The following is a 57,369-nucleotide window of genomic DNA, read 5'->3' as shown; positions in this document are numbered from 1 at the left end:
CAGGTGGATCTGGAACGGGCGCTGGCCTGAGCCAGCCGTCCGGGCGCTTGGTCCGGCGAGGTGCAGAAGATGACCGGGCGCCCTTTGGGCGCCCGGTTTGTTTCGTCGCTGGCCAAGGTGCTATTCGCCGTTGGTCGCGGGAAGGATCGGAGTGATGCTGCCGTCCTCCCCAACGACGTGGGTAGCCGTTTCTATGCTGCCCCAACTGACGGTCGGTGCATAAAGCCTGGTGAGCCAACCTGCGCGTGAATAACCCACCATCCAGCTTGGGACGATTTGCTCTGGCAGCTGAGTGTCGGCGATTGTTGCCCCTGCTGGCAGAAGGGCTACGTCATGCTGGTAGTTGGCGATGAAGGAGCGCGCGGAATCTCGGTCGGCATCCAGTGGGATCTCACTGCGATGCCAGCCGAGGTTGATTGCGATAAGGGTGGCCACCGCAATTACAATGCGCCGCTGGAATGCAGTTTGGCAGACGGCTGATATCGAAAGCGCAGAAACAATCAGCAGGAGAGTTGAGCCCTCCACACAGTAGCGCAGAGTTCCACCCGGGAAGCGAACCGCGCGCTCCCAGCCAATTGCGCCGGCGCTGGCTGCGAGATAAGTGAGCAGCGCGACCCAGGGAAACAGCAGGGCCGGGCGCTTGCGCACGGATGCCACAGCGAGGGCGAGGACCAGCGCCACACTGACGCTGCGTGGCCAGCCAAGCCCGTACGAACCGAGACCGAAGCTGCTTCCGATCGCGTAGTCGGCGGTCAGTTCCCAGATGTAGGCGGCCAGCACCAGCGGTGAAGGGTGAGGCTGTATGGACGGCTCATGGAAGACCTTGAGCAGCGCCAGGTAGGCCAGCGCGACGAAAATGGAAGGGATCAACGTCCGTAGTGCGCTCAGGCTCGCGCGAAACCAATGCCGACCCTGTTGGCTTTCGCGCAAGGCCAGAAAACCCCACAGCAGTGCCAATGAAAAAAGTGCCTTTGCGGTGAAAAGAAGGGATACCGCAAGCCACAAGCTGATAAGGACCGGGCGTGCCCGGCTGCTCCCGCTCGCGCAGAACAACGCAGCGGCAATGGCGGCAAATGAGAACGTGGTGTGCACAGCCGCACTCCACCACATCGTGGCTTGCCCAGACTGCGGAAGCAGCACCAGCAGAGGGAGAGCAACTGCCAGTACCCATGGTCGGCTCCCCAGTCGCAGTGCCGCCATGCCGAGCAGGGCGGTTGTGCTGGCTGTGACAACTGCCAACAGCATCTGGATTCGGGTGTAGTCCATCCCGAACAGCTCGAATGCCATCGCCTGCATCAGTCGGTAGCCTGGAGCCATCTGACCGAAGACATCCCGCATCAGATATGCCTGGTTGAAACCTGTCTCTACGTAAACAGCAAAGTTCAGGAAGTCGTCGCCGTAAAAAAAGAAACTCTGAGCACGCCACATGACCACAACGGCGTGAATCAGGGCGAACCCAAGGACAACGATCGCCCCTGCGCGCGTCCTGAGCGAGAAGGGTGTCACGGGGTCGTCATGTCTCGACACCGCAATGGCCGCAGTCATTAATGTTTTCCCCTTTCCATAATGCAACGCTGCGGAGAAGGCCTGGCAAGCTGCCGTCTCCGCGCCTCGATATTCAGGAAGGGTACATCATGTCGTTCCCTTAGTGCGGGTTTGCACCTCTTTGTTCTCGCCGTGCAGTCCGCGCCTGCAGGGCTGCTTGAGGGGGAGGGAGATTCCTCGCCGGCGACGGCCGTCGGGACCAGGACGGTCAGAATCGAAGGTGGTTGAGCGGAAGTCTCATGCTTGCCAAGTCCTTCGGCACGGCCAACCGGCTCAGCAGATGGCTTCCGCTTGCCGCCTACGCTGGGGCAGACGCTCTTCGCCTCTTCTTGCGAAGGGCGTACTGGAGGGCATGGGGCTGCCAGTTCACCTCAGTGCCATCTAGCGGGCGACGCTGCGGTACATCCGCGCCGCCAGGCGCGCAGCAGGTGCCGCGCCCGGAATCCGCAACAGGCGGTCGATGATGCGACCGAGCCTGCGGCCGATTCGCTGGCCCGAGGTTCCCATCTCCGCTGCCATCGTGGCCGGGTGCTTGAGCGCGTCGAGGTTGCGCAGCACCTTGGCGACCTGCGTTGCGTTGGCCAGGTTCATGGCCGAAGTCAACGCTTCATGGACTTCCACCGCGGAGCGGTGCCATCCGTCAGCTTCGCCCTGGCGCCGTTCGTCGGTCCAGACCGGCATCGCCTCCTGCAGCCGTTGCACCAGTTCGCGCGTGGTTTCGTAGGCGTGGATGTTGGCCGAGGCAGTGATGTGCGCTGCCAGCTCCCGGTTCAGGCCGCTGTCGCGTACCAGAACCGGCCGGCGATGGGCCAGTGCGTGCAACACGGGGAAGCCGAAGCCTTCGTAGTGGCTGGGGAACACCACGACGCGTGCATCGCGGTAGAACGAGCGGAAGGTGTCTTCATCAATGTTGCCTGCCTTGAACGACTGCACGTTGGCTGGCAGTTCGACATCCTCGGGGTAGCCGATGGCGATGATCTTCTGGCCAGGAAGCGCGCTGGCCAGCGCGTCGGTCGTTGCCCGCACGAACTTGTGGGTAAAGTGGTTGCCGATCACCAGGATGTGCGAACCCTCCGAGCCGGTAGGCTCGTAGCTGGCGTAGTCAGCAGGATCCAGTGAATGCAGCGAAACCTGCTGCAGGGTCGAGCTGCTGATCGGGTAGCGCAAGCGAATGCGATCAAGGGTGAACTGCGAGTTGGTGAACAACACGCTCATGTTCTCGAAGGCGAAACGCCACAGGCTGTCGTCGAAACCCAGCGCCAGGTAGCCGCAGTCAGTGGAAATGGTATCAAGCATGAAGATGCCGACGACCGGTGCGGTCTCGAACAGGTTCAGCAGGGTTTCCAGCTGGTAGGGTTGGCCAATGCGGACCACGGCGGCGACCCGGTTACGGTGGTCGCCGGGTTCCAGCCGGACGACTCCCGGCAGGCGATCCAGGCCGTGGAAAGCCCAAGCCTGTGCGCTGATGAAGACACCGATGCGGGTGTCCTTGGGCCATGCACGCTGCGAGGCAGACAACAGCTTGACGCCCGACTCGAACGTGCCGTTGTGGAACGGCCCGAAGGACGAGAAGTCGAAAGCAATCGTTCGTTTCCCCTGCACCGGGTCCAGTGCCTCCAGCAGCCGTTCGGCGCGGTACTCCGGCGATGTGAAGTAGCGATAGATGAGCGGGGCGTACTCCGGGTAGCGCTGGCGCAGCACGGCACCATTGATCTCCTCGCGCTCGGACCGTTGCTGGCCCGTGGTCGAGAAGGACTGTTCACCCTGGTGCCAGACGAAGGCATGGTTGGCCAGCGCGGCCCGATAGCCTGCGCGGTTGGCGCGCATGATCAGGTCGTTTTCTTCGTTGTAGCCCTTGCCATAGACGGTGTCGAAGATGCCGAACTCCGCCAACAGCGTGCCGCGGATCCACAGTGCGAAGCCGACGGCAGTGGGGATGAACGAGAAACGGGGCAGTCGGCGAGCGAGGGGCAGGAACTTGGCAAGCGCCTGCTCGACAGTCACATCGGCGTGCTCCATGGTGTATGGCAGCGTGGCCAGTGTCGCGTTGTTGCTGCGCGGGCAGACGAAGCCGATCATCGGATCGATCGCGGCTACTGCCAGGATCTCTTCGATGGCACCTGCGGTGACTTCGGTATCGGAGTTGAGCAGGAAGACGTCGGCGCCTTCCTCGATGGCGAGCTGGAAGGCGCGGTTGCAGGTGCCAATGAACCCGAGGTTCTCCTCGTTTGCCAGCGCACGCACCTCGACGCCGTCAAGACCTTCGGCGGCCGCTTTCTGCAATGCTGCGCCCAGTGGAGCGTAGTCCGGGCTGTCGTTGTACAGCCAGACGGACGCGCCTGCACGGGCCAGTTCCTCAGCGACGCTGCGCAGCCCGCGCATGAACGGATCCACCAGCTGCTCGTTGCGGTAGAACGGGGCGACGACATGCAGCGGGCGCTGCGCGCGTGCCTCAGCAGGCAGCGGCAGCGGATGGCTACGGTGTACGGCCGGAACGGCCGGTGCATCGGGCAGCATTTCGGGCAGGTACTGCGGCTTTTCCAGCAGCAGTGCCACCACGTCTTCCAGCGAGGTGATGCGCCGCATTCCTTCAACCATGTCCCCTTCCGCGCGTTCACGCGGCAGCAGGAACAGCCCGCATTCGGCGTTGGCGCCGTGGAAGTTGTCCGGGCAGTTGTTGAAGTTGTCGGGATTGAAGGCCGGGTAGACCACTCCAAAGGCGGCGTAGTCCAGCTGTGCCACGGCGGCCAAGGTGGTCGCTGCGCCCTCCACCGAGTTGCATTCGGCAAAGACAATCGGGCGGCAGCGCTGCAGCGTCTCCATGGCACCGGTAAGCACCTGCGCTTCCATGCCTTCCACGTCGACCTTCAGCAGATCCAGGCGTGGCAGCTGCAAGGAGTCGAGGGTGACGATGCGCACCGTGTAGCCGCGGCCGGCATCGATCAGGCTCAGGCCGCCCTGGTTCTGGGCCTCCTCGGCCGAATCGTCGAGCGAGATCGAGCCCGGATGGTCGGACAGGCCAGCATTATGGGCCGTGACCTGCCGGGTGAGTCCGTTACGTTCGATGTTGCGCTGGAGGATGGCAAAGGCATTGCGACGCGGTTCGAACGCGTGGACATGCCCCAGGCTGCCAACGTCCCTTCCCAAGGCCACGGCGTGGGTACCGATGAAGGAGCCGACGTCGGCGACAACGCTTCCCGGTGCAATGAAGCGGCGCAGCAGCTCGAGCTCGTTCTCGGCCCACTCCCCATACCAGCGCAGCGAGTCGGCGATGACGGTGTCGCCGGGGAGCGTTTCGAAAACGCCGTGACGTCCAGTAATGATGGTCATGAGCGATGAGATGTGCGGAACGACACTGCCAGCGGCTGAGCGCCGGAAATGCCGTGGACCAGTTGTGGGTTGAGGGCCGTCAGAACGATGGCATCGTGCAGCCAGTGGTGCTGCACATGGTCATCGCCGGGGCCCTCGGCGAGTGCGATATCCAGGCTGTATTCGCCGCGGATCAGGCGAGGGAGGCGCATCTGGAACGTTACGGTGAAGATGCTTCCCTGCTCGACGGCGATGGCCTCGTCGCGCAGGTAGCTGTCGGAGCTTTCGGCCACCAGATACTGCCCCTTGCGGTCCTTCAGCATGAAGCCGATGGCGGGATAGTCCAGCGCCTTGCCTGCCCGCGCGGTCACCACCAGGCGCACGTCGTCCTGCGAAGAGAACTCGGACACGATGTTGCCGTCGACGTCGGTGAACACCGCGCTCTCGATGTGCGCGCCCCCTGCGCCGAAGCTGTCCACATCCGGGCGGAAGGCGCCTGCATGGAAATGGGTCGCTTCCACGGTATCCGCATCGTAGCTGCCCTGGGCAAGGGCTGCGTTCGGCTTGGCCACCGCCGATTCCTGGCGGTCCGCATAGAGGTCGCGCAGATAGATGGCAGAGATCTCGCGCGCCGAGCCGATATCGCACTGGTACTGCCCGTCCTGCCGCCGCAGCAGCACGGCGGATGCGCAGAGTGCATTGACCGCGCCCATGTCATGGCTGACGAACAGGAGGGTGCCACCGCCGCGCTGGAAGCCTGCAAGGAACCGCATGCACTTCTGCTGGAAGTAGGCATCGCCGACGCTCAGCGCCTCGTCGATGATCAGGATGTCTGCATCCACATGGGCGATGACGGCAAATGCCAAGCGCACGTACATGCCGCTGGAATAGGTCTTCACCGGCTGGTTGATGAAATCGCCGATGTCGGCGAAGGCGGCGATTTCGGCGAAGCGACGGGTCACCTCCTCCTTTTCGACGCCGTATAGCGACGCGGCAAGATAGACGTTCTCGCGGCCGGAGAATTCGGGGTTGAAGCCGGCCCCCAGCTCCAGCAGTGCCGCCACCCGCCCATTGACGGTGATCGCGCCTTCGGTGGGAGTCAGCGTGCCGCAGATCATCTGCAGCAGGGTCGACTTGCCGGCACCGTTGCGGCCGATAATGCCCACCGTCTCGCCACGATGGATGGTGAAGCCCACATCGCGCAGTGCCCAGAATTCCCGGTAGTACTGCCGGCGGCCCCGCCACAGCATCTGCATCAGCCGGTGCGTCGGCTTCTCATAGACGTTGAAGCACTTGCCCAGGCCCTGCACCTGGATGGCGATGTCAGAGCACATCGGCAAACCCCTTGCGTGTGCGCTGGAAGAAGGCAAAGCCCAGGAAGAAAACCGCCAGCGAGACCAGCAGGCAGGTCGGATAGACCACAGGGTCCAGCCCCTTGCCCCACATCAGGACATCACGCATCTGCGCGACGATGGGCGCCAGTGGATTGATGTTCAGCACCGGCCGCAACGACGCCGGGATCGCATCGATCGGATAGAAGATGGGTGTCAGGAACATCACGGCGGTGGTGATGATCGCGGTGATCTGCGCGGTGTCGCGCAGGAACACACCCAGCGCCGAGAGCAGCCAGGCAATGCCGGTCATGAACAGGATCATCGGGACCATGACCAGCGGCGCCAGCAGCGCGGTCATCGGCGGCAGACCGGTGGACACCAGGTAGAACAGCAGCCAGACCATCAGGTTCACCGCCAGGCTGAACATCGCGGTGAGCACGCTGACCCACGGCAGGACCTCCAGCGGGAATACCACCTTTTTCACGTAGTTGGCGTTGCCGACGATCAGGCCCGGTGCGCGGTTGAATACCTCGCTGAACAGGTTGAACACCAGCAGGCCGCTGAACAGCACCAGGGCGAATTCGGTGCGCGAACCGCTGCCGCCGGGCCAGCGGGCCTTGAAGACCTCGCTGAACACCAGCGTATAGATGGCGAGCATGAAGACAGGCTGCACGAGCGCCCACGCCAGTCCCAGCAAGGACCCGCGGTAACGGGCGGCGATTTCGCGCGCCGCCAGTGCGAGGACCAGTCGTCGGTTGTCGATCAGGGACCGGATCAGTTGGCCGGGGGAACTGGGGAAGGCTTCCATTCAACGAGGGCGAGGAGATTGACCAGATAGTCTACTGCGGGCGGGTGAGGCCCGCATGGAGGCCGTTCAGGCTTTACCCCGCCTTGCTGCGAGCGAAGGTGAAGTGCTTGTGCCCAAGATAGGCGGTGAAGATCGGCACGGCCACACCGACCAAGTGGGCACTGAGTGGAATGTCCAATGGCCAGTTGAGCAGCGGCAGCAGCCAGCGCTTGAGCAGGACGCTGATGGCCAAGGTCTGCAGCAGGCTGACGGCATTGATGGCGATGAACCACGCTGCCTGCTGTCCGATGGGACGGTCCGAGCCCTTGAAAACCAGAACCCGGTTCAGAATGAAGGCCGTCAGCATGCCCAGCCCGTAGGCCAGACAGACGGCAACCTCGAAGGGCACAGCAAGGCTGAACAGGATCCGGCTACCCACGTTGACCGCAGCTGCTGTGCCGCCACAGATGATGAACAGGAGAAACTGGCGGCTCATGCAGGGGTCCTTGAGGCGGAGATCCGCGGTTGTGCCGCGGCATAGGTCAACAGCATCAACACCAGCACCAGTGCCGCGTACAGTAGTCGGCCAGCATGTTCTTCGGCCCACAGCCGCAGTGCGCTGAGGCCACCGATCCTCGAAGGCGGCGTCATGGCGATCCAGGTATGTGCGTCGTTGTCGACGAGGTGCAGCCGGTAATCGTCAGCCGGGAGCTGCACGACGCGCGTGCGCCAGCGTTCGCCCTGGACACCCTCGCGCACCAGGTCGACGCTATGGTGGCTGCCTTCCAGGCGTGCCGCGACTGCAGGCATGCCCGCGCCCGCATGCCGATAGGCGATCCAGCCGCCGTCCGTGCTGACCGCCGCACTGCGACAGTCGGCCTGGTTCGCGTCGCCGCTGCCAGGTGCGTAGGTGCCGATTGCATAGGGCAGTACCGGCAGCGTGGTGTAAGCCCCGGAGGAGCTGATTCCGCTGCAGGCCTGCACCGAGAACGGCAGTGGTCGACGAATCTCCAGCGGCATCATGTCCGCCGCGTCATTGGCCGCCAGGACCTTTGCGATGCGTTCGGCATCGGGATACGGGAACCGTCCCGGCGCCGCGCGCAGGGCCTCCAGGTCACCATCGCGCAGGTAGTCGGACAGCAGGCGTTCCTGCCGCGCACCCGCAGCCGAGCGCTCTTCCATGCTGGCCTGCGCCATGATCAGGGTGGGCTGCATGGACAGCGCGGTCCAGCCGATGAACACGGCCGGCACGGCGCCGCGTACCCAGGCAGGCCAACGGCCCGCGCTGCGGAAGCTGGCGTGCAGGACAAGCCACAGGTTGTTGATCACGCCGATCGTCAGCAGATCGGTGTAGCGCGATGACACGGCGTGTTCTACTTCGACTCCGCGGGAGTAGGCCATGGCCACGGCCTGCACGAGTACCCAGCCGGCGATGGCGAAGGCAAAGCGCTCCCCGCGCGGACCACTGGCCCGGGTAAGGAGCCGCCGCAGCATCACCACCGAAAGCACGGCCGTCGGTAGCCACAGCACCACTACGCTGATCCACAGGGGGCGAAGTGGCCAGGCCAGAGTGTTCTTCAGAGCCTGCAGGAACTGCGCAAGCGAGTGCGCATGGAACGTGTCGCCATGTGGCGCCTGCGGCATCATCAGCAAGCCTACCACCGCCACCACTACCAGTAATCCGAGGGCAATTCCGCCTTGGCGACGGTCCACGTCGCCGGACACCAGGCGGTGGACCAGTAGGCCCGCGGCGGCAGCGGCGGCGAACACGCCAGAGGCCATGGTGAACAGTGCCAGCCCGGCGCAGACCACCATGACGAGGATGCGAGTGCGGCCGAGGACGTCGGCCGACGCCAGCCAGACCGTCACCACTGACAGTAGCGCCAGGATGAAGAACTGGTTCTGGAAACCGGCGATCAGGTTCTCCCAGCCCAGGGGCGAAGCGGCCAGTGCGAAGGCTCCCAGCGCCAGCAGCGGACGCGCCGCCGCTGGCAGGGTGCGCATGCCCGCCCAGGCCATTGCACCGATGGCGGCTGCATGGGGGAGTACGTTGAACAGCATCTCCACCTTGGCGTCGAACTGGTTGCCGTTGAGGGCGAACAAACCCAGCGAGATCAGCCGGGTGAACAGGATGCGATGCTCATTGTGCGCGGCGAAGAAGTGGCCGATGTCCAGTTCGCCGCGCAGGTACGGCAGCAGCAGGTTGTCGAACTCCGCATCCCATTGGTCCCAGAACGGGCTGCTGCTGCCATGCGTCAGAACCAGGTAGGTGCGCACCGCGATCAACGACACCAGCAGGGCCGTCAGCAGGAACACCGGATCCAGGGGCTGGATCCATCCGGTCAGCCGCGCACGCGAGGCGCCTACCCATCCCTTCATCAGCGCAATGCCTCGTCCACCAGCGCCTGTGCGGTGTTGATGCTCTCGTTGATCGAGCGATCTTCAGGGTAGTAATACGCAGTGTCGGCCATGAAGAAGCCCTGCACCGGCGTGCGCATCGACGGCAGCATGTCCTGGAAGCCCGGCGGGCAGATCGTCTGCGCGAACTCATAGCGATGGCAGTGCGAGGCCAGCACCCAGTCACGCTTGAAGGCCGGGTTGATCCGTGCCAGGTAGCCCAGCACTTCCTCGATCAGCTCGGCGTTGGACTGCTGCCACTTCGGGTGGGTCTTGGGCATGTAGTACGGTGCGTACAGGATCTTCTGGCCCGGATCGTGGCCCGGGTTGAGGTTGCTGTACTCGATCACGCCCGGGATCTCGATGCCCGGGTCGCTGATGTTCATCCAGAAGTTCTCGCTCACCGCGTGCTTGAGCTTGAGGATCACGCAGGCGACGGGAATGTTCTGCACGGCAGCGACCTTGGCGCGGAAGTCCTCCGGCAGTCCCGGCACCAGCGCCGGCACGTACTGGATGGGTGCGGTGGAGATCACGCCGTCGTAGGCGGTGAATTCGCCGCCCACCGATACGCCGGTGACCTTGCCGTTCTCGGAAACCACTTCATCGATGCCACGGGACAGTTCGATGCGGCCACCACGGGCCTGGATGTCCTGCACCATGCGTTCCAGCAGCGTCATCGAGCCCCCTTCCAGGTAGCCCATGCTCTCGTTCATCAGGTTGCGGCGGGACAGCGCCACGCGCTTGATGCGCGTGCCGATCCAGCTGGCCGACAGGTTGTCCTTGAACTCGAAGAACTTCAGGCGGAAGGCATCCTTCCACATCACGTCATAGGCCTTCTGGCCGACCCAGCGGCGGATCCATGCGCCAGCCTCTTCCTTGTCCAGCGCCGTCCAGTCCTTGATGCCCTTGGTGTACATCACGTGCAGCGCATAGCGGAACTTGCTGATCGGCCCAAGGTGGGGGAAGGCGAGCAGTGCAAACGGGTTGCCCCACTTGTAGAGCTTTCCCTTGTAGAAATAGCCCATCTTGGTGTCGGTCCAGCGCAACGCCTTGGACAGGCCGTAGCGCTCCAGCAGCGCGAAGAGCGGATAGTCGGTCTTGCAGATGAAGTGGTAATAGCGCTCGATCGACAGGCCGTCGAAATCGAAGTTGGCCGACATGCCGCCAATGCGATCGTCACGCTCGTAGATCGTGACCGAGTGGCCCTGGTCGAGGAGTTTCACGGCGGCCATCAGGCCCATGGGGCCTGCGCCGATGATGGCATAATTTTTCATGTAACTCCTTGAATTTATTTCACTATCAGCAGGTGCTGTGGGCGGCTGGCAGGGTGGGGGCATGACGGATTGCGCGCAGGGGGACGCGCTGTCGGCAGGCACTATGCCGCAAGTCTGCGATGGAATCACTCCTGCCGGTCATGGTAGACGGTGTCGTCTTCGTTTCTGGTTGAAATAAATGAGGCTGCCAGCAGGGCGCCAGCCAGCAGCAGGGTTCCGCCGACGTAGGCGAGTTGAAGACCCGGCAGGAAGGTGCGGTCGAGAGCGTAGATCGACAGTGCAGCAATGACATTGGCCGCACAGGCCGCATGGAAGAGTGGACGCATCGCCTTCCAGGTCGCCAGGAGTATCGAGAGTTGCAACAGAACTACTGCGGCGTATGACCCTTGATGGATGTTTGCCGATCCACCCTGGAACAAAACGATCGCGCAGATAAGAAACGTGATCGTAGCCGTAGCCAGTGCCTGGAAAAGCGGCTTGTGAATCGACTCCAGCTGCTGTTGCCGCTGTTTGCGCCAGATCATCAACGCAATGCATGGAAGCAGCAGCAATGGGGAGGTGAACCACATCGCGTGGAACGTGTGGAAGAAGCTTTCCTCCACGAAATGGGATCTTGCTGAAGGGTCCCCGCCGAATATGACCTGCAGAGCCTGGTAAGGTGCGGTAAACGCACCTGCGGTGATTTCCTTGACATTTTCCAGGCGGGCCAGGAGCCACGTTGAAGGCGTGAGCTGGCCATATGCGCTGGTCAGGGCCTGCATCGTGCCCTCGTCGCTCACCGGAATCTTTCCAGCAAAGTGCCACTTGATCAGCCGGTTGCCAGGAGGGTCGATCAGTCTCTGGTAGGCGATCCAAGGCAGGTAAATGAGAGCCGAAAGGGCACCGGCGCGGAGCAGCATGGACACGCTTCGTCGTCGATACCACGCCAGGTGCAGGAGTGAGGTGCCTGCAAGAAAGAACAGCGCGCCGCCATGGGACAACAGTGCGAGCGCGGCTGCGACACCGGCTTGGCCCCAGCGGGTAGGCGTGGCTCTTCCGGGGAACAAAGCCATGTAGTAAATAAGGCAGAACGCTGCCGACAGCAGTTTGGGCCAGACCATCAGCGTATTGAGCAGGACCAGCGCGGACAGGCAAAGAGTGAAGAGCGCAATTGCGCGGCTGCGACGATCACTGATCAGCGTCAGCAGGCAGCCCAGCGGCACCAGCACGAGCGTCTGTGCCCATGTGGCTATGCCCTGATAGAGCAGCCCGCGGCTCCCTGGAAGGAGTTCCCGAATCATCAGGTAGAGCCCGGCTTGCAGGGGAGGCCTATCGCTGCTGAGCCAATCGCCAGCCATTGGGCTGACCAGATGGCCATCTGCAAGCATGTCGCCAAACATCAGAGGCAACCATCCATCCATCGCCAGTGGGAACCAGCGCTTGGCAGGTTCATCCCATTCATGACCTTGCCAATGGAACGGGAACAGGCCGATCCAAAGTACAAAGCATGCCAGCAGCACCCCCGGGAGAAGGATGCGTTGGACGCCCGTCACGTCTGCCGCGGACAGCTTGTGGTTGATCCTCGACATCAGTGCAAAGGACAACGGCAGCAGAAGGGCGGCCAGTGAAACTATCGCTCCAGCTTGCACCGATACCACGTACGCACAGAAAACCATGAACCAAACGCAGCCTGCGACCAGCAATCCCAACATGACCCGTTGGCTTGGTGTGCCGCGAATGGGCATGGCCAGCGATAGCGCCACCAGCCACACATTGCCGACGATTACGCCGAACAGCATGGGCCATGCGCCAGCAACTGAGGCGATTGCTGGGTTGGACGTGGAGGCGCCCATCCCGGCCCAGCCGAAGGTCGATGAGGTCTGGTCCTGCAGGCGGATCCGGAATCCCGTGAGCGAAACCGCAGGAGGAATGTCAAACGCTCTGCGCTCCCAGTGTTCAGCCGGATTGGAGAACGTGGTCAATGGAACTTCACGCCCCTCCGGGGAGATCGCACTGAGCGACATGCCCGGATTGGCAGGATAGCCGGTGAGCATGAGTTCTACGCGCTGGGTACCTGCCGGATAGAAGCCTGAAGTGATCGAGCCGATCCACCCATCGCCTCCTTCACAATATGAAATCCGACCCTCAAGCGACGGGGTTGCCGGCAGGAAGCTGGAGCTTGACGGAGGACAGCCGCCTTCTGTTTGCAGCACAGGATCGACGTATGAGCTGCAGCCGCCCAGGATCAGGAAGCACGCGAAAAGCAGCGCGACCAGCACGCGTGCGAGCAAGGCTGAAGCGCCGTGGGACTTATGACGCACGCCCCTTGGCAGTCGCATTGAACCGGGCATGGAGAGTCGTCTTCCTCGTTGGATAGCTGTGCTGGCTTTTACCGTCTTCCTACGAAGCAGGTAGTGCCGTATCTCCCCGTGGGAGACGGTGGGCGCCTATACCGGCAATGACGCGCCTGCCTCACTCGATTGGGATTGAGGCTGCGAATTGTCATTCAGCAGAATTGATCATCCTTGGGCAGAGTGAGGTGCGTGGCTCAGCGCTGCAGCACGATGTGGCTGTAGCGCGGGTCGGTATAGCTCTCGCGAATCGCTTCTTCAAACGGCGTCTGCTTCACCCCGAACACGGCCTCGGTGTCGATGCCCTTGAAGTCATCGCCGGCACTGAGTGCCTTCAGCTGGTCGGCGGTGAAGGGCGGTTTGCTGCTGAACAGGCTGTAGACCTTCAGCAGGAAGCCAAAGAAGCCGATCGGGATGTGCACGATCACCGTATGCAGCTTCTTGACCCGTTTGATGGTGCGGATGATGTCCACGTAATCCACGCGGGTATCGCCGACGATGTCGAAGACCTCGCCGTCCGGTTCGGTTTCGATGCACTTGGCGATGCAGCGGCAGAAGTCGCGTTCGTACAGGGGCTGGCGCATGAACTTGCCATCGCCCGGGATCGGGAATACTGGCGTGCGTGCCATGAAACGCGACAACCAACCCAGGTGTTTGGGGTCGAACCAGCCGAACATCAGCGTCGGGCGCAGCACGCAGTGGCGCTGGCCGCTGGCGACCACCATCTCTTCCTGCTCGCGCTTGGTGTTGGTGTAGTCATCCTTGGCCACCGAGTTCACCACCGAGGAGCTGATGTGCACCATGTAGGGCACTGCGGCGTCCTGGGTGGCCTTCAGCACGTGGCCGGTGGCGGTGATGTTGTTGCGCACGAACAGGTCGGTGGTCTTGCCGGTGATCTGCGCGTGCAGCTGCACCACGCAGGCGGCACCGTTGAATTCACCGGCCCACGCGCCAGGTTCAGCCAGGTCGGCTTTCACCACGCGGACATCCGGGTGCAGGCCGTGCAGGATATCCAGGTTGTGGGCATGCTTGTCGATGGCGACCAGCTGGGTGTAACCCTGCTGCTTGAGCTCGACGATCAGGTTCTGCCCCACCAGGCCGGCAGCACCGGTGATGACGATCTTGGCGTGCTTGTCGGTCATGTCAGAGCTTGATCCTGCGGAAGATGAATTCGGGAATGTTCTTGATGATCATCATGATGGCCCACCAGAAGCCGGGCAGGTAGGCAACGGCCTTGCGCTTGCCGATCGCCTTGAGGATGCCGGTGGCGACCTTGTCCGGTGTCGCCCACAGGGCGCCCTTCTTGAACGCGGCGGTCATCGGCGTATCGACGAAGCCGGGCTTGATGACCAGCACGTTGATGCCAGCCGGACGCAGGCGCTGGCCCAGGCCGCTCAGGTAGGCGGTGACCGCTGCCTTGGCGCTGCCGTACAGATAATTGCTGGCGCGGCCACGATCACCGGCTACCGAAGAAATGACGGCCAGGCTCGCACCGGACTGCAGGCGCTGTGCCAGGGCCGCTGCAAGGGCGATGGTGGACGTACCGTTGGTGGCAAACTCGCGCAGCGACAGCTCCACGGAGGCATCGCAGGCAGCCTGGTCGGGCAGGGTGCCGTGGGCGATCAGGACGGTATCGACGCCGCCCAGCGCGGCCCATGCGTTGTCCAGGAGGGCGCCATGGGCGGCCACATCGTTCACGTCCAGCACGCCGCTGTGCACGTGCGGGGCACCGCGCACGCGCAGGTCGGCGGCAATGGCGTCCAGCTTGCCGGCACTGCGACCCACCAGGTAGAGCGCGGCGCCACGTGCGGCGTATAGGCGCGCAACCGATTCGGCGATGGCCGAGGTCGCGCCGATGATCAGGATCTTCTGCATGGTTACTCCATCACCCGGCGCCAGAAGCCGGATGAGAATCGAGGGTCGATGAAGCGGGAGAAGGCTTCCCAGGCCGGGTTGGCCTGGCGGAACAACGCGCCGGACATGCGCGCGTCCTTGGCCGCGTATACGGCACCGCCCGCTTCGCTGACGATGTGGTCCAGGCGGTCGAGCATCTTCAACAGCTCGGGACCGTCGTTGGGGAAATCCAGCGCCAGGGTGGTGCCCGGGCGCGGGAAGGAGAGCAGCCCCGGCGAGGGCCGGTCGCCGAATTCCTTCAGCACCGCCAGGAACGAACCGCGCCCGCTGCGGGCAATTTCGCCCAGCAGCGCAGCGGTGGCGTCGCGCGCGGTGGCTGGCGGCAGCACGCACTGGTGCTGCAGGAAGCCGCGTGGGCCGTACATGCGGTTCCAGTGGTTGATGCCGTCCAGCGGATAGAAATAGCTCTGGTAGTGCGATACGTGGCGGGCCCGGCGAGCCGGCTGGCGCCAGTAGTACAGCGTGTTGAACGGACGCAGGGTCAGCGGATTGACCAGCGAAACCGGCGGCACGATGGGCATGCTGCGGCGAGGGGCCGAACTGGGCGTGGCCGCGTGGGCGTCGCCTGGTGCATGGTCGCCGCGCAGGAAATGCCCGCGACCAAGCGCGCGGCCCTTGGCCAGGCAGTCGATCCAGGCAACGGTGTATTCGAAATCATTGGCCGACTCGCGCGACAGCGCGAAGAACTCGTCCAGGTTGTCGAAACGGATCGACTCGGTTTCGATCCATGGGCCTGGTACCCGACGAAGCTGCAGCTCGGCCCAGGTGATGAAGCCGGTCAGGCCCAGCCCACCTGCGGTGGCGGCGAACAGGCCGCTGCTGTCGTCCGGCGTGAGTTGCTGGCGCGAACCATCGCTGCGCAGCAGTTCAAGGCGCAGCACGTGGTGGCAGAACGTACCTGCGCGATGGTGGTTCTTGCCGTGCACGTCGTTGCCGATTGCGCCGCCCACGGTGGCGTAACGAGTGCCGGGGGTGACCGGCAGGAACCAGCCGCGCGGCAGCGCGATGTCCAGGATGTCGGCCAGGGTTACCCCTGCCTCGCAGCGCACGATGCCCGTGGCCGGATCGAAATCGATGAAACGGTCCAGCGCGCGGCTGGTCAGCAGGGTCGCGCCTGGGTTCAGGCAGCTGTCGCCGTAACTGCGCCCATTGCCGTGGGGCAGCACCGTGCCGCCCGCTGCGGGCAGCGGCAGGGCAGCAGCGCGGTCGAGCACCGGAAGGATCCGCTGCTCTACCCGCGGGTAGCGCCCCCAGGACTGGCCAACCCCTGCACTCATATGGCGATCAGGACGATCAGCACGCACAGTGCGATGACGATCTGGCTGCCGCGGTCCATCGCCGCGAACACGATCGGGTCGTCATGCATGTCGCCCCGGTGCGAGACGATCCACATGCGGCTGATCCAGTACAGCAGGATCGGGCACAGCAGCCACAGCAGCTTGGGACTGGTATACAGCTCCAGGCTTTCCGGGCTGTTGATGTACAGCGCGAAAACCGCGACGCCAATGTAGCCGGCGGCCGCGCCCAGCGACTGCACCAGCGGCAGGTCGGACACCGAGTAGCCGCGGCCGATCGCCATTTCCTTGCCGCTGGCCAGTGCCGAGGCCAGTTCGGTGTAGCGCTTGAGCATGGCCAGGCTGAGGAACACGAACATCGAGAACGCCAGCAGCCAGAACGACAGTTCGGAGTTGATCGCCACCGCGCCGCCGATGATGCGCACCGTGTACAGCGCCGCCAGCATCACCACGTCGATCATTACAATGCGCTTGAGCTTGAGCGAGTAGCTCAGGGTCATCACGTAGTAGCACAGCAGCACGCCTGCGAAGGCCGGGCTGCAGGCCAGCGCCAGGGCGAAGCCGGCCAGGGTGATCAACGGCGCCACCAGCAGGCCATGCAGCAGCGGCAATGTGCCCGCGGCAAACGGGCGTTTGCGCTTGCGCGGGTGCATCCGGTCTGGGGTCAGGTCCAGCAGATCGTTGAGCAGATAGACGCCTGACGCGCACAGACCGAAGGCCAGGAAGGCCGTGCCTGCATCGATGATCGAGGTGAGATCGAAGAAACGGTGGGCGGTCAGCAGCGGTACCAGCACCAGCAGGTTCTTCAGCCACTGGTAGACGCGCAGCGCCTTGATCCAGGTGATCAGGCCGCCGTTCTGAGAGGGCAGGTGGGCAAGCACTTCTGTCTGCTTCGCGGCAGCGCTGGCCAGCCCGGCCCCGTTGTTGACCACGATCGCGCCGCCGGCATGGGCCCAGACCTTCAGGTCGACCGTGCCGTTGCCCATGTAATCGAAGCCTCGTTCGCCAAAGCGTGCTGCCAGTGCCTGCCCCTTGTTGCTGCCGGACAGGTTGGTGTGGCCGTCGCTGGCCATCACCTCTTCAAACAGTCCGAGGTGGTCTGCAATGGGCTGTACCAGCAGCCGGTCGGAGGCCGTGCACAGCACGCGGGGGCGCTGCGTGGTGGTGCGCAGTATGTCCAGCACCCGCTCGTCATAGGGCAGGGTCTCGGCGGGCAGTTGCACGCGCGAGGCCAGCTGGCGCTTTACGTAGGCTTTGCCCCGCAGCAGCCAGAACGGCACCAGGAACAGGTACAGCGGGTTGTGGGCCAGCAGGGCCAGCAACGATTCGTACAGGATGTCCGAGCGGAGCAGGGTGCCATCCAGATCGACGCATAGGGCACGAGAAGAGGTCACAGCCGAGGTGCCTCGTCGCAGAAAATGGCGTGATGCTGCATGTACTTCCTTTTCCACACGGTTGAATTCACCCTGAATGATAAGGGAACCGGCTGAGACGCGCAGCCATCCACCTTCTGAACGTCACGGCCTGGCTTTCAGCTCCAGAAACGCCATTGCGAGCATTCCCACAACCACCGCCAGCCACAGGCTGACCAGGCGGATGCCGATCGCCACGGTCAGCGCGGTATCCACCGCAACGCCGCTGGCACCGAGCATGACCACGATCGCCGCTTCGGTGGTGCCCACGCCGCCGGGGACGAACGACAGGGCACCGACCAGCATGGCCAGCGGGTAGATGCCGAGCGCCAACGGCCACGGCAGGGCAATGCCCAGCGCCTGGCACAGCAGGGCGAAGGCCGCGGCGGTCAACAGCCACGCGGCAGCGCCCTGCAGGCTGGCGGGCAGCAGCAGGCGCATGCGCAACAGGGGGCCGAGGGCGCTGGCACCACTGACCAGGAAGTGGCCCAGCCGCCGCACCGGCGAACCCGGCAGGTGCTCGATGACGCCGTGCGCGGTGCGCGCCAGCGGCGGCCAGCAGCCCAGCAGGCCCAGGGCCAGCAGCACGCCCAGAATGATCGCCGCCAGGGCGCCGAACGCCGGAATCAGGTGCGCGGCGCCAATTGCCAGCACGGTGATCACCAGCAGGTCCAGCGCACGTTCGAAGATGAAGGTGGCCAGGGTGGCGCCAGCCGGAACGCCCTGCCAGCCGAAATAGCGGATGCGCAGCAGTTCGCCTGCCTTGCCGGGCGACGCGGTGAAGGCAAAACCAGCCAGGTAGGCCAGTGCGCCCCGGCCCCAACTGTGCGGGCGCAGCCCCTGTGCGGCGAGCACCGCGCGCCAGCGCTGGTAGCGGAACACATAGCTGGCCAGCACCAGGGCACTGCACAGCAGCAGCGTGCCGGCCTGCGCGGCCAACTGCGAAAGGATGTTGCGGTCGCGGTCGATGTACCAGAGGACCGCCAGGTAGGCCGCCGCCGTGGCGGCGACCCACAGGCCTGCGCGGCCCCGGCGAGCCGGCTTCACCGGCGCCGGGGACGAGCAGTCAGACATTACAGCGCAGCTTCCAGCTCCGGCAGGATCGTAAACAGATCCCCCACCAGGCCGATATCGGCAATCTCGAAGATCGGCGCATCGCCGTCCTTGTTGATCGCGACGATCGTGCCGGCATCCTTGATGCCGGTCAGGTGCTGGATGGCACCGCTGATGCCGACGGCCACGTACAGTTCCGGCGCGATGATCTTGCCGGTCTGGCCGACCTGCAGGTCGCTGGGCACGTAGCCGGCATCCACCGCGGCGCGCGAGGCACCGACGGCGGCGCCGAGCTTGTCGGCCAGCTGGAAGATGACCTTGAAGTTCTCTTCCGAACCGACACCACGGCCGCCGGAGACCACGCGCTTGGCGCTCTGCAGGTCCGGGCGGTCGCTGGCACCGGCGGCGAGGCCGACGAAGCGGGTGTGGGTCGGCAGGGCAGCATCGACGCTGGCCGCTTCGATGGCGGCGCTGCCGCCCTGGGCCGCTTCCGGCCACGACGCGGCACGCACGGTGGCGACCACAATCTGGTCGGCCGGGGCTTCCACGGTGATGATCGCGTTGCCGGCGTAGATCGGGCGCTTGAAGGTGTGGCTGCCTTCAACGCTCATCAGGTCGGAGACCTGGTTGACGCCGAGCAGGGCGGCCACGCACGGCATCAGGTCCTTGCCGAAGGTGGTCGACGGGCCGAACACGTGGGTGTAACCCTTTGCCAGCTGCGCGATCTGCGGCGCCAGCACCTGGGCGATCGCCTGCGCGTTGGCGGCGTTGGCCACGGTCAGGACCTTGGCGACGCCGGCGATCTTCGCGGCCTCGGCGGCCACGGCAGCCGGATCGGCGGCCAGCACCAGCACGTCGATGCTGGCACCGCTGATGGCAGCGGCGGCGCTGACGGTCTTGGCGGTGGCGGCGTTGAGCTTGCCGTCGTGGTGCTCGGCGATGACGAGAATCCTGCTCATTACAGCAACCCCTTCTGCTTGAGTGCGGCAACCAGTTCGGCCGCGTCCTTGACCATCACACCCTTGCTGCGCTTGGACGGCGCGGCGTACTGGGTGGTCTTGAAGGTGTCGGCGGCTTCAACGCCGAGGTCGGCCAGCTGCAGGGTCTCCAGCGGCTTGGCCTTGGCCTTCATGATGTCCGGCAGCTTGATGAAGCGCGGCTCGTTCAGGCGCAGGTCGGTGGTGACCACGGCCGGCAGATCGACTTCCAGCGTTTCCAGGCCGGCGTCGACTTCACGGGTGACCGTGGCCTTGCCGTCGGCAATGTCCAGCTTGCTGGCGAAGGTCGCCTGCGGACGGCCCCACAGCGTGGCCAGCATCTGGCCGGTCTGGTTGGCGTCGTCGTCGATCGCCTGCTTGCCCAGGATCACCAGGTCCGGCTGTTCCTTCTCGATCAGCTTGAGCAGGGTGCGTGCGGCGGTCAGCGGCTGGATGGCCTGGTCGGTGACCACATGGACGGCGCGGTTGGCGCCCATGGCCAGGCCGTTGCGCAGATGCGCCTGGGCGTCAGCCGGGGCGATGGTGGCGACCACGACTTCGCTGGCGATGCCCTTGTCGCGCAGGCGCAGGGCTTCTTCCAGGGCGATTTCATCGAAGGGATTGGGGGACAGCTTGACGCCGTCGGTGACCACGCCGGAACCGTCCGGCTTGACCTGAATGCGGACGTTGTAGTCCACCACGCGCTTGTACGCGACGAGGATTTTCATCTGGTACGGGGTCCTTCAATAACGGGGAGAACGTCCGGTCCTCGCACAGCAACCGGTTCGGGGGTGGGATCCCGATTCTAGCTGGCTTGGGGCGACCATGCGAATGCGTATGGTTATGCTGCGGTGCCGCAAAAACGCGGGGTGCGGCGCTTCGTTCACGGTGCGAAGGCAGTCGTGAAGGTGCCCCCGATGTATCCTGTTGCGCTGAATCGGGCTGCGGCATGCGACCCAATTGAACCATCAACAGGAGAACAGGTAGTGCCCACATGGCTTGTCACCGGCGGTGCCGGATTCATTGGCGGTAACTTTGTTCTCGAAGCGGTCGCCCGTGGTATCAAGGTCGTCAATCTCGACGCCCTGACCTATGCCGGCAACCTGAAGACCCTGTCCAGCCTGGAGGGCAACCCGAACCACGTGTTCGTGCAGGGTGACATCGGCGACAGTGCTCTGGTGACCCGTTTGTTGGCCGAGCACCAGCCGGATGCGGTGCTGAACTTTGCCGCCGAGAGCCATGTGGACCGTTCCATCGACGGTCCGGGCGCCTTCATCCAGACCAACGTGGTGGGCACCCTCGGCCTGCTGGAAGCGGTGCGCGACTACTGGAAGGCGCTGCCGGCCGGGCAGGGCGCGGCCTTCCGCTTCCTGCACGTGTCCACTGACGAGGTGTACGGCACCCTGGGTGAGACCGGGAAGTTCAGCGAAACCACCCCGTATGCCCCGAACTCGCCGTACTCGGCGTCGAAGGCGGCCTCGGATCACCTGGTGCGCGCCTTCCATCACACTTACGGGCTGCCGGTGCTGACCACCAACTGCTCGAACAACTACGGTCCGTACCACTTCCCGGAGAAGCTGATCCCGCTGGTGATCGCCAAGGCGCTGGCCGGCGAGCCGCTGCCGGTGTACGGCGATGGCAAGCAGGTGCGTGACTGGCTGTTCGTGTCCGACCATTGCGAAGCGATCCGCACCGTGCTGGCCAAGGGCCAGGTTGGCGAGACCTACAACGTCGGCGGCAATTCCGAAAAGCAGAACATCGAAGTGGTGCAGGCGATCTGCGCACTGCTGGACCAGCGCCGCCCGCGCGCGGATGGCCAGCCGCGCAGCAGCCAGGTCACCTATGTCACCGACCGCCCCGGCCATGACCGCCGCTACGCGATTGATGCCTCCAAGCTGAAGAACGATCTGGGCTGGGAACCGGCCTACACCTTCGAGCAGGGCATCGCCTTCACCGTTGACTGGTACCTGGACAACCAGGAATGGGTCAACGGCGTGCTGGATGGCAGCTACCGCCTGCAGCGCATCGGCACAGCGGCCTGAACCCAGGAGACACCATGACCCAGCGCAAGGGCATCATCCTCGCCGGTGGTTCCGGCACCCGGCTGTATCCGATCACCAAGGGCGTCAGCAAGCAGCTGCTGCCGGTGTACGACAAGCCAATGATCTATTACCCGCTCAGCGTGCTGATGCTGGCGGGCATCCGCGAAGTGCTGATCATCAACACGCCGCATGAGCAGGCGTTGTTCCAGCAGTTGATGGGCGACGGTTCGCAGTGGGGCATGGACATCCAGTACGCGGTGCAGCCGAGCCCGGATGGCCTGGCCCAGGCCTACCTGATCGGCCGCGATTTCGTCGCCGGCAAGCCGAGCTGCCTGGTGCTGGGTGACAACATCTTCCACGGCCACGGGCTGCGCGAGGTACTCAAGCGTGCAGACGGGCGCGTGCACGGCTCGACCGTGTTCGGCTACTGGGTGAATGATCCGGAACGTTACGGCGTGGCCGAGTTCGACCAGAGCGGGAAGGTGATCGACCTGGTCGAGAAACCGGAAAGGCCACGCTCGAACTATGCGGTGACCGGCCTGTACTTCTATGACGGCAACGCCAGCGATTACGCGGCCGAACTCAAGCCGTCGCCGCGCGGCGAGCTGGAGATCACCGATCTCAACAAGCGCTACCTGGCCGAAGGCAACCTGCACCTGGAGGCGCTCGGCCGTGGCTATGCCTGGCTGGATACCGGCACCCACCAGTCACTGCTGGAGGCCTCCAACTTCATCGAGACCATCCAGACCCGTCAGGGCCTGCAGGTCTGCTGCCCCGAGGAAATTGCATTCGGGCAGGGATGGATCACTGCCGAACAGCTGGAAGCACTGGCCGCGCCGTTGATCAAGAACGGCTACGGCCAGTACCTGCACAAACTCGCCCTGCGTGGAGTCGTTCCGTGAAAGTGATTGAAACCAAGTTACCCGGCTGCGTGGTGATCGAGCCGGCCGTGTTCGGCGATGCCCGTGGTTACTTCTTCGAAACCTGGAACGCCGAGCGCTTTGCTGCGCTGGGACTGCCGGACCGTTTCGTGCAGAGCAACGTCTCCACCTCCGCGCAGGGCGTGCTGCGCGGCCTGCATTACCAGTGGCCGCGGCCGCAGGGCAAGCTGGTCAGCGTGCTGGAAGGCGAGGTCTATGACGTGGCCGTGGACATCCGTCGCGGCTCGCCGACCTTCGGCCAGTGGGAAGCGGTGGTGCTGAGCGCGGAGAACAAGAAGCAGTTCTGGATTCCGGAGGGCTTCGCCCACGGTTTCGCCGTGCTGTCCGAGCGTGCGGTGTTCAGCTACCTGTGCACCGAGGTCTACCTGAAGGACTTTGATGCCGGCGTGCGCTGGAACGATGCCGACATCGCAGTGGACTGGCCGGTCAGCGCACCGACCCTGTCGGCCAAGGACGAGAACGCGCCGTTCCTGAAGGACATCGCCGAAGACCGTCTGCCGGTCTACGTCGCATGACGGTGCTGGTGTTTGGTGGCAACGGCCAGGTCGGCCAGGAACTGCTGCGCGCGCTGGCACCGCTGGGCCAGGTGGTCGCGACCACCCGCAGCGGTGCCCTGCCCGACGGAAGTGCCTGCGAAACGGCCGATTTCGGCCAGCCCGACAGCCTGCCGGCATTGCTGGACCGCGTGCAGCCATCGCTGGTGGTCAATGCGGCCGCCTATACCGCAGTTGATCGTGCCGAGCAGGAGGTCGAAGCTGCCTTTGCTGCCAATGCGCAGGCGCCGGGCGTGATCGCGCGCTGGTGTGCGGCGCATGGCGTGCCGCTCGTGCATTACTCCACCGACTACGTGTTCGATGGCCAGGGCAGCGCGCCCTACCGCGAGGACGAGCCGACCGCACCGCTGGGCGTGTATGGCACCAGCAAGCGCGATGGCGAGGATGCGGTGCGCGCCGCTGGTGGCCGTCACCTGATCTTCCGCACGGCGTGGGTGTATGCATCGCACGGCGCCAACTTCCTGCGCACGATGTTGCGGGTGGGTGCCGAGCGTGACGTATTGCGTGTGGTGGCCGACCAGATCGGTACGCCGACGCCGGCGGCGCTGATCGCCGATGTCACCGCGCAGGCACTGCAGCATCCGGGCCAGCTTTCGGGGACCTGGCACCTGACCGCCAGTGGCCAGACCAGTTGGCACGGTTTTGCCGAAGCGATTTTTGCCGAGGCGCTGGCGACGGGAGTACTGGCCAAGGTGCCGTCGGTTGAAGCGATTGCCAGTTCCGAGTACCCGACACCGGCCAAGCGCCCGGCCTGGTCGGTGCTGGACAACCGTAAGCTGCAGCAGGATTTCGGCATCGTGCTGCCGGAGTGGCAGGACGGCCTGAAGCGGGTGATGGCACAGTTCTGATCGCCGGCCGCGCGGTGCGGCGGATGACGGAAGCCCGGCCTTGGCCGGGTTTCTGCTTCTTCGCGCTGTGCAACGTTTCGAACCAGGCATTGCTGAGCGTGAGTACGCGCGAATCCGGTGCTGCTGAACTACCATGCGCATCTGGATTCTCCCGCGCAGTGCGTCGAAGTTGCTGCGCTTGTACCTGGAAGGACGCTCCATGAATCTGCCTGCTTTGCACGCCCGCGCATCGCGAAAGTGGTCTCCACTCATGCTGGCACTGGGTGTCGGCGCGCTGGCGCTGCTGGCACGACTGCTGTACGTACAGTTCTTCGCTACGCCGATGCCCTACATGGATCAATGGGATGGGGAGTGGGCCTCTGCGCTCAAACCATGGCTGGAAGGAACATTGCAGTGGCAGATGTTGCTCGCGCCGCACAATGAGCATCGCATCCTGCCCACGCGCCTGGTCACCCTGCTGTCGTATGCCGTCACCGGGCAGTGGAACAACGTCTACGAAGCACGGGTCGCGGCGGTCGTGTTCTGCTTCATCCCCGCATTGCTGGTCTGGCACGCGTTTCGCGACGTGGGCGCTGCTGTGGGTCGCTGGATGCTGCTGCTGTTGGCGATTCTGCTGTCAGTCCTGCCGTTCGCGTGGGAGAACTTCCTCGTTGGCTTCCAGTCGCAGTTCTACTTCCTGATCCTGTCCAGCATCGTGGCCATCGCACTGGTGGCCAGGCACCATCAGAATATTGTGGCATTGCCTGCTGCGATCGCACTGAGCGTGTTTGCCAGTGTCACCATGGCATCGGGCCTGCTGACCGCAGTGGCAACAGCTGCGACCTGTGTCCTGGCCTGCATCTGCCTTCCCGGCCGACGAGTGCCGGCGTTGTGCGCAACAGCAGTGCTGGCGGCCGTCGCGATGGTCGCCTACGCTCAGGTTCCCGTGATCGAGGTCAATACGGTCTTGCGTGCGCAGAGCGCAGGCGAGTTCATCTACGCCGCGTCTCGGGTTCTGGCGTGGCCCATGCGGTCAGGTGGGTTCGCACTGATCATCTGGCTGCCTGCCACCGTGATGGTCGTGCGCATGGTGATCCGCCGGCAAGCGTCGCCCACCGACCTGGTGATGGCAGGACTCTGCATCTGGTCTGCGCTTCAGGCATTGGCCATCGCCTATGGCCGCGGCCATGACATGAGGGCGCCGATGTCCCGCTATACGGAACTGTTTGTGCCTGGCTTGTTTGCCAACGCATGGTTTGCCATCCAATTGTGGGGCCTGGCTTCGAAGGGCCCGCGACTGCGCACGGCAAGGCGTACGGCGGTGCTCCTGTTCGCGCTTGTCGTTGCATATCCACTGCTGGGCCGGATCGGAAAGGATGTTGCCAAGCTCCAGCATTTCAGCGCGGCAGCGCGGCTGCAACAGGACAATGTCCGGCGCTACCTTGCGGGCGCTGACCTCCGTGCGCCGCAGGCGGGCGAGTTCGAGCTGCCGTATCCCGACACGAACCGCCTCAAGTCCTATCTGGATGATCCGGTCCTGCGCCGGATCCTTCCTGTAGACCGTGCCGGATCGGCGCCCCTGGAGGGCGCCGGAGCTCAGCGGCGCTGAGAGTTGAACCCGTCAACTACGCCCGTAGGTGTCCTCGAAGCGAACGATATCGTCTTCGCCCAGGTAACTGCCGGACTGCACTTCGATCAGTTCCAGCGGCAGTTTGCCCGGGTTGCGCAGGCGATGGGTCACGCCCAGTGGAATGTAGGTGCTCTGGTTCTCGCTCAGCAGGATGACTTCGTCACCCCGGGTCACCTCGGCGGTGCCGCTGACCACGATCCAGTGTTCGGCACGATGGTGGTGCATCTGCAGGCTCAGCGTGCCGCCGGGCTTGACCGTGATCCGCTTCACCTGGAAGCGGGCACCGTTGTCGATCGAATCGTAGGCGCCCCACGGACGATAGACCTTGCGGTGCCAGGTCGCTTCACTGCGGCCTTCGGTCTTCAACTGTGACACCACTGTCTTGACCTCCTGCATGCGGTCAGCCTTGCCGACCAGTACCGCATCGTCGGTCTCCACCACGATCACATCGTCCAGGCCGACCATCGCCACCAGGCGCTGGCCATAGGCGTAGGTGTTGCGGCAGTCGATGGCGATCACATCGCCCTGGTGGGCATTGCCGTCACCATCCTGCTGCGAGACGTCGCGCAGTGCGGTCCACGAACCGACATCATTCCAACCCGCGTCGAGCGGGATCACCACCGCATCGGCGGTCTTCTCCATCACCGCGTAGTCGATGGAATCAGAGGCGACGGCGGCGAAGGCGGCCTTGTCCAGGCGCGTGAAGTCGGTGTCGCGGCGGGCCAGCTGCCATGCGCTGCGGCTGCCGGCGAGCATCTCCGGCTGGAAGCGTTCCAGCTCCTGCAGGTAGCGCGATGCCTTGAACAGGAACATGCCGCTGTTCCAGTAGTACTGGCCGCTGGCCACGTACCCGGTAGCGGTGTCCAGGTCGGGCTTCTCGACGAAGCGTTCGACGGCACGAAGGCCCTGGCCGTCGGCGGCCTTGATGTAGCCGTAGCCGGTTTCAGGGCCCGTGGGCACGATGCCGAAGGTCACCAGCTTGCCCGCCTCGGCAGCACTGGTGGCTGCCTGGACGACGCTGCGGAAGGTGGCTTCATCGCTGATCACGTGGTCCGAAGGCAGCACCAGCAGCAGCGCATCGGCGCCGTCGCGGGTCGCTTCCAATGCCGCTACCGCGATGGCCGGCGCCGTATTGCGCCCCATCGGCTCAAGGATGATCGCAGCCGGCTCGGCACCGACCTGGTGCAGTTGCTCGGCGGCGACAAAGCGGTGTTCCTCGTTGGCGATCACCAGTGGACCACGGCTGGCAATGGGGGCCACCCGCTGCCAGGTAGCCTGCAGCATGGTCAGCTCGCCGGCCAGTGGCAGGAACTGCTTCGGGTAGGACTCACGTGACAGCGGCCACAAGCGGGTGCCGGAGCCACCGGAGAGAATGACGGGCTGAATGATGCTCATGGTCTTCCTTGGTTATTGCTGAAGGAGGTGGGAAATTTCGTCGGTGCGCGCCTGCATCAACGCGGCATCACCGCGGGCTTCGACATTCAGACGCAGCAGCGGCTCGGTGTTGGAACTGCGCAGGTTGAAGCGCCAGTCGCCGAAATCGGCGCTGATGCCATCGGTGTAGTCCAGTGCGGGCGCCAGCGCGGCGAAGTGCTCCATCACGCGTGCCACGGCGGCCTTGGCATCGGCCACCTTGAAGTTGATCTCTCCGCTGCACGGATAGGCCGCCATGCGATCTTCAACCCAGTCGGCCAGTGAACGTCCGCTTTCCGAAATCAGCTGGGCGATCAGCAGCCACGGGATCATCCCGGAGTCTGCATAGGCGAACTCGCGGAAGTAGTGGTGGGCGCTCATCTCGCCGCCATAGACCGCATCTTCCGCGCGCATCTTCTCCTTGATGAAGGCGTGGCCGCTCTTGCACAGCACCGGCACGCCGCCGGCGGCTTCGACCATTTCCACCGTGTTCCAGACCAGGCGCGGGTCGTGTACAACCTTGCCACCGGGCTGACGGGCGAGAATGGCCTTTGCCAGCAGGCCGACCAGGTAATAGCCTTCGATGAAACGGCCGGTGTGGTCGAAGAAGAAACAGCGGTCGAAGTCACCGTCCCAGGCAATGCCGAAGTCGGCATCGTGTTCGCGCACGGCCTCGGCGGTGGCGGCGCGGTTCTCCGGCAGCAGCGGGTTGGGGATGCCGTTGGGGAAGCTGCCATCGGGTTCATGGCAGATGCGGATGAATTCCAGCGGCAGGTGCGGCGCCAGCAGGTCGACGATGGCACCGGCGCCGCCGTTGCCGGCGTTGACCACCAGCTTCAGCGGCTTGAGCTTGCTGGCGTCCACGTAGCCCAGCAGGTGATCGATGTAGGCGCTCTTGTCGTGGCGCGCGGTCTGCGCCGCAACCGGTGGCTGTGCGCTGCCGGCATCGGCGGCCACCGCGTCGGAGATCGCGAACAGGCCGGTATCGGAACTGATTGGCCGTGCGTTTTCCTTGACCAGCTTCATCCCGTTGTAGTCCATGGGGTTGTGGCTGGCAGTCACCATCACGCCGCCCGCGGCGCCCAGGTGGTCGGTCTGGAAGTAGACCTCCTCGGTGCCGCACAGGCCGATGTCGATCACTTCGCGGCCCACGCCACGCAGGCCGGCGGCCAGCGCGTCCTGCAGTGCCGGGCTGGTCAAACGGACATCATGACCCAGGACCACGGGGCCCGGGGCGAGCTGAGCGGCCAGGGCGACGCCGATGCGGCGGGCGAGGTCTTCGTTCAGTTCTTCCGGGACGCGGCCGCGGATGTCATAGGCCTTGAAGGCGGGCAGGGGCATCGATCGGGTCCATTGTGGGCACAGCCGGTGATTGTACCGCCAGCCCCGTATGGGAATCGTTTCCATGCCGCAACGCCACGTGACCGGCCGGCGCGCTGGCCTAGAATGAGCGGATTACATCAACGAGGTGAGGGCGTAGATGAGCAACCCGGCAACGACCGACGGCAAGCGCGGCAAGCGCTTCGCCAGTGCGGCGGAGGCCCTGCAGGGGGTGGTCGCCGATGGCCAGACCCTGGCCGTGGGCGGCTTTGGCCTGTGTGGCATTCCCGAGGCGCTGATCGCTGCCTTGCGCGACAGCGGCACCAAGGGCCTGACCGTGATCTCCAACAATGCCGGCGTCGATGGCTTCGGCCTGGGCCAGCTGCTGGAAACGCGGCAGATCAGGAAGATGATTTCGTCCTACGTGGGCGAGAACAAGGAATTCGAGCGGCAGTTCCTGGCCGGCGAGCTGGAGCTGGAATTCAACCCGCAGGGCACCCTGGCCGAGCGCCTGCGTGCCGGTGGCGCGGGTATTCCGGCGTTCTTCACGGCCACCGGCTACGGCACGGTGGTGGCCGAGGGCAAGGAAACCCGCGAATTCGACGGCAAGCACTACGTGATGGAGACTGCGCTGCGCGCCGACGTGGCGCTGGTCAAGGCCTGGAAGGCCGACGAGGCCGGCAACCTGGTGTTCCGCAAGACCGCACGCAACTTCAACCCGGCCTGCGCGATGGCCGGCAAGGTCTGCATCGTGGAAGTGGAAGAGGTGGTGCCGGTCGGCTCCATCGACCCGGACCAGGTGCACCTGCCGGGCATCTATGTGCACCGCATCGTGCACAACGCGCATCCTGAAAAGCGAATCGAACAGCGCACCATCCGCGCGGAGGGCAACTGACATGGCGTGGACCCGTGATGAGATGGCCGCGCGCGCGGCGCGCGAGCTGACCGATGGCGCTTACGTGAACCTGGGCATCGGCCTGCCGACACTGGTGGCCAACCACATTCCCGAAGGCGTGGATGTGTGGCTGCAGTCGGAAAACGGCCTGCTCGGTATCGGCCCGTTCCCGACTGACGCCGAAGTCGACGCCGACCTGATCAATGCCGGCAAGCAGACCGTCACTGCACGTGCGGGCGCCAGCTACTTCGGCAGCCACGACAGCTTCGCGATGATCCGCGGTGGGCATGTGAACCTGGCTATCCTTGGTGCCATGCAGGTCACCGACAAGGGTGACCTGGCCAACTGGATGGTGCCCGGCAAGATGGTCAAGGGCATGGGCGGTGCGATGGACCTGGTCGCTGGTGTGCAGCGCGTGGTGGTGCTGATGGAGCACACCGCCAAGAACGGCGAGCACAAGATCCTGGCCGAATGCACGTTGCCGTTGACCGGCGTGGGCGTGGTCGACCGCATCATCACCGACCTGGCGGTGTTCGACGTGACTGACAAGGGCCTGCTGCTGGTGGAAGCCGCGCCGGGTGTCAGTGATGAGGAACTGCAGGAAAAGACCGGCGTCGCGTTTCTTCGCGGCTGAAGGTGCAAGGGCGGCCCAGGGCCGCCCTGTTTCTTGAGGGGGTGCCATGCTGTTTCCCCATACGCTGCCCGATGCCGATGTGTTGCACCTGCCGGGCTGGCTGGCCGCGACCGATGCCGACCGGCTCATGGAGGCGCTGCAGGCCGGCGTGCCGTGGGAGGTCCACCGCATCCGCATGTTCGGCAGCTGGGTGGACTCGCCACGGCTGAGCTGCTGGATCGGCGACCCGCAGGCCCGCTACCGTTACTCTGGTGCCGAGTTCGTGCCGCACCCGTGGCCGCCTGTGTTGCTGGCCGTGCGCGAGCACCTGCAGGCCGAAGGACACGGCCACTTCAACAGCGTGCTGCTGAACCGCTATCGCAGTGGCGGTGACTACATGGGCTGGCATAGCGATGACGAGCCGGAGCTGGGGCCGGCCCCGGTGATCGCTTCGCTGAGCCTGGGTGCCGCACGCCGTTTCCTGCTGCGCCGACGCGACGATCCGGCGCGCAAGGCTGAATTCGTGCTTGGCCACGGTGACCTGCTGCTGATGGCCGGGCAGACCCAGCGCTTCTACCAGCACGCGCTGCCGAAGATGGCACGGGTACAGGGAGAGCGGATCAACCTGACGTTCCGGTGGATCCAGCCCGGCTGATCCTGGGACGAAGTGTCAGGCGCGCAGCAGATCGATGCCGGCAGACAGCACGCCGCGACCGAAGTGGCCGTAGTTGCCGCGTAGCAGTTCACCCAACACTGCCGGGATACGCCGCAGGCGCGAGCTCGGCAGGCTGGTACGCACGGCGATATGACGTCGCTTGCGTTCGATCCAGGCCAGCTGGGTAGCGGGCAGGCCGCGCGCGCGCGCGCGCTCCAGCAGCTGGCCACATTCCACCCGCTCGCTTTCCAACTGCCGCTTGCGTCGTACCGCGCGTGGCGTGGCATCGTTGCCACCAAGGCCCAACTGATTGTTGCTGTGCAGGCGGTAATCAATGAGCGTCTCGGAAAGGCTGTCGATCTCCCCGCGCATGGCAGCCAGTGTGCCGATCCAGGCGTCGTGTACCCAGTCCGATGCCGGCAGCGGAAGTGCGTCGGCCAGGACCGACCGGTGCAAGGCCATTGCGGCACCGGTCATCAGCTTGCGCTTGAGCATCAATCGGAACCCGTCGCCGGCATGCATCCGTGCCCGTTGCGCGGTGCCGTAGTGCAGCGCGGTGAACAGGGTCTGCGGCATGGGCTGACCTGCATCATCGATCAAGCGAGCGTCGCAGTGCAGGACGCGCAGGCCAGGGCGTGCATCGAACTCGGTGCAGAAGCGTGCGACCTTGTCGGGATGCCAGACATCGTCCTGGTCACACAGGAAAATGAGCGTGCCGGTGCAGGCGCGCAGTGCGCCATCGAAATTGCGCCGATAACCCACGTTCTGTGGATTGACCTGCAGGTCAACCGAGATACCCGCAGCCTCGGCGCGTGGCACGAAGGCCCGCAGCAGCACCAACGTGCCATCGGAGGACACGTCGTCGCGGATCACGATCTGGTCCGGTCGGCGTGTCTGTGCCAGCAGGCTGTCGAGCTGCTCCTGCAGGAAGCGCTCACCGTTGTACGTGCAGACGGCGATGGAGACGGATGCGGGCATCAGCGAGGGAATGGGCCGTGGCCTGTGATTATCGCACGCACCTGCTGCAGCGCCGACGGGCATGGACCGGTGCTACCTGAATCTGGCGGCGGCAGCGCCGGGCCATGCCCGGCGAATGCGGCGATCAGCGCGCGACGGTCGGCTGGTCGGCCTGTCCGCTCTGCAACGTCCAGCCCACCATGTCCTGTGCCAGCTGCTGCAGGCCGCGCTCGAAGGCCGCGGTCACCGCCGGTACATCGGTGCTGCCGACGGGCTGCGCCTGGCGGAAGGTGCGGTCCGCGACCACGCGCTGGTCGGCGACATGGATCAGCTTGGCGTTGACCTCGATCACCACCGTCGGCGTGGCCTGGCCCTGGTAATCCGATTCGAAGCGGCGCACGTCGGTGGACAGCTTGTAGTCGGCGCGGATGCCGGCGGTGCTGCGGGCCACGCCGCGGATGCGACCTGAATCCTCGAAGCCGCGCAACAGGGTGTCCTCGATCATGTCGGTGGCCGGCTGGGCCCAGCTGGCGCCCTTGTAGATCTCCAGCTGCGACGGTGTCGGCCGCACGTTGATGCGCGGGCTGTCGACCATGCGCGCGGCGCTGGGCTTGGCCAGCACCAGCTGCCAGCTGGCCTGCGGCCAGGCCGGGTCTGCCTTGACCTGCACGGACGGCGAGTACAGCGTCACCGCGGTCTTCTCGCTGCTGCCAAGGATGGAGCAGCCGCCCAGCAGGGTGACCATCGAAGCGGCCAGCAGCAGGCGCGGGAGGGTGGTCGGGCTCATTTGGGTTCGAACTCCTTCGGTGCGTCGCGGCCCAGCAGGTAGCGCGCGGGGTTGTTCTCAAGACGGTCGCTGACCCGGCGCAGGTCGCGGATCAGGCCGCGCAGTTCGGTCAGCGTCGGGCCCAGCTGGCCGAGGCCATCGTTGGCAAAGCTGTTGATCGCGGCGCGGTTCTCGCCAAGGATCGAATCGGCGTTGCCGGCGGCCGAATCGAGCTTGGCCAGGGTGCCGTCGAGCTTGTCGATGATGCCGGGCAGCTGCTGCACCAGGTTCTTGTCCAGGCGCTCGATGGTGCCGTTGGTGGTCTTCAGCGTGGTGTCCAGGCTGCGGGCGGCGTCGCGCGCGCTGAGCAGCAGCGCCTGCGTGCCCTGGTCACGGTCGGCCAGGCCGCCGCTGATTGTCTCCAGGTTGGCCAGCGTCGCGTTGATCGAGGCCACGTTGCGGTCGCTGAGGATCTGGTCCATGCGCTCGACGATGCGGTTGGCGACGTCGGTGATGTTCTGCAGCGCAGAGGGTGTGGTCGGGATGATCGGCGCCGGGTCCTTGTTGACCGTGGTCAGCGCCGGCGACTGCGGCGTGCCGCCGCTGAGCTGGATGATCGACGGGCCGGTCAGGCTGGTGATCGCCAGCTTGGCGCGGGTATCGGTCTTGACCGGCGTGTTGGAGTTCAGGCGGATGCGCGCGACCACCTGGCGCGGGTCGTCCGGCACCAGGTTCAGTTCGGTGATCGAGCCCACCGCGATGCCGTTGTACTGCACCGGGCTGCCCACCGACAGGCCGGTCACCGCTTCGCGGAACACCACGCGGTACTCCTGCCAGGTGCGGTCGGAGGAGTACTTGGCGGCCCACAGGCCGAAGGCCAGCAGGGCCAGGCCGGTGATCAGGGTGAACGCGCCGATCAGCACGTAGTTGGCTTTGGTTTCCATGGCTCAGGCACTCTCGATCTGTTCGCCACGCGCGGCGCGCGCGCGGGGTCCGTGGAAGTATTCCTGGATCCACGGATGATCCAGTTTCTCGATGTCAGGCAAGGGTGCGTTGGCCACTACCTTGCGGTCGGCGATCACCGCGACCCGGTCGCAGATCGCGTACAGCGTGTCCAGGTCGTGGGTGATCAGGAACACGGTCAGCCCCAGTGCTTCCTGCAGGGTCTTGATCAGGCGGTCGAACGCCGCCGCGCCGATCGGGTCGAGGCCGGCGGTGGGTTCGTCCAGGAACAGCAGAGGCGGATCCAGCGCCAGTGCCCGGGCCAGGCCGGCGCGCTTGCGCATGCCGCCTGACAGCTGCGAGGGCAGCTTGTTGATCGCGTCGGCGGGCAGGCCGGCCAGTTTCACTTTCAGCAGCGCCAGTTCGTAGTGCCAGCGCTCGGGCAGCTCGCGATGGTGTTCCTTCAGTGGCACCTGCACGTTCTCGCCCACGGTCAGCGAGGAGAACAGGGCGCCGTCCTGGAACAACACGCCGGTGTTGCGCTCGATGTGCAGGCGGCTCTCGGTATCGTCGGCACGCGCGTCGCGGCCGAGTACTTCGATCTGCCCGGCATCGGGCACGCGCAGGCCGAGGATCGAGCGCATCAGCACCGATTTGCCGGTACCGGAGCCGCCGACCACGCCCAGGATTTCGCCGCGGCGTACGTCCAGGTCCAGGTCTTCGTGCACGGTCTGGCTGCCGAAGCGGTTGACCAGTCCACGCACGCGGATGGCCAGTTCGTGGCCCTGGTCGTCGCGCATGTCGAGGGGGTCGGGGAGGGCGGATGTGCTCATGTCACCAGTCCATGTGCATGAACCACAACGCCGCGAAGGCGTCGATGATGATCACCAGCGAGATCGTCTGCACCACGCTGGAGGTGGTGCGCTCGCCGACCGACTGCGCGGTACCTTCGACCTTCAGTCCTTCCAGGCAGCCGATCAGGCCGATCACCAGCGCGAACACGGGTGCCTTCGACAGGCCGACCAGCATGTGCCGCACTTCCATCGTCTCGTGCATGCGCGCGATGTACATCTGCGGCGGGATGTCGAGGTCGAACGCGCCGACGGTGATACCGCCGGCCAGACCGGCGACCATCGCGATGAAGGTCAACAGGGGCAGGGTGACCAGCAACGCCAGCAAGCGTGGCAGCACCAGCAGGTCGACCGGGTCCAGGCCCAGGGTGCGCATCGCATCGATTTCCTCGCGTGCCTTCATCGCACCGATCTGCGCGGTGAACGCACTGGCGGTGCGGCCGGCCAGCACGATCGCCGTCAGCAGCACCGCGAACTCGCGCAGGAAGGCGATGTTGACCAGCTCGACCACGTAGATCTCGGCGCCGAAGTCGCGCAGGATGGTTGAACCGAGGAATGCGATCACCGCGCCGACCAGGTAGGACAGCAGCGCCACCAGCGGTACCGCGTCCAGCCCGACCTGCTCCATCTGGTGCACGGTGGCGGTCAGCCGGAAGCGGCGGGGTTCCTTGACCAGCCGGGCCGCCTTGACCAGGTTCTCGCCGAGGAAGCTGCACAGCGCCTTGATGTTGTGGCCGGTGGTGTGGACGCTGACGCCCAGCCGTTCCAGCGCGGCCAGCACGCCGAAATCGCGCTTGGGCTTGGGCCGGTCGTCGGCCACTTCCTCGATGGTGCACACCAGCGCCTGGTGGTCCGCGCGGAACTGCAGTGCGTCTTCGTGCAGATCGGCACGATGGGCCACGCGCAGCACCTGCAGCACGCCGGCCGAATCCAGCTGTTCGATGCCGGTGGCATCGATGCCGGTCAGTTTGTCGGGAACGCCGTGCAGAACCTCGGCCGCGGCCAGCGCGGTCTTCAAGGTCCAGGTGCCGGACAGGCGGATCAGGCCCGGGTCGTGGGCATCCTGTTCGAGCTGGGGGGCGTGGTTCGGGGTCACTTGGGCCATTCGGGTCGCAGCATAACCGTTCTGTATCGGGCTTCGCGTCGAACTCGGATGAATTTCTCCGGTGGGCCCCAGCGTAGGTAATACTACGGCGCATGTCCGCAGACGCTCACACGATCCCCACGCCCCAGGCCACCTACGCACAGCGCGTGGCCTTTGTTCCGAGATCGCCGGACGCCTGCACAGCTATGGCACCACGGCCCAGCGCCTGGAAACGGCGGTGGTGGCACTGGCCCGCCAGCTCGATCTGGATTGTGAACCGTGGTCGAATCCCACCGGTATCATCCTCAGCTTCAGCGACCCGGCGCAGGCGATCGGCTCCAGCGACATCACCCGCGTGATCCGCCTGGCGCCCGGTGAGAATGACCTGCACAAGCTCAGCGTCGCCGACCACATCGCCGAGGAAGTGTCCAACGGGCGGATGAGCATCGCCCAGGGCCACACTGCACTGCGCCAGCTGGACAAGGATCCGGGCCGGCGCGGCAAGCTGCGCACCATCCTGTCATTCAGCCTCGGCGCGGCCGGCGTGGCCGGGATGTGGAAGCTGCCGTGGCTGGACATTGCCACGGCCGGTGTCATCGGCCTGATGATCGGCCTGCTCGGCATGGTCACCGATCGTCGCCCGGCCACCCGCGAAGCGGCCGAGGCGCTGGCGGCGCTGCTGGCCGGCATGGTCGCCACCCTGGTGGCGTCCTTCATCGGCGCGCTCAACCTCAACACGGTGATCATCGCCTCGCTGGTGGTGCTGCTGCCCGGCATGTCGCTGACCAATGCGGTCAATGAGCTGGCCAGCCAGCACTGGGTGTCGGGCACCGCGCGCTTTGCCGGCGCGCTGACCACCATCATGAAGCTCAGCGTCGGCGCGATGATCGCGGTGACCCTGGCCGACGTGCTCGGGCTGGATCCGGTGATCCGTGCCACGCGGCCGCAGGGGCCATGGGTGGAGTGGGGCTCGCTGCTGACCGCGGCGTTCGCCTTCGCGATGCTGTTCAAGGCCAATCGCCGCGATTACCCGTGGGTGATCGCCGCCTCGGTGGCCGGTTATGCGATCTCCAAGTTCGGCGGCCACGCCTGGGGCGCGCCGGCCGGCATCTTCCTGTCGGCGATGCTGCTGACCGCCGGCGGCAATCTGTTCGGTCGCCTGGTCGGGCGTCCGGGCGCGATCATCCGCCTCCCGGGCATCATCATGATGGTGCCCGGCAGCACCAGCCTGCGCGGCGTGCTGACCCTGGTCCAGCAGCAGGACGTGGGCGCCGGCCAGAGCGTGTTCCTCACCGTGCTCAACGTGGTGATGGCGCTGGTGGCGGGCCTGCTGTTCGGCAACCTGCTGATGCCGGCCCGCAAGACACTGTAGGTGTGGACCATTGGTCCACACACCTTTCCGAGAAATGAAAAAACGCCGGCATTCGCCGGCGTTTTTCAGTGCATCCCGATCCGGCCTCAGGCCTTCTTGATCAGGAAATCTTCCGGCTTCTTGTTGCCCTTGGCGGTCAGTTCAGCCATCCAGCGCGGCTGCTTGCCACGGCCAGTCCAGGTTTCCTTGGGGTTGGCCGGGTTGCGGTACTTCGGGGCAACCTTGCCCAGCTTGCGGCCGGCGGTCTTCGACGGTGCCTTGGCGACCTTGACCACCTTGCGCGCGCGCGGGGCCGGGGCGTCGCCGAACAGTTCCTCGATGGTGTAACCCTCGGTCTTGGCCAGCTTGGTCAGCTGGGCGCGAACCTTGGTGATCGGCCGGCGCTTGGCGACGATGGTCTGCTGCTTCTTCGCGGTGCGGATCAGGGCGCCCAGCTCGCGCGCCGACAGGCCGGTCAGGTCAATGCTCATTTACGGTTACTCCGGAAACTAATAAGTGGACGGGACAAGCCAGTCCATGGCGTCGGCGGACAGAATAGAGATGAATTAATCCAAGCACAAATGCAGGCAGGACATGCCGTGGCGGCATGCCGACGCTGTCGCGGTGATTTTGACCGGATTATGTCCGCTGCAATATCGGCCCGTGCTGGCGCAGGCAAAAAAAAAGACCGGGGCAGGCCCCGGTCTTTCCACGTCAGCCCTGCAGTCGCTGCAGCAGGGTCGCCTTGTCCAGGCTCTCCGCGTCGCTGGCGCGGCGCGAGCGGTACTCGTAGGTGCCGGCGGCCAGGCCGCGTTCGCTGACCACCACGCGGTGCGGGATACCAATCAGCTCCATGTCGGCGAACATCGCGCCCGGGCGCAGGCCGCGGTCGTCGAGTGCAGCGTCCAGGCCCGCGTCGCGCAGCTCCTGCAGCAGGTTGGCAGCGGCGTCGGCCACGGCGGTATCGCCCTTCGGGTTGATCACGCACACCACGACCTGCCACGGCGCCATCGCGTCCGGCCAGATGATGCCGGCATCGTCATGGTTCTGTTCGATCGCGGCAGCCACCACGCGCGAGATACCGATGCCGTAGCAGCCCATCGCCATCACCGCCGCCTTGCCGTTCTCATCCAGCACGGTGGCATCCAGCGCTTCGGCGTACTTGCGGCCGAGCTGGAACACGTGGCCGACTTCGATGCCACGGGCGATCTTCAGTTCACCGCCGTCCACGGCACGGTCGCCGGCACGCACGTTGCGGATGTCGGCCACTTCCGGTTCCGGCAGGTCGCGGCCCCAGTTGACGCCGGCCAGGTGGAAACCGGCTTCGTTGGCGCCGACGACGAAGTCGGCCATCGCCGCTACTTCACGATCGGCGACCACGCGGATGGCCTTGGCCGGGGCGACCGGGCCGAGGAAACCCGGCACGCTGCCCAGGTGCTCGGCGATTTCCGCCTCGCTGGCGAAGCGCTGCTCGTCCAGGCCGGCGACCTTGGCCAGCTTGATCTCGTTGACCTCATGGTCGCCGCGTACCAGAACCAGCACGAACTGCTGTGCCTTGCCTTCGCCGGCGATCAGCGCCACCGACTTCACCGTGCGCTGCAGGTCGATGCCGAGCAGGGCCGCGACGTCTTCGCAGGTCTTCTGGGTGGGGGTATCCACCTTGCGCATCGTTTCGGCGGCGGCCGCACGCGGCGCCGGATCGGCGGCAATGGCCGCTTCCATGTTGGCTGCGTAGTCCGAGCCGGTCGAGAACACCAGCGCGTCCTCACCGGAATCGGCGATGACGTGGAATTCCTGCGACGCATCGCCGCCGATCGCACCGGAGTCCGCCTGCACCATGCGGAAATCCAGGCCGAGGCGGGTGAAGATGCGGCTGTAGGCCGACTTCATGTTCTCGTATTCGCGCACCAGGCACTCATCGTGCAGGTGGAACGAATAGGCGTCCTTCATCAGGAACTCGCGCGAACGCATCACGCCGAAGCGCGGGCGGATCTCGTCGCGGAACTTGGTCTGCACCTGGTAGAAGTTCACCGGCAGCTGCTTGTAGCTGGACAGCTCGCTGCGCGCGAAGTCGCAGGCGGCTTCCTCGGCGGTCGGGCTGTAGCAGAACACCTGGTCCTTGCGATCCTTGATCTTCAGCAGCTGCGGGCCGAATTTCTGCCAGCGGCCGGTCTGCTCCCACAGTTCCTTCGGCTGGATGGTCGGGATCTGGAATTCCACGGCACCGGCCCGGTCCATTTCCTCGCGCACGATGCGTTCGACCTTGCGCAGCACGCGCAGGCCCAGCGGCGACCAGGTGTACAGGCCCGATGCCAGCTTGCGGATCATGCCCGCGCGCAGCATCAGCCGATGGCTGGTCAGCTCGGCGTCGCTGGGGGTTTCCTTGGTGGTGTGCAGGTGGAACTGGGAGAGGCGCATCGTCGGCTTCGGATAACGGCAGAGACGTCTATTCTGCCAGCCCGGCCGGGGGGAGGGGTATCGGCAGGGCTGCGCCCTGCACCCGCCTGAAGCAACGTCAACGGCAACGGCAACAGCAAGAACGGGTTTCCTGGGAGATGGCGGGGTGGGTCCGGTTGCGGGGGGCGCCGTGAATACGTCCATGTAGGCTCGGTCGCGGCTTGCTCGTGTGCGCTGTCCTGCGCACACGGCAAGACCAGGGTTGGGCTTCCTGCCCAACCCGACCGAGGCATGCCTCGGGCCCATGCGGCTCACGCCCCCGCAACCGGACCCACCCCGCCTTCGACAGTTTCCTGCGAGCTGTCGGAACAGCTCGTGGGGTCAGATCCGTTTTCCGCAGGAAAACGGATCTGACCCCGGATTCAATTCGATATCTGACAGATTTCATCCACGCATGGCGTGGATCTACTGACCGTCACTAGCGGTCTGTCAGGGGCGGGGCGGTGTGGGGTGGCAGGACCGTTGGCGCCATGGATGGCGCCATCGAGCCCCCATGGGTGAGGGCGCTTTGCTCGCGAAGCACTGCTTCGCAAGCGCCCGAACGCACAGCCGCCAGCGGCTGGGCCGGGCCGCGGAGCGGGGTTTACGGCGTGTCCTGGCAGCCCACACCGCCCCGCCAAACCCACAGAAAGCCCAGAGCCGGCTGTTGCCCTTGCTGTTGCCTCTGCGGGTGCAGGGCTGCAAGCCCTGCCGATACCCTCACTGTGCTGGGCAGTAGGCCTTGATGGCGGCTTCGGCCAATCCCTTCTGCGCGGTGTGCTGCTCGGGGGTCAACGGGGTATCGGGCTTGCCATCGCCATCGGTGTCCTGCATCACCTGGCCGCCACCGTCCAGCAGGGCCAGGTTGGCCCGGGCCGTGCTGCACTGCTCGGGGACCGGCGCGGCCGGGGTCTCGGTGCTGGCCGCGGCCTGCGGGGTGCGGGCCTGCTCGCGGGTCTCGAACTTCTTGCCCGCCGGCGGGGTCTCCGAGTACCTGGGTCACGCCATGGGCGGTCCTTCCATTTGTAGACGGGGCCGGCCACGGCGTTGGCACTGGCCAACAGCAGCAGGCATCCAAGAGCACAGGGCACGCATGGCAAACTCCACGGAATGGGCGCAGAACGCCGATTGCAGCATTGGCGCCGACCGCTGGCAAGTCGATTAAACTGGATTCCATGGACCCGATCACACCGCCGCCGCGCTCGCGCACGATTTACCTGCTGCCCAACCTGTTCACCACCGCCGGCCTGTTCGCCGGCTTCTACGCGATCATCGCCGCGGCCAACGGGGATTCCGTCAATGCCAGCATCGCCGTGTTCGTGGCGGCGGTGATGGATGGCCTGGACGGGCGCGTGGCGCGCCTGACCGGCACCAGCAGTGAATTCGGCGTGCAGTACGACTCGCTGGCCGACCGGTCAGCTTCGGCATGGCCCCGGCGCTGGTGATGTACCACTGGTCGCTGTCGTGGCTGAAGTTCGACGATCCGCTGCTCGGCCGCGTCGGCTGGGCGGTGGCCTTCCTGTATGCGGCCTGCGCGGCACTGCGCCTGGCCCGCTTCAACACGCAGGTGGCGGTGGTCGACAAGCGCTGGTTCGTCGGCCTGGCCAGCCCGGCCGCCGCAGGCCTGATGATGTCCTTCGTCTGGGCGTTCGCCGATGGCAACCTGGGCTGGGACGGCAACCAGCTGCGCTACGTGGCACTGGCGGTGACGATCATCGCTGCGCTGCTGATGGTCAGCCGCATCCGCTTCTGGAGCTTCAAGGGCGGCGCTGCCAAGGGCACCCGTTCGGACCGCGTGCCGTTCCTGGTGCTGGCACTGGTGCCGGTAGCCATCGCCATTGCGGTCATCGACCTGCCGCGCGTGCTGTTCGCGGTCGGCATCCTGTACGCCTTGTCCGGCCCGGTGATGTGGGCCGTGCAGCGCCTGCGCAAGAAGCCCGAGGCGGCGTGAGCGAGGACCTGCCCGTGCTGTGGTCACCGGCCCAGCAGGCCTGGGCTGCAGGCCATGGGCTATACCGTCTATCACGACGGCCAGCTGGCTACCGAGCTGGATGCCGCGCTGCAGTTGAGCGTGGCCGAAGCCGAGGCCAGCGTCGCCGCGCCGGAACCGGTGCGTGCCGCCGTGCCGTCGCGCGGACAGCATGCCGGGCGGCACCCGCAGCCCGCCCGGAACGCCCGGCACCGCCAGCACCGCGAAACGCCGGTCAGCGCCCCGGACACCGTACCGGCGGCTGAGCGCCCACTGCCCAGCGGCAACGCACGCCAGCCGGTGGTCCGCCTGCCGGATCGCCTGCAGATCGCGCTGCTGCGTGCGTCCGGCTGCAACCCGAACGCCCCGGCAACGCAGCGGTTGATGGACAGCTGGCCGCTGGACCAGCTGCGCCACGACCCGGCCGCCAAGCGTGCGCTGTGGCCGCAGCTGCGTGCCCTGCGCAAGCGGGGCACGCCATGAGTGCGGTTACCCGGCCCGGCCCGATCAGCCTGCGTGCGCTGCGCGAGAGCGACCTCAATGCGGTGATGGCGATCGAACTGCGGGGCTATCCTTTCCCCTGGACCCGCGGCATCTTCATCGACTGCCTGCGCGCCGGCTATCCCGGCCTGGCGATGGAGCGCGATGGCCTGCTGATCGGCTATGGCGTGCTCAGCATCGCCGCCGATGAAGCGCACGTGCTGAACATCTGCATCGATCCGCTGGCGCAGTCGCGCGGGCTGGGTCGCCAGCTGCTGCGCGCACTGGTGCAGCTGGCCGCCGCCCGCGGCGCACAGCGCGTATTCCTGGAAGTGCGTCCGTCCAACGCGCCGGCGCTGGCGCTGTACCACAGCGAAGGATTCAACGAGATCGGCCGCCGCCCGCGCTACTACCCGGCGGCACAGGGCCGCGAGGATGCGGTGGTGATGGCGATCGAACTGGTCGACGGCGACCTGCAGGCAATGCCGCCGCTGTAACGCAGACTGGTTGCCGGCCAGCGGCCGGCACTACCAGATGGGTCTCCGCTGTGATCGACACATCGCCTGCCGTGGTAGGTGCCAACCTTGGTTGGCACGCTTTCTTCACGCCATCCGCAGTGCAAGCACGCCGCCCACGATGAGCGACGCTGCCAGCCAGCGCGCGCGTGGTATGCGTTCGCGCAGCAGGAACACCGAGATCAGCAGCGCGAACAGGGATTGACGATTCGCGCAGCGCCGAGACCATCGCCACCGGTGCCTGGGTCATCGCCCACAACGCCATCGCATAGGAGGCCGTGGTGCCGACGCCACCGGCCAGGCCCAGTGGCCAATGCTGCCGCGCATAGTCCAGCACCGCGCCGCCGCGCGTGTACAACGCCCACAGCGGCAGCGGAATGCCCGACAGCAGGAACAGCCACAGCGTGTAGCTGAGCGCGCTGCCTGACTGCCGCGCACCCTGCGCATCGACCAGTGTGTAGGTAGCGATCATCGCCGCGGTCAGCAGCGGCAGGCGCAGCTGGCCGCCGCGTGCACCCAGTGCCATGCACAGGATGCCGGTGCTCACCAGCCCTACACCAGCCACGCTGCGGCGGGCAATGGCTCACCGAGCAGGGTGCCCGCCAGACGCAGACCAGGATCGGCGCGCTGCCACGCATCAGCGGGTAGGCCAGGCTCATGTCGACCTGCTGGTAACAGCGTGCGACCAGCCCGTAATAGGTCACCTGCAACAGCACCGACGCGCCCAGCCAGGGCCAGCTGTGCGCAGCCGGGAAGGCAGGAAGGGGAGGGCAGCGGCCGACAGCAGCGCGGCACTGCCGGTCACCAGCACGGTACCGAGGAACTTGTCCGGCCCGCGCTTGACGATCGCATTCCAGCTGGCATGCAGCGCCGCGGCAGCGAGGACAAGCAGGAAGATGGAGAGCGGCATCCGCCGATGATGCCATGCGGGGCAAATGGAAACGCCGGGCATCGCCCGGCGTTTCCGATTCCGCTTCGGTAGGTGCCAACCTCTCCCGCCGTGGCAGGTGCCAACCTTGGTTGGCACGCACCAGAGCGCGGTGCTTACAGCTTCGCGCGCTGCTCGCGCAGGCCGGCCAGCTGGGTGTTCCAGTCGACCAGGCGAACGCGTTCCTGCTCGACCACCGCCGGTGGCACCTTGTCGGTGAACTTGGCCAGCTTGGTTTCGCTTTTTTCCTGCTCGCCTTCCACGCGCTTGATCTCCTTGTCCAGGCGCGCGCGCTCGGCATCGAGATCGACCAGGCCTTCCAGCGGCACCAGCAGCTTCAGCTCGCCCACGATCGCGGCGGCGGCCGGCGGTGCGCTTTCGCCCTCGGCCAGCCACTGGATGCTGTCCAGCTTGAGCAGGAACGACAGCGAGGCGCTGAAACGTTCAATGCGCACGCGATCCTGCTCAAGCCCGGCCTGCAGGCGCAGCGGCACCTGCCTGGACGGGGCGACGTTCAGTTCGCTGCGCACGCGACGCACCGCACTGATCACCGCCTTCAGCCATTCCACGTCGGCCTCGGCCTGGGCGAAATCGCCTTCGAACTCGGCGGCGGTCGGGTACGGGCGCAGCGACAGCGTGGTTTCGGCCAGGCCCAGGCGCGGCGCCAGCTGCTGCCACAGCTGTTCGGTGATGAACGGGGTGAGCGGGTGCAGCGGGCGAGCAGCGCTCCAGCACGTACAGCAGGGTGTGGCGGGTGCTTTCGGCGTCGGCGGCGTCGGCACCGTTCAGTGCCGGCTTGCTCAGCTCCAGGAACCAGTCGCCGAGAACTCGTTCCAGGCGAACTCGTACAGGCACTGCGCCAGCAGGTCGAAGCGGTAGTTGGCGTAGTAGGGCCCTGCGCCTCGGTGGACACTGCGGCCAGGCGCGCCAGGATCCAGCGTTCGGCATCGGTGCGCGGGGTCGGCACGCCGGTGAACGCAGCACCCTCGGTGTTCATCAGGGCGAAGCGGCTGGCGTTCCACAGCTTGTTGCAGAAGTTCTTGTAGCCCTCGGCGCGGTTCATGTCGAACTTGATGTCGCGGCCGTGGGTCGCCAGCGCGGCGATGGTGAAGCGCAGCGCATCGGCACCGTGGGCAGCAATGCCGTCCGGGAATTCCTTGCGGGTGGCCTTCTCGATCTTCTCCACCATCTTCGGCTGCATCAGGCCGCCGGTCGCTTGGCGACCAGGTCGTCGATGGTGATGCCGTCGATGATGTCCAGCGGGTCGAGCACGTTGCCCTTGCTCTTGGACATCTTCTGGCCCTGGCCGTCGCGGATCAGGCCGGTGAAGTAGACGTCCTTGAACGGGATCTTCCCGACCAGGTTGTCGGTGGCCATGATCATGCGCGCCACCCAGAAGAAGATGATGTCGAAGCCGGTGATCAGCACCGACGACGGCAGGTAACGGTCGAAGCCGCGCTCGGCCATGGTCTGCTCGTTCGGCCAGCCCAGGGTGGAGAACGGCCACAGCTGCGAGGACACCAGTCTCCAGCACGTCGCTTCCTGGTTCAGCACCACGTCGCTGCCCAGGTTGTTCTTTGCCCGCACTTCCTCTTCGCTGCGACCGACGTAGCAGCTGCCGGTGGCGGCATCGAACCATGCCGGAATGCGATGGCCCCACCACAGCTGGCGGCTGATGCACCAGTCCTGGATGTTGTTCATCCAGTGGCGGTAGGTGTTGATCCAGTTCGGCGGCACGAAGGAAATGCTTCCGTCCTCGACCAGTTCCAGGCCACGCTTGGCCAGGTCGTCCATTTTCACGAACCACTGGTCGGTCAGGTACGGCTCGATCACCTGGCCGGTACGGTCGCCGCGCGGGACCTGCAGCTTGTGCGCCCTGGTCTCGACCAGGATGCCCAGGTCTTCCAGCTCGGCCAGCACGGCCTTGCGCGCGGCATAGCGGTCCAGGCCCTGGAAGCGTTCCGGCGCGTTTTCATTCAGCGCCGCCACCGGGGTGAACAGGTTGATCATCGGCAGGCTGTGGCGCACGCCGACTTCGTAGTCGTTGAAATCGTGCGCCGGGGTGACCTTGACCACGCCGGTGCCGAACGCACGGTCCACGTAATCATCGGCGATCACCGGCACGCGGCGGCCGGTCAGCGGCAGCACCACGCTCTTGCCGATCAGGTGCGCGTAGCGCTCGTCTTCCGGGTGCACCATCACCGCGGTATCGCCCAGCAGGGTTTCCGGGCGGGTGGTGGCAACGACCAGGTAGTCGCGGGTTTCGCGCAGGGTTTCCACGCCGTCGGCATCGCGCTCGACGTGCTCGTAGCTCAGGCCGTCATCCAGCGTGTAGGCGATCGACCACAGGAAGCCGTCTTCCTCGGCGCTCTCCACTTCCAGGTCGGAAATGGCGGTCTTCAGCACCGGGTCCCAGTTGACCAGGCGCTGGCCGCGGTAGATCAGACCCTGCTCGTACCAGCGCACGAAGGCTTCGTTGACCGCTGCCGACGGCTGCGGGTCCATGGTGAAGGTGCTGCGCGACCAGTCGGCGGAGGTGCCAAGACGGCGCATCTGGCGTTCGATGGTGTCACCGGACTGCTGCTTCCACTCCCAGACCTTGCCGATGAAGCCTTCGCGGCCCAGCGAATCGCGGGTCTCGCCCTTGCCTTCCAGCGCCAGGTTGCGGCTGACCACCATTTCGGTGGCGATGCCGGCATGGTCGGTACCGACCTGCCACAGCGTGTCGTAGCCGCGCATGCGGTGGTAGCGCACCAGCGCGTCCATCAGGGTCTGCTGGAAGGCGTGGCCCATGTGCAGGGTGCCGGTCACGTTCGGCGGCGGCAGCAGGATGGTGTACGGCTCGCCCGTGCCGGACGGCTTGAAGTGGCCGGCCTTCTCCCAGGCCTCGTAGAGGTCGGTCTCGAAGGACTTCGGGTCGTAGCTGGAGGCGAGTTGGGTCATGCGGGGGAACCGGTAATCAAGGCGGAAGGGAGATCAGCGCGACCCGAGGGCGCGCCGGATCTTCTGGTCGGTGTGGTACTGGCTGACCGCGTAGGCGGCCCAGATGGCGGCGGGCAGCCAGCCGATCAGGGTGATCTGCAGGATCAGGCAGACGGTGCCGGCCAGCGGTCGGCCAATGGTGAAGAAGGACAGCCAGGGAAGAATCAGGGCGATCAGCAGGCGCATCAAGGGGTCCTCGCTGGGCTTACATGTCGTGCTTGTTGAGGTCGTACCCGGCGGCCTTGTACTGGCGCCAGCGCTCGCGCAGCGGTTCGCGCGCTTCCGGATCGGCCGGAACCACTTCCAGCGCGCGCTCGCACTGGCCCAGCCAGGCTCGTCGCGCAGGTTGATCACCAGCGGACGCGCCGGTGCCTCGGTGCCGGGTACCGCGATCAGTACCAGGGCCTCTTCCTCGTCCATGTCTTCCCCGGCGATCTGGTGCGGGATGTAGGCATCGTTGTCGAACGCCCACAGCAGCTCGTCCAGTTCCTCGGCCTGGGCCTGGTCACGGGCCAGCACCAGGGTGAACAGCCCGGCGTCGTTGGCCTTGCGCGCCAGTTCGCAGACCAGGCGCAACGGCTCGGTCAGGAAGCGGGGCTTGGCGATCAGGTAGAAGTCGGCGCGGGGCATGGCAGGGTCCGGGTCAGGCAGGGGCCCGGCAGTGCCGGGCGAGGCCCTGGCCGGCGGAGGCCGGCCAGGGTCGGGTACGGCATCAGGCGCGGGCGACCTGGTCCAGCAGCCACTGGCTCAGCAGGCCGACCGGACGGCCGGTGGCCATGCCACGCTTGCCTTCATCGCTGGCGACGCCGGCGATGTCCAGGTGGGCCCAGCGCTGGCCTTCGGCGAAGCGCGACAGGAAGCAGCCGGCGGTGATCGCACCGGCCCAGCGGCCGCCGATGTTGTAGACGTCGGCGAAGGTCGAATCCAGCATCGGCTGGTATTCGTCCCACAGCGGCAGGCGCCAGGCGCGGTCGAACACGTGCTCGCCGGCGGCCAGCAGCTCGTTGGCGAGGTCGTCGTGCTTGCTCATCAGGCCGGCGGTCTGGTGGCCGAGGGCGACCATGCAGGCGCCGGTCAGGGTGGCGACGTCGACCAGCGCGGCCGGCTCGAAGCGCTGCGCGTAGGTCAGCGCGTCGCACAGGATCAGGCGGCCTTCGGCGTCGGTGTTGCCGACTTCGATGGTCTTGCCCGACATCGAGGTGATCACGTCGGACGGACGGTAGGCGTTGCCGTCGATGGCGTTCTCCACCGCCGGCACCACCACCACCAGGTTCAGCGGCAGCTTGGCCTTGACCGCAGCGACGAAGGTGCCGATGACGTTGGCGCCACCGCACATGTCGTATTTCATCTCCTCGATGCCGCCCTGGGTCTTCAGGTTGACGCCACCGGTATCGAAGGTGATGCCCTTGCCGACCAGCACGTACGGCTTGGCGTCGCCAGCACCGGTCCACTTCAGCACGACCAGGCGTGGGCGGTTGGCCGAACCGCGGGCCACGGCCAGCAGGGAGCCCATGCCCAGCGCTTCCATCTGGGTCTCGTCGAGGATTTCGGCCTCGGCACCGTCGTGTTCGCCGGCGAACTTCACGCCCACTTCGGCCAGGTAGGCCGGGGTGCAGTAGTTCGGCGGCAGGTTGCCCAGCTCGCGGGCGAACTCGACGCCGGCGGCGATGGCCTGGCCCTGGGCCAGCGCCTGGGCGTCATCACCGGCAACGGCCAGCTGGGCCAGGCCGGCATCGTCGGCCTTCTTCTTGCCCAGGGTGGCGGTGTAGCGGTAAGCAGCGTGATCGGCGGCGATCACCGCCTGGCGGATCGCCCAGGCCGCGTCGCGGTCCTTGATGGCCACTTCGGACAGGGTGAGCAGCGCGCTGCGGGCGGCGCCGGCCTTCAGCGCGCGCACGGCGTCGCCGACGGCCTTCAGGTACTGCGGCACGCCGAAGCGGGCAGCTTCGCCGAGGCCGACCACCAGCACGCGCGGGGCGGTCACGCCCGGCAGGTCGTGCAGCAGGGTGGTGGCGCCGGTCTTGCCGGACAGGTCGCCGCGCTGGGCCAGGGCGGCCAGGCGGCCACCACTGGCGGCGTCCAGGGCCTGCGCGGCCGGGGTCAGGGTATGGTCGGCATACGCGCCGACCACCAGGCAATCAACGGTGGCGGCGGCCGGAGCAACGTGGTTCAGGGTGAATTCGAGGGCCATTGAGCAGATTCCATTGGCGAGTCCGTACAATCGCAGGCCGTTTACGCCCAGACAGTAGACTGGGCGGCACCGCGAACGAACCCCAGAGTTTAAACCACCGCCCCATGCTGAAGCTCGACCGATACCTGCTGGGCGATTTCGTCCAGAGTTTCCTGGCTACCCTGATCGTCCTGCTGGTGGTCAGCGTGGGCGGCGTGCTGGTGGACATCCTCGGCAACATCGCCGACGGGCGCCTGCCGGCCAAGCTGCTGTTCTCGCAGCTGGGCCTGCAGTTCATCGCCTACCTGCCGCTGATCCTGCCGCTGGCGCTGATGCTGGGCCTGCTGCTGGCCGTGGCCCGGCTGTACCGCGACTCGGAGATGGCGGTCATCACCGCCATCGGCGTGGGGCCCAAGCGGCTGCTGCGGCCACTGCTGATGCTGGTGGTGCCGGTGGTGCTGCTGGTCGGCGCCTGCTCGCTGTGGCTGGGCCCGTGGGCCGGCCGGGTGGCCGAGCAGATGATCATCGAGGCCAACCGCAGCGTGCTGATGGCCGGGCTGGAGCCGGGCCGGTTCACGCCGCTGCCCAATGGCGGCGTGGTCTACCTGTCCTCGATCTCGCCCGACGGCACCGAGCTGGGCAAGGTGTTCCTGCAGCGGCAGAAGGACGACCGCCTGGAAGTGGTGTCGGCCAACAGCGGCCGCATGTACTTCGAGGGCACCCGCCAGCGCTTCCTGGAGCTGGACGACGGCCACCAGGTGGAAGGGCCGGTGGCCGGCGCGCTGGATTACCGCCTGGCGACCTTTGCCCGCAACGACGTGGCCCTGCCCGATGGCGCACAGACCCGCACCGAGGACGACCCGGAACTGATGCCGACCCTGAAGCTGATCGGCGATGAGCGCCCGCAGGCGCAGGCGCAGCTGCACCGCCGCCTGGCACCGCCGCTGATCGCGCTGGCCTTTGCCCTGCTGACCGTGCCGCTGGGCCGCAGCTCGCCGCGCCAGCAGCGCTACGGCCGCATGATGCTGGCCCTGATGGCCTACATGGTGGGTACCAACCTGATGTTCATCGGCAGCGGCTGGATCGCCAACGGCAAGATCCCCCCTGCGCTGGGCCTGTGGTGGCTGACCCTGCCGCTGCTGGCGCTGTCGATCTGGATGTATGCACGTGATGGCCGCCTGGGCCGCCCGAAGGGAGCCCGCGCATGAGGCTGCGCCCGATGCGTTTCGACCTGTACCTGGGCCAGTCGGTGTTCACCACGGTGCTGCTGACCTGGGCGGTGCTGGTCGGCCTGGACGTGGTGATGGCCTTCTCCGGCGAGTTCAAGGACATCGGCAAGAACGGCTACACCCTGGGCCATGCCGCCGCGTGGGTGCTGTACACGGTGCCGCGCCGCGCCTACACGATGTTCCCCACCGCCGCGGTGATCGGCGCACTGATGGGCCTGGGCCAGCTGGCCGCGACCTCGGAGCTGACCGCACTGCGTGCGCTGGGCCTGTCGCGCAAGCGCCTGAGCGTGTCGGTGGCGATCGCGCTGTCGCTGCTGACCGCGGTGATGGTGCTCAGCGCCGAGACGCTCGGCCCGTGGGGCCAGGACCGTGCCGACGCATTGAAGGCCAGTGCCAAGTGGGGACGGGACATCTCCACCACCCGCTACTCCGGCCTATGGGCACGCGAAGGCGACACCTTCCTCAACGCCCAGAGCGGCGAGGAACAGCTGGTGGGCGACAAGGGCACAAGGCTGATCCTGCGTGACGTGCGCCTGTACCGGATCGCCGAAGACGGCAATATCGCCTCGTTGACCCATGCCGCCACCGCCGAGCACGACAAGGACGGCTGGGTGCTGACCGGGGTGCGCCGCGACACCTTCGGCGAGCGCTCGGCGGCCCGCCAGGAAGTGGCGCGCGAGCCGTGGAACTCGAAGCTGGATGCGGCGGCGCTGGCCACCGGCATCGCCAAGCCGCGAAACCTCAGCGTGGCCGAGCTGAGCACCAGCATTGCCTACCGCCAGCGCAACGGACTGGATGCGCGCGATTTCGAGGATGTGTACTGGAGCCGCTGGTTCTACCCGGTGAACGTGCTGGCACTGTGCCTGGCGGCGGTGCCGTTCGCGTTCGGGTCGCTGCGCAGCGGCGGCATGGGCAAGCGCCTGTTCCTGGGCATCCTGTTCGCCCTGGGCTTCTGGCTGCTGCAGTTGTTCTTCGGCCGCATGGCCGGTGCGCTGAAGTTCGATTACCGCATCGCCTATGCGTTGCCGCCGATCGTGATGCTGGCGGTGTCCGGCCTGCTGTTCCGGCGCAAATCGGGCTGATTCTGGTTGTTGTAGAGCAGCCGAGCCTGTGCCCGGCTGTCGCGTACAGTGCGGAAAGCAGCCGAGCACGTGCTCGGCTCTACAGACAGCGCTTTACCGCTTCGGCAGGCGCACTACGCGGGTGCCGCTGGCGCGGTCATGCCAGGTCAGGCGGTCGCGGTCGACCCAGGCCCACCAGAATCCCAGTCCGCCCAGCAGCAGTGACAGCGTTCCCACTGCGTAGCGCAGCCACAGCTGGCCGCGCCGCAGCGGCGTGCCATCGCTCGATTGCAGTTTCAGCCGCCACGGACGCATGCCCAGCGTCTGTCCGCCACGGCGCCAGCTGGCCGTGGCGTACCACCCCGTGATTGCCCCAGCACACCGCCCACAGCAGCCACTGCCAGGCACTGAACGGTGCGATGTTCTCGCGCTGCGCGTGGCCGCTGAAGGTGTAGGCGAGGGTGAACAGCGTGCCGACCAGCATCCACAGCGCCAGCACCGGCAGTGCGTCGTAGACCACCGCCAGCACGCGCCAGGCCAACAAGGCACGTGGGCGGGGCATTTCGGTAGCGGCCGCAGGGGCCGTGTCGGTGGCAGGGCGGGACATGCGCCGAGCATACGCAAAGCTGGCCGTGCCCGCAGTGGCCCTCGTATCCTGCACGCATGGCCCTCGTTTCCACCCCCGCCGAACGACGCCAGCTGGTCCAGCAACTGCCCGAGCTGCGCGCCGACGACAGCATGCGCATCCAGCGCTTCCTCGATACGATCTGGGCGGAGAACGGCCTGGCCCGCGCCACCCTCGACAGCTACCGGCGCGACCTGGAAGGACTGGCGCGCTGGATGGATGGACGCGACGGTGGCCTGGCCGGTATCGAACGTCCCGGGCTGTTCGACTATCTGGCCTGGCGCACCCGGCATGGCTGGTCGCCGCGCAGCAATGCGCGCCTGCTGTCGGCCTTGCGGGCGTTCTTTGCAGATGGCGTGCGCCGTGGCGAACGCAGCGAAGACCCCAGTGCGCTGCTCGACCCGCCGAAGCTGCCACGGCTGTTGCCCAAGGCGCTGGCCGAAAGCCAGATCGATGCGCTGCTGGCGGCACCGGACATCGACAGTCCGCTGGGCCTGCGCGATCGCGCCATGCTGGAACTGATGTATGCCGCCGGCCTGCGTGTGAGCGAGCTGGTGCTGCTGCCGGCCACGGCGGTCAACCTGCGCCAGGGCGTGCTGCGGGTTACCGGCAAGGGCAGCAAGGAACGGCTGGTGCCGCTGGGCGAGGAATCGCAGCATTGGCTGGAGCGTTACCTGCAGCAGTCGCGCCCGCTGTTGGTCGGCAAGGGCAAGGTGCACGCTCTGGCCGATGGGCAGACGCCGTTGTTCATCGAGCCGACGCTGCATGCGCTGACCCGGCAGGCGTTCTGGCACCTGGTCAAGCGCCACGCGCAGGTGGCCGGCATCGACCCGGCGCGGATCAGCCCGCATGGCCTGCGCCACAGCTTCGCCACCCATCTGCTCAACCGCGGTGCCGACCTGCGCGCGCTGCAGATGCTGCTCGGACACAGTTCGTTGTCGACCACCCAGATCTACACCCTGGTGGCGCGCGAGCATCTGCAGAAGCTGCACGCCCGCCACCATCCGCGCGGCTGAGCGCCGGGCTGAATCGCTGCCCGGGGCCGTGCCGGGCGTCGCGGCCCGGTTCCGGTGGCTGTGTCAGAATCCGGGATCTTCTTCTGTTGCGGATCGCTCCATGCTCCGATTTGCCATCGCCGCCGTGTTCGGTGCGCTCAGCCTGACCGCCTGCGCCCAGCCGGCCCCGCCGGCCGCCAAGGCACCTGCCGCTGCGGCCAAGGCCGGCCCGGCCGCCAACGCGCCGGCCAACCAGGCGGTACGTGCCGCACTGACCGCGCTCAATCCGGGTTTCCAGGTGGATTACATCGGTGCCGCGCCGTTCCCCGGCTTCCGCGAAGTGGTGGTCTCCGGACAGCTGCTGTACGTGTCCGATGACGGTCGTTACCTGTTCCAGTCGCAGCCCTACGACACCCGCGCCAAGGGCCCGGCCAACAGTGAAGGCCTGCTCGGTTACCGTCGTGGCCTGCTGGCCAAGGCCAACCACGGCGATCGCATCGTGTTCGCCGCGCCGAACGCCAAGTACACCATCAGCGTGTTCACCGACATCGAGTGTGGTTACTGCCGCAAGCTGCACCAGGACATCGCCGAGCTCAACCGCAACGGCATCACCGTCGAGTACCTGGCGTTCCCGCGCATGGGCCTGGGCAGCAAGGACTACACCGACATGATTTCGGTCTGGTGTGCAGCGGATCGTCGCCAGGCCCTGACCAACGCCAAGCGCGGTGGCAGCGTGCCGGCCAAGAACTGCACCAACCCGGTGGCGATGCAGTACGCGCTGGGCCAGCAGCTGGGCGTGAATGGCACGCCGGCGATCTTCGCGCCGGATGGCACCCAGCTGGGCGGTTACCTGCCGCCGGCGCAGCTGCGTGCGGCGCTGGACAAGCTGTCCGAGAAGCGCTGACGCGGAACTGTAGCGTCGAGCCATGCTCGACTGCGGTTCCGCATGAGGCAGCCGAGCATGGCTCGGCTCTACAGATTCGAGGCCGGGGATGCGTATCGCATCCCCGGCTTTTTGCTTACTTCAGGCCATCACTGACCGCCTTGGTCAGCGTGCCCTGCGCATCGTCACCGCTGAACTCCCAGACGAACGCGCCGCCCAGGCCCTGGGTCTTCACGTAACCCATCTTGCGGGTGATGTTGGCCGGGGTGTCGAAGCTCCACAGCGTGCTGCCGTTGTAGATCCAGGTGGCACCGGCGGTGTTGTCGGTGTAGCCCGGCCACGCCAGGTTCTTCAGCACCTTCCAGTCTTCGATGCCGGCCTCGTAGGTACCCGGGGCGGCACCGGTTGCGGTCTGGTACAGGCCGTTGTTGGCATTGGCCACGCCGGTCCAGCCACGCCCGTAGTAGCCGATGCCCAGGTTGAGCTTGGCGGCGGGCACGCCACGGCTGATGAAGGCCTCGATGGCGTCGTTGCTGTTGTACAGCTTCTGGTCGCCGGTGGACGGGTCATTCGGCGAATCGAACAGCGCCGACTGGTGATTGGTCTTCGCATCCCACGCGCCGTGGAAGTCGTAGGTCATCACGTTGATGTAGTCCAGGTACGGGTGGTACGCGGCAGGATCGGTGACGCGGATCTTGTCGATGCCGGCACCCACCGCCACCGTCAGCAACAGGCCCGGACGCACCGCATCGAGCTGGCGGCGGAACTCGGCCATCAGCGCGGTGAAGTTGGCGTTGTCTTCCGGCTTGCCACATTCGATGCCGCAGGCCACCGGGTATTCCCAGTCGATGTCGATGCCGTCGAACACGCCCAGCGCGGCACCGGCGCCACCGGCACCATCGGTCACCGGCAGGTTGCCCTTGATGTAAGCGTCGATGCACGAGGCGACGAAGGCCTGGCGGTTTTCCGGGCGCGCTGCGCTGGAGAAACCACGCGACCAGGTCCAGCCACCCAGCGAGATCAGCACCTTCATGCCCGGGTACTTGGCCTTGAGCTGCTTGAGCTGGTTCCAGTTGCCACGCAGCGGCTGGTCCCAGGTATCGGCGCTGCCACTGACACTCTCGGCGGCGCTGAAGGCCTTGGTGTAGTCGGCGAAAGCATCGCCACCGGCACCGCTGTTCGGATCCGACGGCTGGGTGATGCCCACTTCGCAGCGGTTGTTGCGCACGTTGCCGAACGCGTAGTTGATGTGGGTCAGGCGTGCGGCCGAGCCGCTGCTGTCGATGTTCTTGACCCGGTAGTTGCGGCCGTAGATGCCCCACTGGGTGAAGTAGCCGATGACCCGCTTGCCGGTGGTGCCGCCGTCACCGGCCAGCGTGGTGGCGCTGATCTCGGTGCCCTGTGCCGACGCATTGCCGGCGTTGTCGCGGGCACGTACGCGGTAGCGGTAGGTGGTCGACGCGGTCAGCCCGCCATCCACATAGCTGGCGCTGGACGGCGAACCGACCAGGCTGCCGTTGCGGTACACGTCATAGCCGGCCATGCCGCTGCCACCGGTGTTGTCGGTGGACGGGCTCCAGCTGAGCGCGATGCTGTTGGCGGTGCGGGTACCAACCGCCAGCCCGCCCGGCACCGTCGGCGCGGTGGTATCGCCACCGGCGGCGTTGACGGTGATGGTGATGGTCGGGGTGCTGGTGGTGGCGTTGTTGTTGTCGGTCGCGACCGCACGCAGGGTGTGGCTGCCGGCGCTGGCATTGGCCCAGCTGGCCGCATAAGGCGCACTGGTGGCCACCCCCAGCGAGCTGCCGTCGCGGAAGAACTCGACCTTGGCGACGCTGCCGTCCGGATCACTGGCGGTGGCGGTCACGTTGACCGTGCTGCCGGCACTGAAGGTGGCGCCGTTGGCCGGCGATGTCAGGCTGACCACCGGCGGCTGGTTGCTGCCGCTGCCATCGCAGGCACCGAGGTTGGTGTAGTAGGGCGCACCGGCCGGATGGTCCGGCGGCGCGTTCCAGATGTCCTGGTTCGCCCGATAGAGGACGCCTCCTTTCTGCAGGGTATCGCCGGCCCGGTAGATCTTGGCCTGGTCCCACTGGGCCACGCCGGCACAGCTGGCGGCCTGCGCCAGGCCGGGCAGGGCGGCGGTACCGGCGGCCAGGGCAAGCAGCCAGGCCAGGCGGCGGGGACGACAGCTTCGGGTCGCACGTTCGGCACTGCGCACAATCGGGTCGTACATGGGTAAGTCTCCGATCAAAAGGCGCGCGGGCCCCGATGGCGCCGCGCGTGACGCAGGTCCGGGCGTCGCCCGGGAAGGCGACGGAGGGGGCGGACGGGGTACCTGGGAGGCCGGGGAGAGAGTCCGGCGCCAGGTGGGGACAACGTTGTCATCAATCGTGTGGTCAATCCGTGAGCAAGCGCATGGTTCGGGGATTCGGGCGGAGAGCGGCGCTGCGCGCGGTCGGCGGCCATCGGCGGAGCCCCTCGTGGCTGGGGTGGGTTGCTGAAAGCGGGTTTCTGAGGGTTGGCCGGGTGGGTGGGCTGCGCAGGGGACGCTGCAAGTACGTCCATGTAAGCTCGATCGCCGCATCCATGCGGCTCGCGCCCCTGCGCAGCCCACCCACCCGGCCCCTGACAGGTTCCTGCGCGGTCAGCCACGAAAGACAGAACAGAAAATCAAAGGCAGAAGCCGGTCGCTTCGCTCTTCAATGCCTGATTTCCGATGTTCCCTGGTTGCCGGCCAGCGGCCGGCATTACCGGGGAGCATCCACGCATGGCGTGGATCTACTGCAGATCGCGGAAATCTGTCGAAGGCGGGGTGGGTCCGGTGGCGGGGGTGTCCGCGGCATGGATGCCGCGGCCAAGCCCCCAGGGATGGGTTTACGGCGTCCCCCGCCACCGGACCCACCCCGCCATCCCACGGGAACCCCGCTTTTGCTTTGGCCGTTGCCGTTGCCTTTGCCTTTGCCCTGGCTTCGGCGGGTGCCGGGCGCCGCCCGGCCAGAGCCCTTCCCCCGCTTCCGGTACAATGTCGGGCCCGTTTCCCAACTACGGTTCCCCGGACATGATGGTCCTCGAGGGCGCGCCCGCCCTGTCGCCGTTCCGCCGCGAACGTCTTGAATCCCGCCTGCAGTCCATCGCTCCCTCCCTGCGCATCAGCGGCGCCTGGCACGTCTACTTCGTGCAGCCCGAAGGCAGCGCCGCCCCCGACCTGACCACCCTGTGCCGCATCCTCGAAGCGGCGCCGCAGGCCGAAGCCGTGGCCGACGGCGCGGTCAGCCGCATCGTGGTGCCGCGCCTGGGCACGCTGTCGCCGTGGTCGAGCAAGGCCACCGAACTGGTCCGCGGTGCCGGCCAGCCGGTCAGCCGGGTCGAGCGTGGCCTGCGCATCGACGTGCAGGGCTGGCCGGCCGATGCCGCCGCCCAGCAGGCGCTGGTCAAGGCGCTGCACGACCCGATGACGCAGTCGGTGCTGGAGACCGTGGAACAGGGCCAGGCGCTGTTCTCGGCGCCGGCCCGGGGTGAACTGGAGCGCGTGCCGGTGGACCAGCTGGAGGCCGCCAACCAGCGCCTCGGCCTGGCCATGGCCGAGGACGAGATCGACTACCTGCGCGAGCGTTTCACCGCGCTCGGCCGCGCGCCGTCCGACGTCGAGCTGATGATGTTCGCGCAGGCCAATTCCGAGCACTGCCGCCACAAGATCTTCAACGCCAGCTGGACCATCGACGGCCAGGAGCAGGACCGCTCGCTGTTCCGGATGATCAAGAACACCCACCAGCAGACCCCGCAGCACACGCTCAGCGCGTACAGCGACAATGCCGCGGTGATCGAAGGCCATCCGGCCTCGCGCTATCGCCCCGATCCGGCCAGTGGCGAATACCGCCGCGAGCCGCAGGTGCCCAGCGCGTTCCAGATCAAGGTGGAAACGCACAACCATCCGACCGCGATCGCGCCGTTCCCGGGCGCATCGACCGGCAACGGTGGCGAGATCCGCGACGAGGGCGCGACCGGCCGCGGCGGCAAGCCGAAGGCGGGCCTGTCTGGTTTCTCGGTCTCGCACCTGCGCATTCCCGAGCTGCCGCAGCCGTGGGAAGCGCCGCGCGCGCTGAACCCGCGCATGGCGCCGGCACTGGAAATCATGACTGATGGCCCGCTCGGCGGTGCTGCGTTCAACAACGAGTTCGGCCGCCCGAACCTGCTCGGCTACTTCCGCAGTTTCGAGCTGCCGGAAGGCGCCGATCTGGTGCGTGCGTACGACAAGCCGATCATGCTGGCCGGTGGCCTCGGCGCGATCGATCGCGTGCAGGTCGACAAGATCCAGCTGCAGGCCGGTGACGCGGTGATCGTGCTGGGCGGTCCGGCAATGCTGATCGGCCTGGGCGGCGGTGCGGCCAGTTCGGTGGCCTCGGGCGAGAGCGCCGAGGACCTGGACTTCGCCAGCGTGCAGCGCGACAACCCGGAAATGGAGCGTCGCTGCCAGGAGGTCATCGACCGCTGCGTGGCGATGGGGGCCAACAACCCGATCAAGTTCTTCCACGACGTCGGCGCCGGTGGCCTGTCCAATGCCATCCCGGAACTGCTGCACGACTCCAAGGTCGGCGGTGTCATCGACCTGGGCAAGGTGCCCACCG

General features: G+C 66.2%; 42 protein-coding genes and 8 pseudogenes (2 of these 50 running past the window's edge). 18 read left to right on the top strand and 32 right to left on the bottom strand.

Features of this window, described 5'->3' with window-relative positions:
- A protein-coding gene (locus ACXI0D_RS09355; RefSeq protein WP_032957893.1) for a cystathionine gamma-synthase crosses the window boundary here: on the top strand, positions 1–30 show its final stretch. 1,143 nt of this gene lie to the left of the window's left edge; 30 of the gene's 1,173 nt are visible here — the last part of the coding sequence; the start codon falls outside the window, past its left edge; its stop codon occupies positions 28–30.
- Between the two features lie 90 nt (positions 31–120).
- On the opposite strand, the gene ACXI0D_RS09350 is transcribed toward ACXI0D_RS09355, so the two are convergent.
- From ACXI0D_RS09350 to ACXI0D_RS09280, 15 genes are all read right to left on the bottom strand, one after another.
- The gene (locus ACXI0D_RS09350) at positions 121–1,545 is read right to left on the bottom strand and encodes a hypothetical protein (RefSeq protein WP_119007492.1); all 1,425 of its coding nucleotides are present in this window, start codon (positions 1,543–1,545) and stop codon (positions 121–123) included.
- Between the two features lie 381 nt (positions 1,546–1,926).
- Positions 1,927–4,875, bottom strand: coding sequence for an FkbM family methyltransferase (locus ACXI0D_RS09345; protein ID WP_119007491.1), 2,949 nt, complete (start codon positions 4,873–4,875; stop codon positions 1,927–1,929).
- Complete coding sequence (locus ACXI0D_RS09340; RefSeq protein WP_119007490.1) at positions 4,872–6,188, bottom strand: ABC transporter ATP-binding protein; 1,317 nt, start codon at positions 6,186–6,188, stop codon at positions 4,872–4,874. The genes ACXI0D_RS09345 and ACXI0D_RS09340 overlap by 4 nt, the downstream gene beginning before the upstream one ends.
- Positions 6,178–6,996 (bottom strand): ABC transporter permease, encoded by an 819-nt coding sequence (locus ACXI0D_RS09335; RefSeq protein ID WP_119007489.1) that lies wholly within the window; start codon positions 6,994–6,996, stop codon positions 6,178–6,180. Before ACXI0D_RS09335 ends, ACXI0D_RS09340 begins: the two co-directional genes overlap by 11 nt.
- Positions 6,997–7,069: 73 nt before the next feature.
- A complete protein-coding gene (locus tag ACXI0D_RS09330; protein ID WP_119007488.1) occupies positions 7,070–7,471 on the bottom strand; it encodes a GtrA family protein in 402 nt (133 codons plus the stop codon).
- Positions 7,468–9,354 (bottom strand): hypothetical protein, encoded by a 1,887-nt coding sequence (locus ACXI0D_RS09325; RefSeq protein ID WP_119007487.1) that lies wholly within the window; start codon positions 9,352–9,354, stop codon positions 7,468–7,470. Before ACXI0D_RS09325 ends, ACXI0D_RS09330 begins: the two co-directional genes overlap by 4 nt.
- A complete protein-coding gene (locus ACXI0D_RS09320) occupies positions 9,354–10,646 on the bottom strand; it encodes an NAD(P)/FAD-dependent oxidoreductase (protein ID WP_119007486.1) in 1,293 nt (430 codons plus the stop codon). Before ACXI0D_RS09320 ends, ACXI0D_RS09325 begins: the two co-directional genes overlap by 1 nt.
- A gap of 125 nt (positions 10,647–10,771) precedes the next feature.
- A complete protein-coding gene (locus tag ACXI0D_RS09315) occupies positions 10,772–12,916 on the bottom strand; it encodes a hypothetical protein (protein ID WP_147416472.1) in 2,145 nt (714 codons plus the stop codon).
- Between the two features lie 257 nt (positions 12,917–13,173).
- Positions 13,174–14,118 carry an NAD-dependent epimerase/dehydratase family protein gene (locus ACXI0D_RS09310; protein ID WP_119007484.1) on the bottom strand — a complete coding sequence of 315 codons (945 nt, stop codon included), beginning with the start codon at positions 14,116–14,118 and terminating at the stop codon, positions 13,174–13,176.
- A gap of 1 nt (position 14,119) precedes the next feature.
- Positions 14,120–14,851 (bottom strand): SDR family oxidoreductase, encoded by a 732-nt coding sequence (locus tag ACXI0D_RS09305; protein WP_119007483.1) that lies wholly within the window; start codon positions 14,849–14,851, stop codon positions 14,120–14,122.
- Between the two features lie 2 nt (positions 14,852–14,853).
- A complete protein-coding gene (locus ACXI0D_RS09300) occupies positions 14,854–16,167 on the bottom strand; it encodes an FAD-binding oxidoreductase (protein ID WP_119007482.1) in 1,314 nt (437 codons plus the stop codon).
- Positions 16,164–17,579, bottom strand: coding sequence for a UbiA family prenyltransferase (locus tag ACXI0D_RS09295; RefSeq protein WP_119007481.1), 1,416 nt, complete (start codon positions 17,577–17,579; stop codon positions 16,164–16,166). Before ACXI0D_RS09295 ends, ACXI0D_RS09300 begins: the two co-directional genes overlap by 4 nt.
- Before the next feature lie 123 nt (positions 17,580–17,702).
- Positions 17,703–18,671, bottom strand: coding sequence for a lysylphosphatidylglycerol synthase transmembrane domain-containing protein (locus ACXI0D_RS09290; protein WP_119007480.1), 969 nt, complete (start codon positions 18,669–18,671; stop codon positions 17,703–17,705).
- Positions 18,671–19,609 (bottom strand): electron transfer flavoprotein subunit alpha/FixB family protein, encoded by a 939-nt coding sequence (locus ACXI0D_RS09285; protein WP_119007479.1) that lies wholly within the window; start codon positions 19,607–19,609, stop codon positions 18,671–18,673. The genes ACXI0D_RS09290 and ACXI0D_RS09285 overlap by 1 nt, the downstream gene beginning before the upstream one ends.
- Positions 19,609–20,355, bottom strand: coding sequence for an electron transfer flavoprotein subunit beta/FixA family protein (locus tag ACXI0D_RS09280; protein WP_014035896.1), 747 nt, complete (start codon positions 20,353–20,355; stop codon positions 19,609–19,611). The genes ACXI0D_RS09285 and ACXI0D_RS09280 overlap by 1 nt, the downstream gene beginning before the upstream one ends.
- Positions 20,356–20,613: 258 nt before the next feature.
- On the opposite strand from ACXI0D_RS09280, the gene rfbB reads away from it, so the two are divergent.
- The 5 genes from rfbB (at position 20,614) to ACXI0D_RS09255 (ending at position 25,600) form a co-directional block, all read left to right on the top strand.
- Positions 20,614–21,669: a dTDP-glucose 4,6-dehydratase gene (rfbB, locus tag ACXI0D_RS09275; protein WP_119007478.1), complete on the top strand. Its 1,056-nt coding sequence runs from the start codon at positions 20,614–20,616 to the stop codon at positions 21,667–21,669.
- 14 nt (positions 21,670–21,683) lie between these two features.
- Positions 21,684–22,571 carry a glucose-1-phosphate thymidylyltransferase RfbA gene (gene rfbA, locus ACXI0D_RS09270; RefSeq protein WP_119007477.1) on the top strand — a complete coding sequence of 296 codons (888 nt, stop codon included), beginning with the start codon at positions 21,684–21,686 and terminating at the stop codon, positions 22,569–22,571.
- The gene (gene rfbC, locus ACXI0D_RS09265) at positions 22,568–23,125 is read left to right on the top strand and encodes a dTDP-4-dehydrorhamnose 3,5-epimerase (protein ID WP_049443078.1); all 558 of its coding nucleotides are present in this window, start codon (positions 22,568–22,570) and stop codon (positions 23,123–23,125) included. The genes rfbA and rfbC overlap by 4 nt, the downstream gene beginning before the upstream one ends.
- Positions 23,122–24,012 carry a dTDP-4-dehydrorhamnose reductase gene (gene rfbD, locus ACXI0D_RS09260; RefSeq protein ID WP_119007476.1) on the top strand — a complete coding sequence of 297 codons (891 nt, stop codon included), beginning with the start codon at positions 23,122–23,124 and terminating at the stop codon, positions 24,010–24,012. Before rfbC ends, rfbD begins: the two co-directional genes overlap by 4 nt.
- Before the next feature lie 199 nt (positions 24,013–24,211).
- Positions 24,212–25,600: a hypothetical protein gene (locus ACXI0D_RS09255; RefSeq protein WP_479642509.1), complete on the top strand. Its 1,389-nt coding sequence runs from the start codon at positions 24,212–24,214 to the stop codon at positions 25,598–25,600.
- A gap of 12 nt (positions 25,601–25,612) precedes the next feature.
- Here the strand turns inward: ACXI0D_RS09255 and ACXI0D_RS09250 are convergent, their stop codons facing one another.
- Both ACXI0D_RS09250 and ACXI0D_RS09245 read right to left on the bottom strand, forming a co-directional pair.
- The gene (locus ACXI0D_RS09250; RefSeq protein WP_049443081.1) at positions 25,613–27,016 is read right to left on the bottom strand and encodes a mannose-1-phosphate guanylyltransferase/mannose-6-phosphate isomerase; all 1,404 of its coding nucleotides are present in this window, start codon (positions 27,014–27,016) and stop codon (positions 25,613–25,615) included.
- A 12-nt stretch (positions 27,017–27,028) separates the two neighbouring features.
- Positions 27,029–28,375, bottom strand: coding sequence for a phosphohexomutase domain-containing protein (locus ACXI0D_RS09245; RefSeq protein WP_101764917.1), 1,347 nt, complete (start codon positions 28,373–28,375; stop codon positions 27,029–27,031).
- 139 nt (positions 28,376–28,514) lie between these two features.
- On the opposite strand from ACXI0D_RS09245, the gene ACXI0D_RS09240 reads away from it, so the two are divergent.
- From ACXI0D_RS09240 to ACXI0D_RS09230, 3 genes are read left to right on the top strand one after another with little or no spacing between them, the layout of a single operon-like run.
- Positions 28,515–29,249, top strand: a complete 735-nt coding sequence (locus ACXI0D_RS09240; RefSeq protein WP_119007474.1) for a CoA transferase subunit A — start codon at positions 28,515–28,517, stop codon at positions 29,247–29,249.
- Between the two features lies 1 nt (position 29,250).
- Positions 29,251–29,883, top strand: coding sequence for a CoA transferase subunit B (locus tag ACXI0D_RS09235; protein WP_049443084.1), 633 nt, complete (start codon positions 29,251–29,253; stop codon positions 29,881–29,883).
- 46 nt (positions 29,884–29,929) lie between these two features.
- Entirely contained in the window at positions 29,930–30,517 is a 588-nt protein-coding gene (locus ACXI0D_RS09230) for an alpha-ketoglutarate-dependent dioxygenase AlkB family protein (protein ID WP_049443085.1), read from the top strand.
- Between the two features lie 15 nt (positions 30,518–30,532).
- Here the strand turns inward: ACXI0D_RS09230 and ACXI0D_RS09225 are convergent, their stop codons facing one another.
- The 5 genes from ACXI0D_RS09225 to ACXI0D_RS09205 all read right to left on the bottom strand — a co-directional run bounded on the left by ACXI0D_RS09225 (position 30,533) and on the right by ACXI0D_RS09205 (position 35,138).
- Positions 30,533–31,495, bottom strand: coding sequence for a glycosyltransferase family 2 protein (locus tag ACXI0D_RS09225; protein ID WP_119007473.1), 963 nt, complete (start codon positions 31,493–31,495; stop codon positions 30,533–30,535).
- A 124-nt stretch (positions 31,496–31,619) separates the two neighbouring features.
- A complete protein-coding gene (locus tag ACXI0D_RS09220) occupies positions 31,620–32,261 on the bottom strand; it encodes an ABC-type transport auxiliary lipoprotein family protein (protein WP_049443087.1) in 642 nt (213 codons plus the stop codon).
- Complete coding sequence (locus tag ACXI0D_RS09215) at positions 32,258–33,184, bottom strand: MlaD family protein (protein WP_014035909.1); 927 nt, start codon at positions 33,182–33,184, stop codon at positions 32,258–32,260. Before ACXI0D_RS09215 ends, ACXI0D_RS09220 begins: the two co-directional genes overlap by 4 nt.
- A 3-nt stretch (positions 33,185–33,187) precedes the next feature.
- Entirely contained in the window at positions 33,188–34,015 is an 828-nt protein-coding gene (locus ACXI0D_RS09210; protein ID WP_479642508.1) for an ABC transporter ATP-binding protein, read from the bottom strand.
- Between the two features lies 1 nt (position 34,016).
- Complete coding sequence (locus ACXI0D_RS09205; RefSeq protein ID WP_075675419.1) at positions 34,017–35,138, bottom strand: MlaE family ABC transporter permease; 1,122 nt, start codon at positions 35,136–35,138, stop codon at positions 34,017–34,019.
- A 92-nt stretch (positions 35,139–35,230) separates the two neighbouring features.
- Here ACXI0D_RS09205 and ACXI0D_RS09200 point away from each other — a divergent pair.
- Positions 35,231–36,489 (top strand): annotated as a pseudogene (locus ACXI0D_RS09200) (threonine/serine exporter family protein).
- An 86-nt stretch (positions 36,490–36,575) separates the two neighbouring features.
- On the opposite strand, the gene ACXI0D_RS09195 reads toward ACXI0D_RS09200, so the two are convergent.
- From ACXI0D_RS09195 to ACXI0D_RS09185, 3 genes and pseudogenes are all read right to left on the bottom strand, one after another.
- Entirely contained in the window at positions 36,576–36,959 is a 384-nt protein-coding gene (locus ACXI0D_RS09195) for an H-NS histone family protein (protein WP_119007471.1), read from the bottom strand.
- A 223-nt stretch (positions 36,960–37,182) separates the two neighbouring features.
- Positions 37,183–38,886: a proline--tRNA ligase gene (locus tag ACXI0D_RS09190; RefSeq protein WP_119007470.1), complete on the bottom strand. Its 1,704-nt coding sequence runs from the start codon at positions 38,884–38,886 to the stop codon at positions 37,183–37,185.
- Between the two features lie 738 nt (positions 38,887–39,624).
- Positions 39,625–40,041: pseudogene (locus ACXI0D_RS09185) on the bottom strand (DUF4124 domain-containing protein).
- Between the two features lie 38 nt (positions 40,042–40,079).
- Between ACXI0D_RS09185 and pssA the strand changes: the two are divergent.
- The 3 genes and pseudogenes from pssA to rimI all read left to right on the top strand — a co-directional run bounded on the left by pssA (position 40,080) and on the right by rimI (position 41,850).
- Positions 40,080–40,855 (top strand): annotated as a pseudogene (pssA, locus tag ACXI0D_RS09180) (CDP-diacylglycerol--serine O-phosphatidyltransferase).
- Positions 40,852–41,356, top strand: a pseudogene (locus tag ACXI0D_RS09175) (hypothetical protein). The pseudogenes pssA and ACXI0D_RS09175 overlap by 4 nt, the downstream one beginning before the upstream one ends.
- Positions 41,353–41,850, top strand: a complete 498-nt coding sequence (gene rimI, locus ACXI0D_RS09170; RefSeq protein ID WP_119007468.1) for a ribosomal protein S18-alanine N-acetyltransferase — start codon at positions 41,353–41,355, stop codon at positions 41,848–41,850. The pseudogene ACXI0D_RS09175 and the gene rimI overlap by 4 nt, the downstream one beginning before the upstream one ends.
- Before the next feature lie 105 nt (positions 41,851–41,955).
- Here the strand turns inward: rimI and ACXI0D_RS09165 are convergent.
- The 5 genes and pseudogenes from ACXI0D_RS09165 to ACXI0D_RS09145 all read right to left on the bottom strand — a co-directional run bounded on the left by ACXI0D_RS09165 (position 41,956) and on the right by ACXI0D_RS09145 (position 47,969).
- Positions 41,956–42,778 (bottom strand): annotated as a pseudogene (locus ACXI0D_RS09165) (EamA family transporter).
- Between the two features lie 134 nt (positions 42,779–42,912).
- Positions 42,913–45,739 (bottom strand): annotated as a pseudogene (locus ACXI0D_RS09160) (valine--tRNA ligase).
- Between the two features lie 33 nt (positions 45,740–45,772).
- Positions 45,773–45,964: a YqaE/Pmp3 family membrane protein gene (locus ACXI0D_RS09155; protein WP_049443096.1), complete on the bottom strand. Its 192-nt coding sequence runs from the start codon at positions 45,962–45,964 to the stop codon at positions 45,773–45,775.
- A 19-nt stretch (positions 45,965–45,983) separates the two neighbouring features.
- Positions 45,984–46,408, bottom strand: a pseudogene (locus tag ACXI0D_RS09150) (DNA polymerase III subunit chi).
- Between the two features lie 82 nt (positions 46,409–46,490).
- Positions 46,491–47,969 (bottom strand): leucyl aminopeptidase, encoded by a 1,479-nt coding sequence (locus ACXI0D_RS09145; RefSeq protein WP_049443097.1) that lies wholly within the window; start codon positions 47,967–47,969, stop codon positions 46,491–46,493.
- A 104-nt stretch (positions 47,970–48,073) separates the two neighbouring features.
- Here ACXI0D_RS09145 and lptF point away from each other — a divergent pair, with 104 nt between their 5' ends.
- Positions 48,074–49,156: an LPS export ABC transporter permease LptF gene (lptF, locus tag ACXI0D_RS09140; protein WP_014035922.1), complete on the top strand. Its 1,083-nt coding sequence runs from the start codon at positions 48,074–48,076 to the stop codon at positions 49,154–49,156.
- On the top strand, positions 49,153–50,259 hold the full coding sequence (gene lptG / locus ACXI0D_RS09135; protein ID WP_119007465.1) for an LPS export ABC transporter permease LptG: 1,107 nt from the start codon (positions 49,153–49,155) through the stop codon (positions 50,257–50,259). Before lptF ends, lptG begins: the two co-directional genes overlap by 4 nt.
- 93 nt (positions 50,260–50,352) lie before the next feature.
- On the opposite strand, the pseudogene ACXI0D_RS09130 reads toward lptG, so the two are convergent.
- Positions 50,353–50,845 (bottom strand): annotated as a pseudogene (locus ACXI0D_RS09130) (RDD family protein).
- A 56-nt stretch (positions 50,846–50,901) separates the two neighbouring features.
- On the opposite strand from ACXI0D_RS09130, the gene xerD reads away from it, so the two are divergent.
- Both xerD and ACXI0D_RS09120 read left to right on the top strand, forming a co-directional pair.
- Positions 50,902–51,879 carry a site-specific tyrosine recombinase XerD gene (gene xerD, locus ACXI0D_RS09125; RefSeq protein WP_479642507.1) on the top strand — a complete coding sequence of 326 codons (978 nt, stop codon included), beginning with the start codon at positions 50,902–50,904 and terminating at the stop codon, positions 51,877–51,879.
- A 100-nt stretch (positions 51,880–51,979) separates the two neighbouring features.
- Positions 51,980–52,762: a DsbC family protein gene (locus ACXI0D_RS09120; protein WP_479642506.1), complete on the top strand. Its 783-nt coding sequence runs from the start codon at positions 51,980–51,982 to the stop codon at positions 52,760–52,762.
- A gap of 115 nt (positions 52,763–52,877) precedes the next feature.
- Here the strand turns inward: ACXI0D_RS09120 and ACXI0D_RS09115 are convergent, their stop codons facing one another.
- A complete protein-coding gene (locus tag ACXI0D_RS09115) occupies positions 52,878–54,977 on the bottom strand; it encodes a glycosyl hydrolase family 18 protein (RefSeq protein ID WP_479642505.1) in 2,100 nt (699 codons plus the stop codon).
- Between the two features lie 825 nt (positions 54,978–55,802).
- Here ACXI0D_RS09115 and purL point away from each other — a divergent pair.
- Positions 55,803–57,369: the beginning of a phosphoribosylformylglycinamidine synthase gene (gene purL / locus ACXI0D_RS09110; RefSeq protein ID WP_479642504.1), read on the top strand. The gene runs 2,318 nt beyond the window's last position; the window shows 1,567 of its 3,885 coding nt (coding positions 1–1,567); the start codon lies at positions 55,803–55,805; its stop codon lies off the right edge, out of view.

Source organism: Stenotrophomonas sp. C9D9 (assembly GCF_056491205.1).
The sequence above is the reverse complement of the archived record's forward strand: the minus strand, read 5'-3'. Positions and strand labels throughout refer to the sequence as shown.

What these genes read in the sequence shown, in the direction of transcription:
- ACXI0D_RS09340 (WP_119007490.1), bottom strand. Translation starts at nt 6,188, where the DNA reads ATGTGCTCTGACATCGCCATCCAGGTGCAGGGCCTGGGCAAGTGCTTC.
- ACXI0D_RS09290 (WP_119007480.1), bottom strand. Translation starts at nt 18,671, where the DNA reads ATGTCTGACTGCTCGTCCCCGGCGCCGGTGAAGCCGGCTCGCCGGGGC.
- ACXI0D_RS09250 (WP_049443081.1), bottom strand. Translation starts at nt 27,016, where the DNA reads ATGAGCATCATTCAGCCCGTCATTCTCTCCGGTGGCTCCGGCACCCGC.
- rfbA (WP_119007477.1), top strand. Translation starts at nt 21,684, where the DNA reads ATGACCCAGCGCAAGGGCATCATCCTCGCCGGTGGTTCCGGCACCCGG.
- ACXI0D_RS09305 (WP_119007483.1), bottom strand. Translation starts at nt 14,851, where the DNA reads ATGCAGAAGATCCTGATCATCGGCGCGACCTCGGCCATCGCCGAATCG.
- ACXI0D_RS09155 (WP_049443096.1), bottom strand. Translation starts at nt 45,964, where the DNA reads ATGCGCCTGCTGATCGCCCTGATTCTTCCCTGGCTGTCCTTCTTCACC.
- rimI (WP_119007468.1), top strand. Translation starts at nt 41,353, where the DNA reads ATGAGTGCGGTTACCCGGCCCGGCCCGATCAGCCTGCGTGCGCTGCGC.
- ACXI0D_RS09120 (WP_479642506.1), top strand. Translation starts at nt 51,980, where the DNA reads ATGCTCCGATTTGCCATCGCCGCCGTGTTCGGTGCGCTCAGCCTGACC.
- ACXI0D_RS09145 (WP_049443097.1), bottom strand. Translation starts at nt 47,969, where the DNA reads ATGGCCCTCGAATTCACCCTGAACCACGTTGCTCCGGCCGCCGCCACC.
- ACXI0D_RS09210 (WP_479642508.1), bottom strand. Translation starts at nt 34,015, where the DNA reads ATGAGCACATCCGCCCTCCCCGACCCCCTCGACATGCGCGACGACCAG.
- lptF (WP_014035922.1), top strand. Translation starts at nt 48,074, where the DNA reads ATGCTGAAGCTCGACCGATACCTGCTGGGCGATTTCGTCCAGAGTTTC.
- ACXI0D_RS09325 (WP_119007487.1), bottom strand. Translation starts at nt 9,354, where the DNA reads ATGAAGGGATGGGTAGGCGCCTCGCGTGCGCGGCTGACCGGATGGATC.
- ACXI0D_RS09240 (WP_119007474.1), top strand. Translation starts at nt 28,515, where the DNA reads ATGAGCAACCCGGCAACGACCGACGGCAAGCGCGGCAAGCGCTTCGCC.
- ACXI0D_RS09220 (WP_049443087.1), bottom strand. Translation starts at nt 32,261, where the DNA reads ATGAGCCCGACCACCCTCCCGCGCCTGCTGCTGGCCGCTTCGATGGTC.
- ACXI0D_RS09345 (WP_119007491.1), bottom strand. Translation starts at nt 4,875, where the DNA reads ATGACCATCATTACTGGACGTCACGGCGTTTTCGAAACGCTCCCCGGC.
- ACXI0D_RS09255 (WP_479642509.1), top strand. Translation starts at nt 24,212, where the DNA reads ATGAATCTGCCTGCTTTGCACGCCCGCGCATCGCGAAAGTGGTCTCCA.
- ACXI0D_RS09320 (WP_119007486.1), bottom strand. Translation starts at nt 10,646, where the DNA reads ATGAAAAATTATGCCATCATCGGCGCAGGCCCCATGGGCCTGATGGCC.
- ACXI0D_RS09285 (WP_119007479.1), bottom strand. Translation starts at nt 19,609, where the DNA reads ATGAGCAGGATTCTCGTCATCGCCGAGCACCACGACGGCAAGCTCAAC.
- ACXI0D_RS09280 (WP_014035896.1), bottom strand. Translation starts at nt 20,355, where the DNA reads ATGAAAATCCTCGTCGCGTACAAGCGCGTGGTGGACTACAACGTCCGC.
- rfbD (WP_119007476.1), top strand. Translation starts at nt 23,122, where the DNA reads ATGACGGTGCTGGTGTTTGGTGGCAACGGCCAGGTCGGCCAGGAACTG.
- ACXI0D_RS09205 (WP_075675419.1), bottom strand. Translation starts at nt 35,138, where the DNA reads ATGGCCCAAGTGACCCCGAACCACGCCCCCCAGCTCGAACAGGATGCC.
- xerD (WP_479642507.1), top strand. Translation starts at nt 50,902, where the DNA reads ATGGCCCTCGTTTCCACCCCCGCCGAACGACGCCAGCTGGTCCAGCAA.
- ACXI0D_RS09115 (WP_479642505.1), bottom strand. Translation starts at nt 54,977, where the DNA reads ATGTACGACCCGATTGTGCGCAGTGCCGAACGTGCGACCCGAAGCTGT.
- ACXI0D_RS09190 (WP_119007470.1), bottom strand. Translation starts at nt 38,886, where the DNA reads ATGCGCCTCTCCCAGTTCCACCTGCACACCACCAAGGAAACCCCCAGC.
- lptG (WP_119007465.1), top strand. Translation starts at nt 49,153, where the DNA reads ATGAGGCTGCGCCCGATGCGTTTCGACCTGTACCTGGGCCAGTCGGTG.
- ACXI0D_RS09330 (WP_119007488.1), bottom strand. Translation starts at nt 7,471, where the DNA reads ATGAGCCGCCAGTTTCTCCTGTTCATCATCTGTGGCGGCACAGCAGCT.
- ACXI0D_RS09195 (WP_119007471.1), bottom strand. Translation starts at nt 36,959, where the DNA reads ATGAGCATTGACCTGACCGGCCTGTCGGCGCGCGAGCTGGGCGCCCTG.
- ACXI0D_RS09235 (WP_049443084.1), top strand. Translation starts at nt 29,251, where the DNA reads ATGGCGTGGACCCGTGATGAGATGGCCGCGCGCGCGGCGCGCGAGCTG.
- ACXI0D_RS09215 (WP_014035909.1), bottom strand. Translation starts at nt 33,184, where the DNA reads ATGGAAACCAAAGCCAACTACGTGCTGATCGGCGCGTTCACCCTGATC.
- ACXI0D_RS09230 (WP_049443085.1), top strand. Translation starts at nt 29,930, where the DNA reads ATGCTGTTTCCCCATACGCTGCCCGATGCCGATGTGTTGCACCTGCCG.
- ACXI0D_RS09350 (WP_119007492.1), bottom strand. Translation starts at nt 1,545, where the DNA reads ATGACTGCGGCCATTGCGGTGTCGAGACATGACGACCCCGTGACACCC.
- ACXI0D_RS09245 (WP_101764917.1), bottom strand. Translation starts at nt 28,375, where the DNA reads ATGCCCCTGCCCGCCTTCAAGGCCTATGACATCCGCGGCCGCGTCCCG.
- ACXI0D_RS09335 (WP_119007489.1), bottom strand. Translation starts at nt 6,996, where the DNA reads ATGGAAGCCTTCCCCAGTTCCCCCGGCCAACTGATCCGGTCCCTGATC.
- ACXI0D_RS09310 (WP_119007484.1), bottom strand. Translation starts at nt 14,118, where the DNA reads ATGACCGACAAGCACGCCAAGATCGTCATCACCGGTGCTGCCGGCCTG.
- ACXI0D_RS09300 (WP_119007482.1), bottom strand. Translation starts at nt 16,167, where the DNA reads ATGAGTGCAGGGGTTGGCCAGTCCTGGGGGCGCTACCCGCGGGTAGAG.
- ACXI0D_RS09225 (WP_119007473.1), bottom strand. Translation starts at nt 31,495, where the DNA reads ATGCCCGCATCCGTCTCCATCGCCGTCTGCACGTACAACGGTGAGCGC.